Origin of the sequence: Enterococcus sp. FDAARGOS_375, from assembly GCF_002393265.1 — a bacterium.
GTDB lineage: Bacteria > Bacillota > Bacilli > Lactobacillales > Enterococcaceae > Enterococcus_D > Enterococcus_D innesii.
This window is the reverse complement of the sequence record NZ_CP023515.1, coordinates 1,117,501-1,175,171: the sequence shown is the minus strand read 5'-3', so window position 1 is coordinate 1,175,171 and position 57,671 is coordinate 1,117,501. Positions and strand designations below refer to the sequence as shown.

The following is a 57,671-nucleotide window of genomic DNA, read 5'->3' as shown; positions in this document are numbered from 1 at the left end:
TGTGACTACGGGACAATGGCTGACTAGCGGTTATTCCTTGGCGATGGCGATCGTTATGCCCTTGACGGCATATCTTATGAATCGTGTGCCAACCAAAAAGCTCTATCTCGCTGCATTAGGAATTGCGTTGGTGGGCTTGCTGCTTTGTGCTGCAGCGCCCAATTTTCTAGTCATGATGCTTGCTCGTATTTTGCAGGCCGTAGGCAATGGAATCTTGACCGCAATGGCGCAAGTGATCCTCTTATCGATCTATCCGATCAATCGCATCGGTGTGGTGATGGGCTGGTATGGACTCTCAATTACCGCGGCACCCGTGATCGCACCGACGATCGCTGGGCTGATCGTGGACCGCTTGAACTGGCATGCGATATTTTATATCGTTGCCGTGATCGTTTTGATCTCGTTGATTTGGGCCATAAAGGTTTTTGATGATGTGTTACCAGTAAGCAACAGCAAATTTGATCAGACCTCTTTTGTTTTAAGTGCCTTCGCCTTTGGTGGGATCACTTTAGGCTTTGGCAATATCGGCAGCTATGGCTTTTTCAGCTTGCCGGTTTTAGGAACCTTAGGGATCGGTTTGGTAGCAGGGATCTTCTTTGTCTTCCGTCAGTTAAGAGCAGAAACCCCATTTTTGGATCTGCGGGTCTTGAAAACAAAAGAATATGCCATCAGTGTCTTTGGCAGTATCATGCTTTACTTGGTCTTGATGGGTTCGGCGATGCTGATGCCGCTTTACGTGCAGTCGATTTTAGGCAAATCAGCGACGATCTCAGGGTTAGTCGTTTTGCCAGGTTCCTTGGTCTCGGCTTTTTTAAGTCCGGTGGCTGGACGAATCTATGACAAAGTCGGCATCCGTCTGTTGACGATTTTCGGCGGCGGCTCACTGGTCTTGAGCAACATCGGCATGTATTTCATCCATATGCACACGGGGATTTGGGTAGCAGTGGTTTTGAACATGCTGCGCTGTGCCGCCACCGGCTGTTTGTTGATGCCCTTTGTGACGTGGGGAAATAAAAATATTCCGCCGCAGCTGACGGCGCATGGAACAGCGTTATTGACTTCTTTGCGGACGGTGGCAGGCGCCATAGGAACAGCATTATTTGTCGGGATCATGAATAGTGTGGCGCAAAACAGCACGACCTTAACGGGTACGAGTGCACTGCTTCATGGGATGAATGTTTCTTTCTTATTGATGACGATCGCTTCTGGACTGCTGTTTGCAACGGGGCTATTTTTGATTCGTGATCAGAAACTAGAAGCCGTGTGGCTGGAAGGTGCGGAAGAACCGCTGGAATAAAGAGGGGCACCTTTTTTTGAAGGGTGCTTTTCTTGATTTATTTCATGAAACTCTATGAAAAACCAAAAAATTCGATATAATAAGATAACTTATGGTTTAGGAGGAGTATTTTTTTTCAGGAAAGACTTGCTTTCATGGAAAAAAATCAGGGAGAAAATGAAGAATAAAGGCGTTTATTTTGGGTTGTCTGCCTATGTCTTGTGGGGCTTGGTCACACTATATTGGAAAATAATCGTTGGGGTTTCCCCGTTAGCCACGATGTGCTACCGAATCGTGTGGTCCTTTGTTTTTATGGTGTTGTTTATCGTGCTTTCCGGGAAGAAAACGCAATTTTTACAAGAAGCGCGTCTGCTGTGGAAGAACAAAGCATTTGCTGGACTGATCGTTTTAGCATCTGTGCTGATCTCCATCAACTGGTTCACTTTTATCTTCGCGGTGAGTGCGGGCCACGTGATGCAAGCCAGCTTAGGCTATTACATCAATCCGCTAGTCAATGTCTTGTTAGCAACCGTTTTTTTGAAGGAACGTCTTAGTCGTACTGGCATGCTGGCGTGTCTGCTGGCAAGTATCGGGGTAATCTTATTATCGATCCAAACAGGAACGATTCCCTATGCCTCACTGATCATGGCCTTTTCCTTTAGTACGTATGGCTTGATCAAAAAAAGAATCCCTATTAGTTCCGTCACTGGGTTAACGATCGAGACGATGGTGATTTTTCCCTTTGCGCTCGTGTATATTTTAGGGTTTTCAACCGTCGGCTTTATGAATTATCCCTTGCAAACCAATCTCTTATTGATGGGTGCCGGGATCGTGACGGCTATTCCGCTGTTGCTGTTTGCGGAAGCAGCGAAAAATGTTTCTTACATTACGCTTGGGTTTATTCAATACGTCAACCCGACGATCATGCTTTTGTTGGCCATCTTTTTGTTTCACGAAACCTATTCACTGGCCCAATTTTCCGCCTTTGCGTTTATTTGGCTGGGGATCGCGGTCTTCACCTATGGTACGTTAGGCACGGCGATGAAAGAGCGGCGCATGGGACAGCAAAGAAAGCAACTCTGATAGATCAGGAATGGCTGCAACTGGGCCGTTCCTTTTTTGATTAAAAAACAACTCAATTTAGATAGTGAAGGATGTTGCAAGGAGAATTGTTCAATGGTATAACAAAGGAAAAGCACGTTGCAGAAATTCTGATTGAAAAGGGTTGCATCTGCCACAGGGGTGTGTTATTATTCTTTCAGTTACAAGGATTGTTACTGTTCGGCAGGCAAAACCAGAATTGACCGTAGCGCGCTAATGGGGAGATTCTAGGTTTTTTTATTTTGGAGTGAGGGAAAACGATGGTTATTGGGAAAATATTAAATAATAATGTCGTCATCTCGACCAATGATGCCGGTCAGGAAGTGATCTATATGGGTCGTGGCATTGCGTTTAAGAAGAAGGTCGGCGATCCAGTGGATGAAGCCTTTGTCGAAAAAGAATTTGTGTTAAAGGATACCTTTACCGCAAATCAGTTTCAGCAATTGTTTTCAGACATTCCTGTGGAAGAAGTCGAAGCCGTCAAGCAGGTGGTGGATGATGCGGAAGCATCCTTGGGGATCGAGCTGTCGCCAAATATTTATTTGACACTGACCGATCATATCCATTATGCGCTGGTTCGGGCACGTGAAGGCATTGAGCTGCCGAATCCATTGTTGTTTGAGACCCGCAAATTTTATCCGAAAGAGTATGCGGTTGCAGCAGATGCCGTTGCTTATTTTGAAAAAGTCTTCGGGATTTCATTGCCGGAATCGGAAATTGGCTTTATCGCCTTTCATATCGTCAATAGCGAACAAGCCAATGGTACGATGGAAACCACGATGCAAGCGGTAGAGATCGTACGTGACGTACTGGCGATCATCAGTCGCTTTTATGGACGAGTCTTTAACCCAGATTCCTTGAATTATCAACGGATCACCACGCATTTGCAGTATTTTGCGCAGCGCTATTTAAGCGATGAACTTTCGGGGGAAAAAGATGAATTTTTATTTGCCCTTGTGCAATCGAAGTACCCTAAAGCGTTTCAAACGGTCCAACGGATCAACGAATATTTGATCAAAACCTACGACAAATCGATCGGTGAATCAGAAATGATCTACTTAACGATCCATATCGAACGTGTCGTCAATGATCAAACCAATTAACATTCAATCATTAACGGATTGTTACTGTCAGGCAGGCAATACCCAGATTGAAAAGACAACAGTCAGCGAGGAAAAGACTCGTTGGACGGTCGTTTTTTCAATCTGGGTTTTTTTATTAAAAAAGGAGTGTTGAAAAAATGAGTTCAAATAAAGAAATTGCCGTTCGCGTCCTCGATGCGGTGGGCGGCAAAGAAAATGTCAACAGCGTGGTGCATTGTGCGACCCGCTTGCGTTTCAAATTAAAAGATGAGAACAAAGCGGATACGGCACGCTTGAATCAAGACGACGACGTGATCCAAGTCGTTCAAAGTGGCGGACAATACCAAGTGGTGATCGGCAGTCATGTCAGCGATGTTTATCGCGAATTGAATGGAGTAGCGAACTTCGATGGCGAAGCAGACAGCAAAGGCGACAAAGGCAACCTGTTGAATCAACTGGTGGATATTATTTCGTCGATCTTCACGCCGTTTTTAGGCGCAATGACAGGTGCCGGTGTCTTAAAAGGATTTTTGACGCTGGCAGTCACCTTGAATTGGCTGGCAGCTGATTCTGGGGTTTACACTGTATTGTATGCGATTGCTGACGGGTTGTTTACTTATTTACCAGTGATGTTGGCTTTTACTGCAGCGAAGAAGTTTCGTACCAATGAATTTCTAGCGGTTTCCTTAGCGATGGCATTGGTTCATCCAAATATTACCGCTTTGGCTGGACAAACGTTGAGTTTCTTAGGCTTACCGGTCATTATTGGTGCGAGTGCTTATACGTCTTCCGTCATTCCGATTATTTTAGCGGTCTTTTTACAAAGCTATGTGGAGTGTTTCTTTAAAAAAGTCATTCCTAGCTTCTTACAGATCATCTGTGTACCTTTAGCGGTCTTCTTGATCATGGCGCCATTGACCTTTATTGTCGTCGGTCCACTAGGAACGATTTTAGGAAACTTGTTAGGTAGTGCTTACGACAGTATTTACCACTTTAGCCCACTGATCGCTGGCGCTGTCATGGGTGGTTTATGGCAAGTCTTTGTGATGTTTGGCATGCACTGGGGCTTTGTACCGATCATGATGTTGAATCTCAGCCAAACTGGTGTCGATACGATGGTGCCGATGCTGTTGCCAGCTGTCCTTTCTCAAGGTGGTGCAGCGCTAGCAGTGTTCTTTATGACAAAAAATGTGAAATTGAAAGGGTTGGCCCTTTCTTCAACGATCACCTCAATTTTTGGGATCACAGAACCGACGGTGTATGGGGTGACCTTGCCTTTGAAAAAACCATTTATCGCCGCGTGTATCAGTGGTGCCCTCGGTGGTGCCTTCATCGGCTTCAGCCAAGTCGAAAACTATACCTTTGGGTTAGTTAGCTTACTAAGTCTGCCGTCCTTTATCCCACAAGATACGAAAGATCTAAGTGGTCTGATCGCAGCTTCCATCGGCACGGCTATCGCTTTTGGGGCAGCGTTTGTCTTGACCTTCTTCTTACGTTTTGAAGATCAGCCAGCAACCGATGCCAGTGCAGCACCGGCAAAAGAGCCAGTTACACCCACAGATAGTTCGTCTAAAGAACGTGTGATCCTCAGCAGTCCGTTAGAAGGCAAAGTGGTTCCCTTAGCAGAAGTCAAAGACCAAGTCTTTTCTTCTGGTGCATTAGGAAAAGGCATCGCCATCGAACCGACCATCGGGGCTTTGTATGCGCCGGCAGATGGCACCATCACGACGCTCTTTCCTACCGGCCATGCTGTTGGTTTGACCACCACGGATGGAGCAGAAGTCTTGATGCATATTGGTATGGATACCGTGGAACTAGATGGCAAAGGCTTTGAGGTCTTTATTAAACAAGACGATCAAGTCAAACGCGGTGATTTGTTGGTGAAGTTTGATCTAGATACGATCAAAGCAGCCGGCTTATCCACGATCACACCAATCGTTGTGACGAATACCCCGCAATATTTAGATGTGATGGATATGAATCAAACCGATGTCTTGCAAGGAGAAGACTTCTTAGCCATCGTAAAATAAGCAAAAGAAACCCGATCCTCGACTGAATATCAGCAAGGATCGGCTTTTTTGTAAGAAAATAAGGCGCAGTTGCCCTTCTCGCTTGCCTGACATGGTAGCAAACGCTTGTCACAGCGCTAGTTAAGGGCAAGACCAACATCAGGAACGCCTACTCAGGGAAAATCCGAACATTCTTATGGGCTGCTCCTTACACATGGCTTAAATTTTCGGCAAGCGACTCTAAAGCGGGGAAATCGAGAATTGCATAGCCCTGTTTTTGTTTTTCGATCAGCTTGTCTTCTCGAAAGCTGGTAAAGGTTCGCAGCAGGTGGCGATAGCTGACATTCAAGATTGCGGCACAGGTGGTCAACTGAAAGGAGAAGTGTTGATTTTCTTGATGGGCAAGAATAAATTTGGCCAACCGTGTCTCTACAGGTTCCGTCAATGAATTCGCTAAGTTGATCCCCGAATTCAAGCGGGAACTGAGCAACTGACAGATGGTTTGCAAAAAGCGGACGTCTTGTTGCAAGGTGCTGCGGTAGCGATTCAAAGGGATGCAGACGCAGACGCAAGCAGAAGCGGCTTTGACACTGCTTTTTGGCAAGAGTTCCCATAAAGAGGAAGCTTCCCCTAAAGGTGCAGCCGGCTTGGCGTAATCAATACAAATCGTTTGGGTATCCGAAGAGAAGGAATAGACCATCACGGTTCCTTCTACGAGAAAATACAAGTATTCAGAAGGCGTACCCGTTCGAATCAGGTGCTCTTCTTTTTCAAAGGAATGCAAAGTGGCCATCGCTAACAAATCATTGTCCATATAAGATTGCAGATCGTATGTGTCAATGTAATTACTGAGGCGTGCGGTATCATCGATTTTTTTCATGGAAATCAGCCACTCCTGAATGGTTTTCTTTAAGTATAGCTTAGTTCCCCTTTTGACTCAACACGAACGATAAATAAAATCTAATGTAAATTGTATGTAAAAATAAGGTAAAATAGGACATGTGTCACTTCATTTTGAAGGGATACTTGGTATGATTTGAATGTAAGAAAGCTTCAAACCATTAGGAGGAGAAAAAATGCCATTGAAACGAATTGTTAAAGGAATGTTAGGAATTGCGTTAGTTGCCGCATTGACCGGCTGTGGGAATGGGAGCAGCAGCAGCGACAGCAGTGCCGCAGCCGAAAAAGAAAAGCTGGTGGTACAATTCGTACCGACCAATAATGACGGCTCGATGCAAGCCAAAGCAAAACCGTTTGCTGAGTATTTATCAAAAAAATTAGACCGTGAAGTAGAAGTAACGTTAGCAACGGATTATTCGACGATCGTTGAAGCCATGGCTTCTGGACAAGTTGATTTAGGAATCATGCCGCCAGCCGCTTATGTTCAGGCCAAAGACATGGATGCAGCCGAAGCGATTTTGACTTCTCAATTAGGTGCCTATGATCCAGAGACCGGCTTGCCATTAGAAGGGGAAAAAACCAATACCTTCAAAGGGGAGATCTTGGTTCGTGCGGATAGCGATATGACAGAATTGACGGACTTAAAAGGGAAAAAAATCGCTACATTGAGTCCGAACTCTGCCAGCGGCTATATTTACCCAGTTGCCGAGTTGAAAGATGCAGGAGTTGATCCAACGACGGATGCTACATTAACGACGGTGAACGATATTCCAAGTGAGATCACTGCAGTCTTGAATGGTCAGATGGATGCCGCCTTTGTGTTTCAAGGGGCACGGAATGTCTTTGCGTCAAGCTTCCCAGATAACGATTTATTCGAAGATCTAAAAGTTCTTTACTTAACCGAAGGGGACATCCCGAATGACGCCATTGCCGTTCAACCGACGATGGATGCTGAACTAAAAGAGCAGATTAAAGAAGTGTTCTTGAACATGGCAGATGATGAAGAGGGTGCCGAAGCAATGAGCTTGTGGGGACACCAAGGGTATGAAGAAGCAGCAGATTCTGCTTACGATACCATTCGCGATTATACACAACGAGCAGCAGAGTAAAAAATCAGGGATTGCGGTAGAAGGATAACGGGACACGGAGATGTGCAGCGATTTACTAGGGGAATAGGTGGAATACGCAGTACCAGTGCATTTTTTAGTGAAATAGACCGTGACCGATTGGGGAAACTTTGCCGCGGTCCCTACATAATGGAGAAAACAGATGATAACTTTTGAGAATGTATCCAAAGTCTACCCAAATGGGGTCAAAGGATTACAGAACATAGATGTAACGATTGAACAAGGAGAATTTGTGGCAATCATTGGTTTGAGTGGTGCTGGTAAGAGTACCTTTTTGCGCTCGATCAATCGCTTAGTGCCAATCACTGAAGGAGATATTCGGGTAGACGGCAAATCAGTCACGAAAGCCAATAAAAAAGAATTGCGCTTGATTCGTCGACAAATCGGATTGATCTCCCAAAGCTTCAATTTGGTCAAACGCAGTACCGTTCAAAAAAATGTTTTGTCTGGGCGTTTGGGGTATTACGGGACCTGGAAAAGTATTTTAGGGTTGTTTACGAAAGAAGACTACGAAAGAACGAAAGAAGCGCTAGCGACTGTCGGCTTGTCAGACAAACTGCAAACGAGAAGCGACCAGTTGAGTGGTGGTCAACAGCAACGAGTATCCATCGCCCGTGCCTTGGTCCAACAAGCGCCGGTGATTTTAGCAGATGAACCCGTGGCATCACTAGATCCCATCACGACAGAGAAAGTGATGGAGGATCTGAAGAAGATCAATCAAGAAATGGGCAAAACGATTGTCATCAATCTGCATTCGATTCCCTTGGCTCGTCAGTATGCGACAAGGATCATTGCCTTAAAAGCAGGTGCGATCGTTTTTGACGGCAACGCAGCCGCTTTGACAGATCAGCGTTTAGAACAAATCTATGGCAAAGCAATTTTTGAAGAAAAGGCAGGAGAAATCGATGAAACTGAAAGAAACAGTTCATTTTAATTGGTACAAGCACCTGCTGCTGGTTCTTTTATTGCTGCTCTTTTTTCAAAGCAGTGCCTGGATCACGGGGGCTGATTTTGCCCAAGTGTGGTCGAATCGCAGCCAGATGACGGCTTTCATGGCTCGGTTTTTGCATCCGGATTTTAGTTATTTACCGCAACTGATGATGCCCTTGATCAAGACATTGCAGATGTCCTTTTTAGGCACCGTTTTAGGAGTAGTCGCAGCAATACCGGTGAGTCTGTTGGCGACGACAGTCGTGACAGAAAGCCGTTGGGTCTCTGTGCCGATGCGTTTTCTCTTAGGGCTGGTGCGGACGATTCCCAACCTATTGTTGGCGGCATTGTTCGTAGCGATTTTTGGGATCGGTGAAGCCACTGGTGTTTTGACCATCGCGGTCTTTACCTTTGGTATGGTTTCACAGCTGATGTTCCAAGCGATCGAAACCATTGATTTTGCGCCAATCGAAGCAGCAGCGGCGGTAGGGGCAAATAAATTTCAAGTGACTGTTTGGGCGATCATACCTCAAGTCATCAGCCAGTTTGCCAGCTATACTTTTTATGCCTTTGAAGTCAATGTTCGAGCTTCGACGGTGTTAGGATATGTTGGTGCCGGCGGGATCGGGGTCATCCTGAACGCCTCATTGGCATTATTGAATTATGAACGGGTCTCAATCATTATCTTGACGATTTTGCTGACGGTAGCGATCGTTGATTTTCTCAGTGAGCGGGTAAGGAGGTCATTCCTATGATGATCAGAGAAGTGAAGAAAACGACTTGGCTATTATGGGGACTCTTTGCTATCTTACTGGTATTATCCGCAGCGACGCTGGATTATTCCGGATTGAGTACTTTTTCCTTAGCGATGGGAAGAGATGTCCTGCAAGGGTTGAGTCAGCCAGACTGGTCTTTCTTTTACGACGGTAGCGGGGAGGATCTGTGGAGCTTATTGTTACTGACGATCGGCATCGCTTGTCTAGGAACGATGATCGCAACAGTCTGTGCGATACCGGTGACTTTGCTGAGTGCCGCCAACCTATGGGCTTCTGCGCCGTGGGTCGCGAAGGTCGGCAAAATGATCTGCAATATCTTGCGGGCATTTCCAGAGCTAGTTTATGCGATTATTTTTGTCCGTGTGGTAGGTCCGGGACCTTTCGCTGGGGTTATGGCGATCGGTGTCCACCAGATCGGTATGCTGGGCAAGTTGTTTACCGAAGAAATGGAAGCCATGGATGAGCGCTTGACGGAAGAGATGCAAGCAGTTGGTGCCAACTTTTGGCAGACGATGTTTTTCGTGCGGGTCCCTTACTTAGCACCCATCTATAGTTCCTTTGCATTGAATCATTTTGAAATTGCGGTCCGCAGTGCGGCAACATTAGGATTAGTCGGTGCTGGCGGGATCGGTGCACCATTGATTTTTGCTATTCAAACCAGAACCTGGAGCAAGGTAAGTATTATTTTGTTGGGCGTCGTTGTGACCGTCTTCTTATTAGACCAGTTGACTGGAATCATCAGAAAGAAATTGAGATAAACCTATGAATGTATTGCATATATCAGATATCCATTTTCGAGAAAGTTACCTGCCTTGTGAAGAAGGGTATCAAGGAATGCTGGCAGCCATGCAAAATCCCTTGATTCCTCTGGAAGAGTGTATCCAGGATGCCAAGGCGCGAGGGGCGATCGATTTGGTGGTGATCAGTGGCGATTTGACCGAAGATGGCGCGCCTGCCGATTATGCCTCTTTGAAGAGATATTTAGAAAAAGCCTTTGGCTCAGTGCCGTTCGTGGTAACGCTAGGTAATCACGATATCAAACGGCATTTTCGCCAAGGCTGGCAAGGCAAGTCAGTAGAAACCGCCAGTGATACGCCTTTTAATCAAGTCTATGAAACGGAGACATTGGCGATCGTGACTTTCGATAACTCCTGTTATGGCTATGCCGACGGTATCGTAGATGAGCGACAGTTTGAATGGCTGCAAGCCACGCTGGCTCAGCTCAAAGAGAAAAAGATCGCCTTTGTGACGCACCATCATTTGTTGCCTTATCAAGCAAGCACGCCGGCGTGGGCCGGTGCCGATCGTTTGGTAGCATTATTGCAGCAGTATCAAATCTCTTGTATTCTCAGTGGACATACCCATCATGCGTTTACGGGAACGATCGCAGGGATCCCTTACTATACTGTGGCAAGTATGTCGTTTGTCGGGGAAGATGAAGGCGAGGGGATGGTCCGTTTTGAAGAACGCTATGGATACAATTTGTATCGTTTCAAGGAAGGTGCGCTGGTTCATCAATCCTCAGAAAACTATCGACCGAACCGTGTATTGATGCGGGTCAACATGCAAGGATAAAAAACAGACGTTCCGTCAACTCTGCCTTTAGCAGCAGAAAAGGAACGTCTGTTTTTGTGTAAAAAAGGCTTAACCTTGATTGCCAAAGGTTTTGACAACTTCAATCGTGCCGTCGATATGGAAAAACAAGGTATAGTTTTCTTCGGTTTTGATACCGTCAAAGCGGCGAGCATAATACGTGACCGCATCTTTGAAGGTTTGTGGGGGAACCCCTAAAAAATCAGCGCATGCCGCCAATGTTTTGCAGCCTTCTTCAAAACAAGCGATGATATCATAGGGCGTGACCACGATCGCAGAACCAATGTCGCGGGCTTTGCGTTCTTGTTTGCGCTTTTCGTTGGTGTCTTGGGCGGTAATGTCGCCAGCACTGGTCAGATAATGACCGATTTCTTCACCGATGGTGCTCAAGAGGTCTTCTTGTGATTGGTCAGGGTTCAAGTAAATATGGTGATCGATGTACAATCCTTGCTGACCATCAGGCATATTTTTATCGAAAATAAAGTGCAAGTCTGGGTAGGCGGCCATCAGTTCTTCTACTTTATCCATTTCCATCATTCCTTTTGGGCGTGCCGCTGTTTTATAAATTCAATATAGCTGAGGATATCTTCCATCTGCTCATCGGTGACGTCATCATCAATATGGGCCGCAACGGTTTGAACTTTTGCAGAGGGCGGAGTAAAGCCTGCCGGGACTTGTCTGCCTAATAAAAAATCGGTGGATACTTGAAAAATCTCTGCGAGTTTGACGATGGTCTCGCCATCGGGTTCGTTACGATCATTTTCGAAATGCGAATACGCTGCGCGGGTGATACCTAGCTGATCTGCGATCTGCTGTTGGGTTTGATTGGTTCGTAGTCTGAGTGTTCTTAGCCGTTCGCCAAGCATGAGTGATCGCCTCCTTTTTTGTAGTATAGCACGTTGGATATAATTTGTATCTATTTTTGTATTATTTGATATAAAAAATATCACATCAGTTGACGATACGAATCGTATCTTTTATACTGGAAACAGATGATATGAATCGTATCAAAAAGAATGGGGGAGGATCATGGATACATCGATCGTAACAGTTGTCTTGCCGTCACTCATTACTGGTGTACTTACTTATTTGGCTACCCGAGTATCCAGCAAAGCGAATTTGGAACAAACGAATATCGAAAATGCCCAAAAGCTTTACCTAAAATATGAACAGATCAATCAAGAATTGACCCATAAAATCGACCAGTTAGAAGAAGAAGTCCAAAAGACCGCCAAAACCTACCAAGAAGAAGTCTTGGTCTATCAAGGAAAGCTTGCTACTGCCCAAAGCGAACGGGATTTTTTGCGGGCAGAAAATCAGGTGCTGAAAGAATTGCAGCGAGTAAATCAAGTGCCTGTGGCGCGTGAAGAGAAGCAACATTCAGCCGTTGGCTAATAGAAAAAAACTGCTTATCCGTCAATAAGCAGTTTTTTTTCTAGTTTTTATTCTTTAATTGATCATTTGTTCATTCACGTAGGCAGCATAAAGCGGGTGATTGCTGATCAATTCTGCATGGGTACCTTGACCGGTAATGGTACCTTTTTCTATAAAGTAAATTTGATCGGCATCCACGATGGTCGATAAGCGATGAGCGATCACTAATGTCGTGCGCCCTTCCATCAAATGATCCAACGCCCGCTGGACCTTTTCTTCCGACTGAGAATCTAGGCTGGCGGTCGCTTCATCCAGCATCAGCAGCTTGGGATCCCGTAAGAATGCTCGAGCGATAGCGATCCGTTGTTTTTGCCCGCCAGATAGTTTGACGCCGCGTTCGCCGATTTGTGTTTCTAGTTTTTCGGGGAACTCTTGGACGAACTGATCGGCATAAGCCAATGCCAGTCCTTGCCACAATTCCTCCTCTGACAGCGTTCGGCCTAATCCGTATTGCAAGTTTTCCCGAATCGTACCAGCAAAGACCGCACTGTCTTGGGAAACATAGCCGATCTGTGCCCGCCAGTTTTGCAGATCAATGTCAGCTATCGGCTGATCTCCAATCAGCAAGCGCCCGCTGGTGGGTTCATAAAAGCGTTCCAGTAAAGCGAAGATCGTTGATTTTCCGCCGCCGCTTGGTCCTGCAAAAGCAATCACGGTGTTGGGCTTGGCTTCAAAAGAAATGTTTTGCAAAATCGGCCGTTTGGGATCGTAACTGAAATCGATCTGTTCTGCCCGTAAGACAGCGCCATCGATGGCGGCTTTAGGTGCTGCCTGGATCGGCTCCAGCGGCGTATCCAAAATTTCTTGGATCCGTTCCGTAGCACCCATCGCTTTTTGAACTTGCGAAAAGAACATCGCAAACGTCGTCACCGGCGCAATAATATTAAAGAGATACAGTAGAAAAGCGATCAATGCACCGCTCGTCAAGGTGCCGGCTTGGACGCGGATCGCGCCATAACCGAGGATTCCTACGAGTAAGCCCAGCATGGCCGTCGTCATAATTGGCTGCAAAATCGCACTAACTTTCGCATCCTTGACCCCGAGGGTAAAAATTGCCCCAATGTTGCGCCGACCGTTTTCCTGTTCACTGGCTTCTCCGTTGCTGGCTTTGATCAAACGGATCTCTGAGAGTTTTTCGCTAGCATCCGCATTGAAATCGGCAGTCGCTGCTTGCAGCTGGCGTCCTAGTTTCGACATGATCTTGCCGATCGGCCACATGATCAAGGTGATCAAAGGCACCGCACTGAACATGATCGCCGCCATCTGCCAATCCATCAAAAACAAGATGATCATCGAACCAACCAATTGGATCAAGCCAGTGACAAAGCTGGGAAATTGCGAGGTGACTAGTTCTTTGATCACGGAAGTATCGTTGACGAGTCGCGAACTGCTTTCCCCCGACTTGTGGTCATCAAAATAGCTGACTGGCAAATGTAGCAGATGTTTCCAAAGACGTTCCCGCAATGTTTTCACGGCACTTTCTCCCACATAGCGCAAGAGAAAGCCGCCTAAAGTGCCTACGCCTAATTGCAGCACAAAGGCTAGGATCAAAACGACCAGCATGGAGGTGCTGAACGTGGGGGTGCCACTGGCATCGACTAGCGTTTTCGTCAGCTGCGGCACGACCAAACTGGCGGCACTTGTGATCAGGCTGAAGAGCATCCCTAAAAGAAACAAGCCTTTCTTGGGATTGACACTGATGATCAGGTGGATAAAGTCTTTCATTTTAAATTTGTTTTTGTTCACTGTTGGTGTCGTTGTTTCCATTCGTTTTCCTCCATAGCAAGCAAGAGGGCTTACCGCTTTTTCTTTTTAATTAAGTGCTATTAGAAATCCTGCCAATCATCCTCGACTGTTTCGTCTTTAGAAGTTGAAGTAGGGTTTGGTTTGTGGTCTTGTCTGCTGAAAGGGTCAAAGAAATCTTTTGGTGCCCATGCTTGCCATCCCTCGTCTTGGCGATGGCGACCAAATGGCATGCCGCGATGTCCAGGAAATGGCATTTGCCGCATGGCTTCCTTGATCTGTTTTTTCATTTGGCGCCGCTCGTCAACGCCCATGTCTTGCCAAGCAGCTTTCATTTGTTGGCTCATCTTTCGACGATCCTCATTCGTCATTTCCTGCCAATTTCCACCCCATTGCTTCATCATTTGTTCCCGGATCTCCTGCATGGCTTGCAGACGATCCATGGGATCAACAAAGCGTTGCGTCTGTTGCTGAAAGTCAGCCTCCCATCCAGCAGCAATGTTTTCAAGCAGACGGGCAAATTCGGTTTGTTCTTCCTCTGTTAACCCAGCAAAAAATGTTTGACTGTTGGCGGCTTCTTTTTGTGCCAGTAATTTTTCTGCTTTTTTTCGTCCAGTCTCTGTCAGATAGATTCGTTTGATCCGTTTGTCGGCTGCATCTTCTTTGCGCTGGATATCCCCACTGTTTTCCATTTTCTTCAATAGTTCTGCCAAGGAACTTGGCCGTAAATCTAAAACTTCTGCGAGGTAATTTTGCACCAAGCCATCTTCTAAGTTTAAAACGGCAAGGACGCGTTGCTGTCCAGAAAGGCGTTGGTTGTTTTGGCTCATAAAGGCATTGCTGGCTTCGCTGATAAAACGAAGCTGTTTCATTAAGTGATCGGTCATTGTACTCATTGAGAACACTCCTTTTGGATTATTGTTCGGTACCTAACGATATCGATGGATTGATTATAGTTCGGTGCCGAACGAATGTCAAGAGAAAATAGTTTGTTTTTTTTTCTAACAAAAAGTAAGCAAAAGGATTGACTTACTAAAAGTAAGTTTGGTATGCTGAGTCCATCGTTTAAGAAAACACAATATAAGGAGTACAAAAGAATGGTCTTTGGATTTGGGAAAAAAGAACAAATAATTGAAAAAGAAGTGATTAAAGAGGTGTATCGCACCCCAGAAAAGAAAAAAGCGCAAAAAATCGGAATCATCGTTGGCAGTACGAGAGAAGGCCGCGTGAGTCCGCAAGTAGCCAATTACGTGTTACAAACAGCACGAGCACATAACGACCGCTCGTTTGAAATCATTGATATCAAAGACTACGACTTACCCTTTATGGGTACAGGCGAAGCGAACCAAGCGTGGAACGAAAAAATCGCTGAATTAGATGGCTACATCTTCATCGTGCAAGAATACAATCATGGGGTCTCGGCTTCCTTGAAAAATGCGTTGGACAGCGCCCGCGAGGAATGGTTCAACAAAGCAGCAGCAATCGTCAGCTATGGTTCAGCAGGAGGGATTCGGGCCGCTGAGCAAGTTCGATTGATTTTGGCGGAACAAAAAGTAGCCACGGTGCGCACCAATCCTGCTTTCAACTTATTTACTGATTTTGAAAACTTTGCCACCTTTACCCCTGGCGAGCATATGACTGCAGGAATGAACGACATGTTGACGGAATTATTGGACTGGGCAGACACATTTGCCAATCGTTAAAAAAACAAACGAAAACAATCTTAGGAGGAACCTATCATGAAATTTGGTATTATTTTAGGCAGTACAAGAGAAGGACGCGTAAGTCCGCAAGTCGGAGCATATATTCAAGAAATTGCTACTCAACGGTCAGAGCATCAGTTTGAGATCGTTGATGTAAAGGCATTTGATTTACCGTTTATGGGAACGGCTGAGCCAAATATGGCATGGAACAAAAAAATCGCTGAGTTAGATGGCTATATCTTCATCGTGCAAGAATACAACCACGGTTTTGCAGCTTCTTTGAAAAACGCCGTAGATTCTGCTCGGGAAGAATGGTTTGATAAAGCAGCTGGGATCGTCAGTTATGGTTCTGGCGGTGGGATTCGGGCCGCTGAACAATTGCGCAACGTTTTAGCTGAACAAAAAGTTGCCACCGTGCGGACCAACCCAGCCTTCAATCTCTTCACTGATTTTGAAAATTTCAGTACCTTCAAACCAGGTGCGCACATGGCTGCAGGTGTCAATGACATGCTAGATGAATTGTTGTTGTGGTCAACGGCTTTTGCCATGATTCGCTGATCTGTTTTAGGATGTCACCATTTATCATCGATCATTTGCTGTTTCATTCATTGGATGGAACAGCATTTTTTTGCGTTTCCAAGGGACGGTTTTCACTGGAAAGGCTATTTCACTGAAAGAATGACTAAAAATCGGGTATACTAGAAGAGCAGAAGATGCGGGCAACTGCGTTCGATTTTTCCAAAAACGAGCACGCAACCAGTAACAGAGGAGTGAACAAGAGCATGAATCTACTTTTTGCGATTGATGATCGATTCAGTGAACAATTAAAAACAACGTTATATTCAATCAAACGTCATACGACAGCAGCATCTTTTGATGTCTATGTCTTACAAGAAAAAGAATTGAGACAAGGTGCAGAGCTAGAGGCCTTTTGTCAAAAATTGGCGATGACCTATCATCCCGTCATCATCGGTTCTGGTTCGATCTTTAAAACGGCACCAGTTAGTGACCGCTACCCAGAGTCGATCTACTATCGATTGTTGGCACAAAATTACTTGCCGCAGCAGGTGGAAAAGATCCTGTATCTAGATGCGGATATTTTGTGCATCAATGATTTGCGCCCCTTGTATGAGCTGACGTTAGGGGATTTTCTGTATGCCGCCGCCAGCCATTCTAAACTGACAGAAGTGACAACAGTCATCAATAAAGTCCGTTTGCGCAATTATGAGTCGGAAGGCTACTATAATTCAGGCGTTTTGCTGATGAACGTGCATCAGCTACGGCAAGAGGTCAAAGAAACAGAGATCGCAGCCTTCATTGAGAAAAATCATTTGAACCTCTTTTTGCCGGATCAAGATATTTTGAATGGGTTATATGGCGATCGGGTGCTGGCGATTCCTGATCAGCTCTATAACTATGATGTACGGAAAAACCGTACGTATGAGACGATCAGCCTAGGGGAATGGAGTTTGGATTGGGTCATCGAACATACCGTTCTGCTGCATTTTTGCGGCAAAGAGAAGCCGTGGAAGAAAGGCTATCGCAGCCGCTACGGTTCGTTATACAAATATGTAGAAAATGAACGGCGGAAGTTTGAAGAGCAGTAATCAAATAAAGTGTGAGGAAGAAAGCTTTACTTGGAGAAAAGACAAGTAAAGCTATTTTTTTCGGTCATTTTTTGAATGGGGTTCTTATAGAATGAAACTAGTAGCATCTAATTTGCTTCCGCATCGATAAGGAAACACCTTGTGTTCAAAAAGAAAGCGCTATCTATTATGATGGCATTATCAACCCATTGCCATGCTAAATCAGGTGAGCAACTGTTTTATTCAACGTAAGGAAAAGCAGTCCTACACCATTATTTAGCAGCTACTGAACATAGATAATGAAAATGAGTGTATTCGTTAAGGAGGAAAACAATATGAAAAAAGCATTGATCATTTGTGCAGGAGGCATGTCTTCATCTGTCATTGCCAAAAAAACGACGGAATATTTTAGAGAGCGAGGAAAAGCGATCGAACTAGATGCCACTTCTGCATCACAAGGAGCAGCCACGATCGCCAAAGATGACTACGACTTATACTTAGTCAGCCCGCAAACCAAAATGTATTTTGCGAATCTAGAAAAAGCTGCCATCAAGCACCAGCGGCCAATCGTGAATATTCCGCCTCAAGCCTACGTACCGATACCGATGGGCATTGAAAAATTAGCTGCTGTGGTAGAACAAAATATCAAATAGCAGTTCAAACAAGTAGCCAGATGAAAATAGGTTGATGAAAAAGGTTGATGAATAATGTTGAGTAAAAAAGAAATCATCATGCTAAAGATGCTCTACCAAAACCGTAACACCTACATTAGCAGCAAACAGATCGCAAATCAACTGGGGGTCTCGGATCGGACTGCTCGCAAGTACGTTCAAGGTCTGGGACTTATCCTGAGGAACCATAAGATAGGTCAAATTTGTGCCAAGCAAGGACAGGGGTATCGCTTGAATATCAGTGACCAGCGTTCCTTTGATCGATTTTATACAGAGAAGACTAACCTCAGGCCAACAGCTGATGATCTAACCACAATCAATGAAGCCAATGACCGGCAATATTTTTTGCTAAATCAATTATTATTTGGCCACAAGCCCGTTTTTGTTGATGATTTAGCAGCGGATCTATGTGTTTCACGCTCGACGATTTCAAATGATATCGTTGAAATCAAGCAATTATTAAAGCCTTATACGATCGAGTTGAAACATCGAACCAGTCAAGGCATTTATGTTGAAGGATCTGAAAATAGTCTGCGGCATTTCATCATGAATTACTTTTTCATGAATCGCCTGCAAGACAATCTTTATGCTTTCTCGATGTACAAACATCTGTTAGAAGGTATAGCGATCGAGGAGATCGTGATCATCGTCTTGGACACCTGTCGTAAATACTTTTTGAAACTCTCTGATTTTATGATCTATACGATCGTCCTGCATATAGGCTTAGCGATAAAACGGCTGCAGTCGGGCTTCGAGATCCAGTTGCATCCACAGGATCCTGAATTGGAACAAGAAGCAGAATACCAGTCGGCTATAGAGATCGTTGAGAAGATTCGACAACAAATGGGCATTGCTTTGCCACCAGAAGAGGCTTTTTATATCGCCATTCACTTAAAAAATAAGCTAGTTTCCGAAACTATCCGCGAACAGATCGATTTAGATGACAATGAGGTCAAACAGCAGCTCTTAGCTGTTTTGCATAAAATCGATCAAGAAACCGGCTTTTGCTTAGCCGAAGATCCATTGTTGATAGAAGGGCTGATGATGCATATCACCCCCTTATTGCAACGATTGAACAACGGCACGAGTATGGAGAATCCTTTGCTAGGTACGATCAAGAAAGACTACAATGATTTTTTTCAGCTAACAATTCGGTATTTTTCAGATGTCCCCTTCTTTGCCCCTTATAAAGTGACCGAAGGAGAGCTTGCCTATTTGACGATGCATTTAACTGCTGCGATGGAACGCTTAGCGAATCAACAAAAAGCCAAGGTATTAGTGATCTGTGCAACGGGGATCGGTAGTTCACAGATGCTAAAAAACCGTTTAGAACATGAACTTGGTTCAAAAATCGTGATTGAAGATATGATCAGTTATTACGAAATCAGTGAACAAAAACTAGCAGGGATCGATTTGATCATCTCGTCCATCAAAGTACCAGATGTGGTTTTAAATATCCCCATCGTCACCGTCAGTGTTTTTTTAGATAAAAAAGATATCCAAAAAATCAATCGCCAGTTGAAGCAGTATAAAATCAAAAAACAGTATGGCAGCATATTGAAACAACAGTCGAAATCTTTATCTGACAAGGAGCGGGAATTGATTGAGACCAGCTTTCACTCAGAACTTTTTCTGCGGATAGAGGAAGAGACTGACAAAGCGACTGTTATGGATCAGTTGCTGACGAAAATTGAAGACTTGGAAAAACGCTCAGTGAAAGAAGCGCTAGGTAAGCAGCTTGCTTTGCGGGAAGCGTATAGTTCAGTCGCTTTTTCTGATCATTTGGCGGTGGCACACCCCATTGAACCAATTACCAATGACGCATATGCGGCCGTTGCTATTGTGAAGAAGGGCATAAAATGGGATGACGAGCATGACCAGATCCAGCTGATTTTCTTGCTTTCTCCAGATCGATTGGGGCAAGTGGAATTGAATAAAATCAGTCAACTGTTAGTACCAATTATTGAAAATGAGTCATTTAAAGATGCACTCATAGCAAGTGGTGATTTTGAACATTTTATGAAATGTTTTATTGGGTATCACCTAGAAGCACATATATAGCACATGTAAGGGAGAAAGAACAATGGAATCAGAAAAATTACAAGAGACCGCTTTTCAAATCATTCTTAGCAGCGGGGATGCCCGGACGATCGTTCATGAAGCCTTTCAAGCGATGCGCCAAGGGACTTTTGATACAGCACAAGCAAAACTGGATCAAGCAAATGAAGCGTTAGTTGATGCTCATAAAGCGCAGACTGGCTTATTACAAGAATATGCTAGCGGTGAAAAAATCGACATGGAGATCATCATGGTCCATGCACAAGATCACCTGATGACAACGATGACTTTACGAGAAGTGGCGATTGAAATGCTGGCGTTATACCAGCGAGAGCGGTAGAAAGGAAGGGAACAAATGACCAATCAAGAACAACAGAAAAAAATGGCAGAAAAAAATTTTCGGTTTAATCGCTTTTTATTTCTAAGGTATGTATTAGCAGTGTTTTTCTTTGCAAATCTTTATTGGTTATTGGCTGCGATTGCCAGCAATGCCCTACTCTTGATTCTTCCGCTGTCGCTGTTGGTTTTGGCTATTTTGGCAATTGGAGAATACGTGCGTCTTTATGGCAACCACTCAGAGCAAATAGCAGAAAACCTACGATGGACGCGCTTGTTTTATCTTTGTCAACTGACGATGAATCTCCTTTTATACGTCGTTTGTTTCTTTTCTCCTCTGTTTTCATTCGTTTTTCCTTTTCTTGATAATACACTGGTCAATCGAGGGGCTCTTGCGCTCTGGCTGGGTGTGGGATTGGCATTAGCTGCGTTATGTTTGCAACGTGTAAATAAGATCCGCCGCAAAAAAGATACGTATTACGGATATATCAAAGAATACAAAAAACTCATTGAAGGGAAGTAGTTACAATATGGAACAATCAAATAGCAAGTTGTTCAGTCTCTTAGAAACGGCCGTCATGGGTCCGTTAGGAAAAGTGGCACAGTTCAAAATCGTACGTGCCATCATGGCTGCTGGGATGGCTTCGATTCCTTTTACCATCGTTGGCTCGATGTTTTTAGTTATCAATGTGCTGCCGCAGACCTTTACCTTTTTAGAAGATTTCTTCAATAATACTTTTTTCAGAGTCAGTGATTTGTATATGCTGGCAAACAGCACGACAATGGGACTTTTGGCCTTATATTTTTGTATCGTTCTCGGCTATGAATACACCAAGATCTATGCGGAAGAAGAAGAGCTGGATCTTGCCCCTATGAGTGGGGCGTTACTATCAATGTTTGCCTTTTTCATGTCGATCCCGCAATTGATGATCGTGGACGGTAGCATGTCACGGATCACCGATCAAGAAAATGCCATCATCAATGGTTGGGCGATCGGTGGCGATGGGGTGGAACGATTAGGGACGACAGGGATTTTTACCGGTATCATTATGGCGGTGTTGGCCGTTCAGTTGTACCGTTTATGTGTGACGAAAAAATGGGTCATCAAAATGCCTGAAGAAGTCCCATTAGGGGTTGCCCGTGCCTTTACAGCATTGATTCCCGCCTTTGTTGTGGCCTTCACGGTTCTTATCATCAATGGCGCATTAGTTGCAGCAGGAACGGATATTTTCCAAATCATTGCGGTACCTTTTGGGTTTGTTACCAATTTGACCAACAGTTGGTTAGGGTTGATGGTGATTTACTTTTTAGTCAGTGCATTATGGTTAGTAGGGATTCATGGTGCAAATATCATTTTCTCTGTCTTGACACCGATCACCTTAGGAAATTTGACAGCGAATGCCGAAGGCGCCAACTTTGCATTAGCAGGCGAGTTTAACAATGCGTATGTGACTGTTGGCGGTTCTGGGGCAACATTAGGACTTGCTTTATTCTTGGTTTATCTAGCGAAATCAAAACAATTGAGAGTGTTAGGAAAAGCTTCGATCATTCCAGCGTTATTCAATATTAACGAGCCGTTGATTTTTGGGATTCCCTTGATTTACAATCCTTTCTTGGCGATTCCCTTTTTCTTAGCACCGATGGCGTCTGCATCGATTGCCTATTTTGCAATCGAATTGGAAATCATTCGGCCGATGATCGCCCAAATGCCTTGGCCGTCCCCAATTGGTATCGGCGCATTTATTGGAAGTGGTGGCGATTGGAAAGCTGCAGTTTGTGCTTTCTTATGTGCAGGCGTCGCCTTTTTGATCTACTTCCCATTCGCTCGTTCTTATGATGCAGGCCTAGTCAAGCAAGAAGCCCAAGAAGGGGAGCAAGCAGCATAAATTGAAAGGAACAAGAAAGAAACGTCCACACGGGCGTTTCTTTTTTTAAGCGTTCTATTCTGTTTTTTTTCGATTCGATGGTACGATGAAACTAGCGAGTCATGAAAAAAAGAAGGAGTGGAGAACATGAAATTTTTAATTTGGCTGGTCTGTGTGATCGGCATTGAAGCAACAGGAATCATCTCGAGTTTGTTTGCAGGGGACATTGCCGGAACGTATGCGCAAATGGAAAAACCCTTTTTGGCCCCTCCTGGCGGGATCATTGGGATTGTTTGGACGATTTTGTATGCTTTTATGGGAACGGCGTTGTATCTACTGATCGTAGCCAAAGTCAATCCAGCACTTAAAAAAAATGCCTATATCTTTTTTGCGATCCAGCAAGTATTAAACTTCTTGTGGAGTATTGTTTTCTTTGGCTGGAATGCTTACTGGGCTGGAACCATCATTATTGTCTTGTTAGTGTTATCAGTGATTATCTGTATGATCCTCTTTGCCCGTATCGACAAAAAAGCGATGTACTTGTTTATTCCTTATTTGATTTGGTGTTTGTACGCAGGCTACTTAACGATCGGCTTAACTTTATTGAATACCTGATAGAAAAACCCTCTTCCAACGACACGTTTGGAAGAGGGTTTTTGTTTTAGATATAGTCTTCAGTCAATTCCATAAAGCTGGCAACATCTTTTAGGACCATGTCGATCCCTGCTTGCCAGAAGTCTGGTTTCGTTAAATCGACACCAAGGTGTTTTTGTGCCAATTCTTCGGTGGTCATTGAAGCAGTATCTTGCAATAACGCAATGTATTCTTCTTCAAAACTAGACCCTTTTTCATTGGCATACGCGTAGATCCCCATACTAAAGAGGTAACCAAAGGTATACGGGAAGTTGTAGAACGGCACATCGTCAATAAAGAAGTGCAATTTGGCTGCCCAGAAATGTGGGTGATAAGTCGCTAACCCATCGGCATAGCTTTCTTTTTGCGCCGCTGTCATCATTTCCGTGATTTGTTCCGCTGAAACCAAGCCCTTTTGACGAGCTTGATAGAAACTGTTTTCAAAAATAAAGCGTGCGTGGATGTTCATGAACATTGCGATCGCATTTTGCATTTTGGCATCCAATAGATTGATTTTTTCTTCTTTTGTTGTTGCTTCTTTAAGGGTTGCATCCGCAACGATCAATTCAGCAAAGGTACTTGCTGTTTCGGCAACGTTCATGGCATAGTTGCGATTTAATTCCGGCAGCTCCCAAAGAACGCTGCTGTGAAACGCGTGACCGAGCTCATGGGCGAGCGTCGCTACTTCGTTGACTGAATTGCTGTAGGTCATGAAAATACGAGATTCTTTGGTTTCTGGCAAGCTGGTGCAATAGCCGCCAGGACGTTTGCCCGGACGATCTTCTGCTTCGATCCAGCTTTTTTCAAAAGCAACTTGGGCAAAATCAGCCATTTTCGGGCTGAACTTACGGAAGTTGGTCAAAATAAAGTCAGCTGCTTCATCAAAGGTATAGGTTCTTTCTTCCATGTCCCCAAGAATGATTGGCGCATCTTGGTCTTGCCATTCCATTTTTTCTTTGCCGAAAAGCTGGGCTTTGCGGGTCAAGAAATCAACGATCGGCTGTTTGTTTTTTTGGATCGTGCCCCACATAGCATCCAATGTCGCTTTTTGCAGACGATTGTATTCTAATGGTTCCTTCAAGTAATCAGTGACACCGTGAAGTTTGAAGGTAGAGAGGCGGAAACCGTCTAAGTGGTTCAAGGTATCCGCAAAGAGGTCTTCTTTTTCTGCCCACGTCTTTTCCCAAGTATCGAATAAACGCGCACGAACTTCCGGATCAGGATCGCCCATCATTTTATTGAAGGCTTGACCAGCTGACAACTTGATCGTCGTGCCGTCTTCTTGCAGGAAAGGAATTTCGATTGAGGCAACGATTGTATCGTAATGTTGGCTCCAAGCATTCAAGCCATCTAAATTTAAAGTGTTGATGATGGTTTCTTCTGCCTCGGATAACAACTCTTTGCCGTCGCGGCGAATCTCGCTTAAACGAAAAGCGACAGATGCTAAGTTTTCTGCTTTAACTAGTGCTGTCCAATCATCCTCAGAAATTTCTGTCAATTTTTTTGAAAAAACGGTTTGTGCTGCTTGCAGTGCTGGCAATTTTGCATAGAGGTCACCCGTCAGGATTTTGGCTTTGCTGTCATTGACATTGGCTGAAAGCAAGGCATTGATAAAGCTGCCACATTGTGAAAATCCTTGATTGATAGTTGCGGATAAATCAAGTAACTCTCCTAATTTTGCTGCATCGTCTTCGCTGTTGGGCGACCATGCATCGACTGTTGTTCGGTAATTTGCAATTTGTTCTTCCAGTTGGCTCATGCGTTCTTTTAATTGAACAGAATCGCTGCCTCCCGGAAAGATTGTTTCTAGATCCCAATTGATTGAATAGGTCATTCCTATCAAACCCCTTTCTTTTCCTTCGATCTTATTAAGTATAGCATAACGAAATTTGGTCGCAACCATCAGAATCCTTATGAAATAAGGGTTTTTGATGAAACTGTACCAAAAGCAAAAAATGGAATGTATATCTCCTTGATCTATTGATAGGGCGGAAAAACGTCAAAAATAAAAAAACTATTACATCCTCATCAAATTCTTAGAAAAAAAACGATGGATAAATATTACATATGAAAAAAAACAGCGAGTAAAAAAACGTCTGAAGAGCGATATTCGCTTTTTCATGCATAATGCCAAATCCTTTGCGAAAAGAACACGAAATATACCACTACGAAAGCGTATACAATTAGGTAGCATAGAGGCGTAAACAGAAGAAGGAGGAAGAAAAATGCCAAATGCTATTCATGTTTTTTCAGAGATTGGACGCTTGAAGCAAGTCATGCTTCACCGCCCTGGTCGGGAATTGGAGAACCTTGTTCCTGATCATTTGAACCGCCTGCTATTTGATGATATTCCTTTTTTGGAACAAGCCAGAGCAGAACATGATCGGTTTGCGGAAGTCCTACGTCAAAATGATGTGGAGGTGTTGTACCTAGAAGATTTAGCTGCTGAATCACTCACGTCACCAGAAATCAAACAGCAATTTCTCAAGGATTATTTAGCGGAAACAACGATCCAAAGTCCCGAGATCATCAAAGAAGTCACGGATTATTTTCTGTCTTGCGACAATGATCGGGAACTGATTGACAAAACCATGGCTGGTTTAGCCAAAAATGAACTGGAGCTGCCAAACACCCAGAGCCTCGCTGGGACCGTGGATGATCAATACCCATTTCTGATCGATCCAATGCCGAATTTGTATTTTACGCGCGATCCCTTTGCGACGATTGGAAACGGCGTTTCGTTGAATCGCATGTATTCAGAAACAAGACGGCGCGAAACGTTATACGGCAAATATATTTTTGCTCATCATCCAATGTTTCAGCAAAATCCGCCTCATATGCTTTATGATCGCGCCCAACCAACCCGCATCGAAGGTGGCGACGAATTAGTTCTGTCAAAACATGTGCTGGCGATTGGTATCTCGCAACGAACGGATGCCGCTTCGATTGAGCAGCTGGCCCGCAAAGTGTTCGAAAATGAGCCAAGCTTTGAATATGTCCTAGCGTTTGACATTGGTCAAGAGCGCAAATTCATGCATTTAGATACGGTATTTACAATGGTCGATCATGACAAGTTTACGATTCATCCAGAAATCGAAGGAGAGCTGACGGTTTATTCAATCTCACGAGCAGGTGATGGGGTGACGATCAAAGAAGAAAAGGACACGTTGGAAAATATTTTATGTCGCTATCTAGAACTGAATGCGGTTGAATTGATTCGTTGCGGTGGCAGCGATTTGATTGCAGCGGCTCGGGAACAGTGGAATGACGGTTCGAATACTTTAACGATCGCACCTGGCGAAGTCGTCGTATATGACCGCAATACCATCACCAATCAGAAGTTGGCAGAAGCTGGCATCAAATTGCACAAAATCTCCGGCAGTGAATTGGTTCGCGGTCGTGGCGGCCCTCGTTGCATGAGCATGCCATTTGTTAGAGAAGATATTTAAATCAGAGGAGGAATCATCGATGGAACAAGTATTTAAAGGAAGAAGTTTTTTAGCAGAAAAAGATTTTACGAAAGCCGAGTTAGAATACCTCATTGATTTTTCAATCTATTTGAAACAGTTGAAAAAACAAAATATTTCTCATCGCTATTTGGAAGGCAAGAACATTGCTCTTTTGTTCGAAAAAACATCGACTCGGACACGGGCGGCCTTTACGACAGCTGCCATCGATCTTGGTGCCCATCCAGAATTTTTAGGCGCGAATGATATTCAGCTAGGCAAAAAAGAATCCGTCGAAGATACAGCAAAAGTTTTAGGCAGCATGTTTGATGGTATTGAGTTTCGTGGGTTCAGCCAACAAGTCGTTGAAGATTTAGCCAAATTCTCCGGTGTTCCTGTTTGGAATGGCTTAACCGATGAATGGCACCCAACCCAAATGATCGCTGACTTTATGACCATCAAAGAAAACTTCGGTACCTTGGAAAACATTACGCTAGTTTATGTGGGTGACGGTCGGAACAATATGGCGAATAGTTTGTTAGTGACGGGGGCGATTTTAGGGGTCAACGTTCGTATCTGTGCAACAAAAGAACTTTTCCCAGCGCAAGAAGTGACAGATTATGCCAACGAATTTGCTAAAGAATCTGGCAGTCAGTTGATGGTAACGGACGATATCCAAAAAGGTGTTAAAGATGCAGACGTCTTGTATACCGATGTTTGGGTGTCAATGGGGGAAGAAGACCAGTTCGAAGAGCGGGTGAAGCTGTTGAAAGATTACCAGATCAACCGCGAAATGGTGATGGCTACCGGAAAACAAGACGATGGCTTGATCGTGCTTCACTGCTTGCCAGCGTTCCATGATACGAATACGACGTATGGAAAAATGATCGAAGAAAAATTTGGCATTTCTGAAATGGAGATCACAGACGATATTTTCCGTAGTCACTGGGGTCGTCAATTTGAAGAGGCTGAAAACCGGATGCACTCAATCAAAGCGATCATGGCAGTAACCTTAGGCGATCTATTTATTCCTAGAGTGTAAGAAGGAGCAGTGAGCAGATGAGTGAAAAGAAACCAACGATCGTTGTCGCCCTTGGCGGCAACGCCATCTTAGCAGAAGATGCCAGTGCCAAAGGGCAAAAAGAACGGCTTAAACAGACGGTCGAGTATTTAATTCCCTTGATCCGAAAAGACGTCAATTTGATCATTACTCATGGGAATGGTCCCCAAGTGGGAAACCTGGTTTTGCAGCAGCAAGCGAGCGATTCTAGTAAAAATCCAGCGATGCCTTTAGATACCTGTGTCGCTATGACCCAAGGCAGTATTGGTTATTGGTTGCAAAATGAGCTGAGAACCCAGTTGAAAGCAGCTCAAATAGCGAAGCCGGTGGTGACTGTGGTCACGGAAATTACAGTCGATGCCCAAGATCCAGCATTTGCCCATCCGACAAAACCGATCGGTCCTTTCTTAACGGAAACGGCTGCCAAAGAAGTCATGGCGGCAACAGATGCCATCTATCGTGAAGATGCTGGTCGTGGTTGGCGGAAAGTCGTAGCCAGTCCTGCACCACAAGCGATCCAAGAAGTTGCCAGCATCAAAGCGCTGATTGAACAAAACACGATCGTCATTTGTGCAGGAGGCGGCGGCATTCCCGTGTTAGACAATGGCCTGGGTGTTGAAGCCGTGATCGATAAAGATTTTGCTTCTGAAAAATTGGCTCGTTTGGTCGATGCGGATCAGCTGATCATTTTAACGGGCGTAGAAAAAATCGCTTTGAACTTTGGCAAGGAAAATGAGCAGTGGTTGGATCATGTGACCGCCGCTGAATTGGAAACCTATGTCGATGAAGGCCATTTTTCACCAGGTAGTATGTTGCCGAAAGTGCAAGCCGCTTTGAACTTTGTCAAAATGGGGGCGGAAAAACAGGCAGTGATTACTTCTTTAGACAAGCTGGCGGACATCGAAGACGCTGGTACGCAGATCACCTGGAAATAAGCGAAGCAGCAAAGCAAGACCCAAAACATTGGAGTGAGAAAAATGATCGACCACCAAATAAAAGATCCATCAACAAGAGTGAACAGCTTTCAATGGCTGGAAGAAGAAAATCAGCAGCGGTTGAAAGAGCATATTTACTGCCGTACGTACAAAAAAGGCCAGGTACTTTTTTATGAAGGCGACGTAAGAGATCGGATATTCCTCGTGATAGAAGGACTTGTGCGGATCGAAAAAACCGACGGAACTGATTCCTATTGTTATGTAGATTTTGTTGGGCCTGATCAGTTATTTCCTTTGATTGGCTTGTTTGAAAGAGACAACTATGATGTATCGGCATTCGCTGCAACAGACATTGTCGTGCAGTTTGCAGCGATGTCGCTGTTTGAACCGCTAGTTGTTTCGTCTACAAGTCAGTTGCTGTGGCTCAATCAGCAAATGAGCCGTCAATTGGAAAAACAAAGACGCCGTGTCGAGTATTGTGTCACCTCCAGTGCGCAAACAAGAGTCGTCAATACGATTGGTCTTTTGATGATCGAACATGGGCAGACACAAGGTGAGCAGATTCGCATTCCTTTTCCCGTTTTTATCAATGATATAGCCAAGTACAGCGGAACGACGCGAGAGACAGTCAGTCAAACGCTCAAGGCGCTCGTGCATAAAAGAAAGATTTACTATCGCTACAAAGAACTCATTATTTATGACCAGGATTATTTTTCTCATGTTGCCAAATAATGGCTGGCAGCAAATAGGATTGATTCAATAAAGGGGGAACACAGATGAAAAAAAAGCAAAAAGAAAAAAAGTCGCTGACATCGTTCAGTATCTTATTTCTGATCATTATCGCCTTGACGGTCGCTTCCTGGCTTTTAGCAGGGCAGCCTTTTGCGCCTTCTTTACCAGCAGGCCAAGAAGAGATGGTCAGCCAAGTGGTAGGTGCCAAGTTTTCTGATTTCTTTATGGCGCCTTTTAACGGATTTCGTGATGCGATCGAGATCTGTGTGTTTATTCTCTGTTTAGGTGGTTTTTTGAATATCGTCACGCGAACAGGCGCTTTGGAAGCCGGGATTCAACATTTGGTCAAAAAACTCAAAGGCAATGAGTTGATTTTGATTCCGATTTTAATGATCCTGTTTTCGATCGGCGGCTCCACTTATGGAATGGCGGAAGAAACGATTCCTTTTTATTCCTTATTAGCAATCACGATGGTGGCATCAGGTTTTGATACGATCGTCGCAGCAGGAACCGTTATGCTGGGTGCTGGAGCTGGCGTGATTGGCTCCACCGTCAATCCCTTTGCGACCGGCGTTGCGATGGATGCCTTGCGAAGCATCGATATTGCCCCAAACAACGGCACGATCTTAGTAGTCGGGGCAATGCTTTGGTTAGTCACGACCGCATACTGTATCTTTGTAGTGATGTCTTATGCCAAAAAAGTCAAAGCTGACAAAGGGTCGACGATCTTATCGCTGCAAGAGCAAAAAGAAATGGAAGAACATTTTGTCAAAGACACGAACGAAGCCTTGGTGTTTACGCAAAAACATCGCCTGATTTTGACGATTTTTGGCTTATCCTTTGTGATCATGGTGGTTTCCTTGATTCCTTGGGGCGACTTTGATATCCATGTGTTTGACGGTTGGACCGCCTTTTTGACCGGCAATAGCTTCGGTGAATGGTATTTTGGTGATTTGGCCATGTGGTTCTTCTACATCAGTATCATTATCGCGTTGATTCAAGGGTTCTCAGAAAAAGAAATCGTGACCAACTTTATTGATGGGGTCAAAGACATTTTATCAGTGGTCTTGATCATCGTTGTGGCACGGGGTGCTTCCTATATTATGCAGACGACCTACTTGGATCTGTTTATTTTGGATCGGGCTTCTCATCTTTTAGAAGGCTTATCGCCCGTCCTGTTCGTGATTGGCGCCTACATTTTGTATTTGCTCTTATCGTTCTTGATTCCATCAACTTCCGGACTAGCGTATGTATCGATCCCAATCATGGGGGCCTTGGCGCAAAGCATCGGACTCAATCCGAACGTTATGGTGATGATCTTTACTGCTGGTTGCGGATTAGTGAATTTGATCACACCAACTTCTGGCGTCGTGATGGGGGGATTGGAGCTGGCTCGGGTCAACTATTCCACTTGGACCCGCTTTATGCGCAAACCGTTACTTGTGATTGGGGTTTCGAATCTGCTGATCTTGATCTTCTCGATGCTCTTCCTATGATAGGCAATCTGTCTTGCTGCTCCCCCACTGAGTGAGAGGTTCTGCTTATTTAATAAGATCTGAGAGGAGCTGATTGAACAAATGAAGAAAAAAGAGCGTCAAGTGATCATCAAACGTCTTTTTGCGGAACACCGTATCGAATCTCAAGAAGAATTGATGAACTTATTAAAACAAGAAAACGTTACAGCAACCCAAGCGACGATTTCCCGTGATATGCGAGAAATGAATATTGCCAAAACCTATGCGAAAAATGGTCGTCCTTATTATTCGATTTTTGAATCAAAAGAGCGCAATTTGGAGGACAAAATTGCTTTTTCTATGTATGAATATTTAAAAGCGATCACGCAAGTCGAGTTTATGGTGGTGGTGCATACTGCGGGAAATGGAGCAGATGTCATCGCCAACTACCTAGATGAGATGGAGCTACCAGAGATCGCCGGTACCATAGCAGGTTTTGATATCCTATTGATCATTACCCCTTCAAAAGCTGCTGCTGAAGCCGTTGTTCGCCGCTTAAATCATTATGTCGAAGGCTATGAGATCGGTACAAGCCTCTTCAAGGATGAACCACAGGTCTGAAAATAAGCAAAAACTTGCAGGTAGGCAGCGATGTGTCGCTTAAGTTGTTTCAAAAGAAGTATGTCAGCTCTATAAGGATGAACAAAGCTGTTTTTACTGACTAGTGAATGATGAAAAAATCCGTGCGTCGAACAGAGATAGGTTCGACGCACTTTTTTTATAGGTAGAACATGGTTAAGCAGTAAGGTCACGACAGCAGTTGGTTATTATGGGAGAGTGCTGAAGGGAGACGGTATTATTGAATCAGTTGGTCACTGATCTTGTAGGATCAACGGTCTCGAGATAAAAAAAGTGGCCATTTTCATAACTAAAGACCATAAAACCGCAATTAGCCAATCGTAAAGGGGGGACTTCATTTGGAAATAAGTGTTTGAAAAAATAAAAGATTGCTCCGTTGTGGGAGACAACTAAGGTATTGTCAGCTTTGGTAGTGGTCATGATATCTACAAGCTCGGCAAACATTCGTTGGCGAACTTCAGCAGCAGATTCTCCGCCGAAGGATTGATAAAAATGTTCGTAAGCTTTTGGTCCTTTCGGCTGCAAGTGGGTACTTTCTCCCTCGAATAGACCAAAATTCATTTCTTTCAATCCTTTTCGGCGCTCATAGTCGGTTGTCCCGCAAATTATTTCTAGTGTGTCACAGGCCCTTTCTTGAGTCGATGCTACTGCATGGCCGAAAGTTAGTTGGTTTCTTGCAAAGTAAGCTTTTGCCTTATGGGCTTGCTCTTTGCCGGTCTCCGTTAGGGGAGAATCACACCATCCTTGTACTTTGCCAAGTTTGTTGAAAAGAGTTTCTCCGTGGCGCATTAAGTATAACCGCTTCATAATCATTACTCCTTTTTTACTATTGTAGCTGTTTGAGTGTACTTGAAGTCAAGGGGAACAAGCCTTGTTTTTTTTGTGACCACAAAAGCCATATTGAACCCTTAAAAAATGGATAAGCATTGTTTCTAGCTGCGTAATTTTGAGCAGATGATTTATTAAGTGGATACATCACTTATCTTAGGAAAGATCAAGTGATCACCTAATCGCCAGAAAGTCTATGCCTAAAAAGCATAGGAAGGCGTTTTTTAAGCAATAGACATCGCTTTTTGTTTGAATTAAACTTTAGCTAACAAAGAAAATAGTGGGGAGTGATCAGTAAAATGGAGTATACCAAATTAGGCAATACGGGTTTGGATGTTTCCAAAATCTGTTTAGGTGCGATGAGTTTCGGTGACCCAGTCAATTGGATACACAAATGGGTTTTGGAAGAAGCTGACAGCCGTCCAATCATTAAAGGGGCACTTGACTTGGGAATCAATTTTTTTGATACGGCGAATGTTTATTCAATCGGGCGTAGTGAAGAGATTCTAGGCGCAGCATTGAAAGACTATGCTAAACGGGATGAAATCGTGCTGGCAACAAAAGTACATCAGAAAATGTTTGATGGCCCTAATGGCGGTGGACTTTCTCGGAAACATATCATGTCCCAAATAGATCAAAGCTTGAAACGTTTGCAAACAGACTATGTTGATCTATACATCATTCATCGATGGGATTACAACACACCGATCGAAGAAACGATGGCAGCCTTACATGATGTGGTCAAATCAGGAAAAGCTCGCTATATTGGCGCATCAGCGATGCATGCTTACCAATTTCAAAAAGCCAATTATATTGCTGAGAAAAATGGTTGGACCAAATTCGTTTCTATGCAGAATCATTTAAACTTGATCTATCGTGAAGAAGAAAGAGAAATGATTCCTTATTGTGAATCAGAAGGTATCGCTCTTACACCGTACAGTCCATTAGCCTCTGGTCGTTTGGCCAGAAGCAACAATGAGTCATCAAAACGGTTAGTGACTGATGAGGTTGCTCGCTCCAAATATGACGAAACCGCAGATAAAGACCAACTGATTATTGACCGCGTTGGAGAATTGGCTAGTCGCTATGGTGTCAGTCGAGTAGAAATCTCTTTAGCTTGGTTATTCAGCAAACCAACTCTGGCAGCACCAGTGATTGGCGCGACGAAAATGTCTCATGTTGAAACAGCAGTTAAGGCGACAGGCATTGCTTTGGATCCCGCTGATATTGCATATCTCGAGGAGCCTTATGTTCCTCATCGAATCGTTGGGTTTGAATAATTCGTTTCCTTCTAGGTTATGGTCTGAGAAATGAGAAAAGTATCTGAATGGCATGAAAAGCTGTTTCAGATACTTTTTTATGTTTTTTGAGGAATCGCTTTGAAAGAGAGACTCTAAAGGAAGATCGTTTTTCATCGAAACGCTGAAAGATCAATAGAACGCTCTTTTTGAAAAACAGTTGCATCACCAAATGAAAATGGTAAGATAGGAAAATGAGGAGTGAAAATTATGAAAAAATTACTGAAAGAACCGAATTTTTACTTTTGTATCGCAGTTGCGGTCATGGTCATCCTCTTTATCAGCTCTTCACAAACCTATGAGCAGCAATCGCAAATTGGGTTGCTTTCACGAATCTTAAAAAATGAACCATTGAAAGAGTGGCTAGAGAAGATTTCTTTTTCCTATGCTGGTTCGGAGATCAGTATTGCGGAAAAAGGCTATTTCTCCTTTGTGGAATTTTTCATCCGTAAAGGCGCACATTTCTTTACCTATTTTGTCCTAGGGGGCAGTTTGTTTTTCGTGCTCGTTTATCGCCGTATGCCGTATTGGCTAGCCGCTTTTTTTGCTTGGTTGGCAGCCACTGGCTATGCAGGGATCGATGAATACCATCAAATGCTGACGGGAGGACGGACGCCGCTTTTTCAAGATGTCATGCTGGATTCAGCTGGAGCACTGACCGCCGTTCTTTTGGGGTGGTTGATTTGTCAGCTATCGAAAAAGTCACCTAAACGCCGCAAAACATAACGAGTTGTCGGCGTTTTTAAGCGTTAAGCTGTTAGAAAGTATAAAAAACAAGAGGCGAAACCAATGGAAAAAAGTTTGAGTAGTGTCAAAGGCGAAACCGAGTTTGTCGTGCATGAAAGTTTACCGGTGGGGATTCTTCTTGCTATGGCGGGCGGTTTTTTAGATGCGTATACCTACTTGTTTCACGGGGAAGTGTTTGCAAGTATGCAGTCGGGGAATGTCATTTTGTTAGGGATCAATCTTTCAACGGGGCAGTTTGAACAAGCCTTTCGATATCTGCCACCAATCTTCATGTTTTTAGTGGGGATCGTAGTGACGAATTATCTGCAGCATCATTTTCCGACAGGGGGCTGGATCGTTTGGCAAAATGCCGCATTGATCTTTGAAGCGATCGGTATTTTGGTTCTGGGCTTTTTTGCTCGATCATTACCCAATGTCATGATCGATTCGGGGTTATCTTTTTTTGCAGCGATTCAATATGCCGCCTATCGTCGCTTGGCAGGGATGCCCTATGCCACCACGATGACCACCGGCAACTTACGTTCACTGGCTGATTATGTGTACATGCGCTGGTTTAAAAAGGACCGATCAGTGACGCCCAAGATTATTTCTATTTCCTTGATCATCGGCGGCTTCTTTTTTGGTGCAGTCTTAAGCAGCTTGCTAGGGATTTTCTTATTCCACCGCACTATCTGGGTGGTTTCAGGGATTTTAGCCTTGGTGTTGGGGATCACGATCCATCATCAAAATAAACAATAGAAAAAAGACATTCGCTGGAATGTCTTTTTTGTCTTACTTTTTGGTGCTTGTGCGTGAATCTTTGAGATACAGTGCCGTTTCTACGAGTAGCGCTGCTAGAAGATAGCTGCCAAAAACGGCTACTTGGTAAAAAGCCTCTGCGATCAGCTCGTTGCGCTGCAATAAAACGACCCCGCCTAGAAAGAGCATCGCTAACATGGAGAACCACTGCTGGGCAAAACGCCAATTGCTGACACTGGCTGTACTGCGCTTGGTGCGAAAGCCGAATACATAATTGGGTTCTTCTCGGTAAAAGCACCAGAAGACGATGAAAAAAATACCCGTAAAAATCAACAACAAAAGTCCAATATCGATCGAGATCACTACCTTTCACGTGCGATTTGTTGGATAAGTAAGTGAAGCCGCTAAAGATGAGTACATACTTATTGTATCCGCTATGAACGCTTCTATGAAGGGGAACAATCGAAAAATACGTGCTTCTAGCAAAAAAAACGGATGGCGCTTTGCAGCGCCATCCGTTTTTTTATCCCCGTTGAAAAGGGCCTTTTGGTGCAATCAGTTCAAGATTGGTACCGTCTGGATCTGTAAAGTAGGCAACACCTGTCCCGAAGCCGCTTTTTAAACCATCTTGTTCTTCAAAAACGATTGGGGTACCGTCAGGTTCAACCCCGATGGCTTTTAGACGAGCAACGGCTTCATCAATATTTTCGACTTCAAAACAAAGATGCATGGCACTGATTTGCTCATTGGAATAGCTAGCTTTGTTGGATTTTGGTTCGACGTATTCTAAAAGGTCGATGTTGAGATTGTCTAAATGAAGATTGGCGTATTTGATCAATGTATCCTCTAAACCTTGCGTTTGCGCCATGCGTTTGCCACCGATCGTATCTTGATTGGCGATTTTCTTTCCAGTTAATGCTTCATAAAATTGGATGGAACGTTCGAGATTGCTGACGGTGATTCCCACGTGGTTCACCATTGAAAATCCTGTGTTTGTGTTTGTCATTCTACTTCCTCCTAAGGTTTTGTTTAGTATATAGTTTGGTTAATGAAAATCGAATGTGTCTGGATCTGGACCCACTCGCAGGTCCTCATTTAATGCGTTCAAGCGGCCCATTTCCTCTTCTGATAAACGGAAATCAAAAATCGCTGCATTGGCGATCATTCGCTCAGGGTGTGTCGATTTGACGTTGACTAAGATTCCTTGTTGGATAGCCCAGCGTAAAAGCACTTGTGCCGCTGATTTTTGCTGTGCATCGGCGATCGCCAAGACGGTGTCATCTGTCAGCAGTTTGCCTTGCATCAAAGGCGACCAAGCTTGTATCGCAATCCCTTTTTCAGCACAAAAGTCCCGCAGGTCTTGCTGCGTCAGTTTGGGATGCAGTTCGATCTGATTGACGACAGGAACGACCTTAGCAACGGCCAATAATTGCTCCAAGTGATGAATCTGGAAGTTGCTGACCCCGATTGCTTTGATTTTTCCTGCGGCATACAAGTCTTCCAATGCGCGCCATGACTCTTGAAATGCTTGATTTCCCGGCCAATGGATCAAGTACAAGTCGAGATACTCGAGGTTTAAGCGGGCCAAACTTTCATTGAAGGCGTGGATCGTTTCATCATAAGTTAAATGATCGTTCCAAAGTTTGGAAGTGACAAAGAGTTCTTCACGAGACAACCCCGTTTCTTGTAAGCCTTGTTTGATTCCTTCCCCTGTTCCTGTTTCGTTGCCGTAAATAGCCGCCGTATCAATCAGGCGATACCCATTGACGATGGCCTGTTTCACGACCTCTGCTGTTTCAGCTTCAGGGATTTGAAAGACACCTAACCCCAAACCGGGGATTTTACTGCCATTGTTCAGTGTAACGGTATCTGATAATTTTTCGATCATAAAAACATCTCCTTTATTTTTTTCTGAAATCATCATATAATGAGGAGGTAAGGTTGTATAGTACGTACTTTTTTGTTTGATACACACCTTTTGGTAACTTTTGTATGTTAGCAAACATGATGAGGTGAAAAAAATGGAAGAAAAAATTTATAATATTGGTGTAGAAGCAACAATGGATGTCATCGGCGGGAAATGGAAACCAATCATTCTTTGTAATTTACGCCATGGGGCATTGCGTCCTAGTGATTTACGGCGGAAAATTCCTGGCATCAGTCAAAAAATGTTGACGCAGCAATTGCGGGAATTAGAAGAGTCTGATATCGTTACCCGCAAGTCCTATAATCAAGTACCACCCAAAGTTGAGTATTCCTTGAGTGAATATGGAGAAACGTTAGGCGGCTTATTGGATACCCTTTGCCAGTGGGGGACGATGCACGTCGCCGCGCTGCAAGACAAAGGAGAGCAAGTTACTTTGTTAGAACAAGAAGAAGCGATGGTCTAGCAAAGGGCAAGTGGCATGAGAAAAGGCCGGCAGAAACCATTGGTTTCCGTCGGCCTTTTTAGGTTATGCTTGTTGGATCAATTCTAGAATGCCTTCAGTATTCATGCCGCTGTAATGTTTGGCAGGAAACGACAGGCGTTTGATGCGCGGTGGGATAGTTTGATGGATCATTGGATCTGTTAAAGAAAGCAAGGGGTCGACCAAAACGATTTTTTCTTGCGAAAAACGATAACTTGCTAGTCGTTCCGGTGTCAGAACCGTCACGCTGATTTGATCCTCAGAAAGCATTTGGATGTTGCGGGCAAAAATTTTAATCAAACTTCCAGCCAAAGTAGAACGATCGATGAAGACGACTTTTTCCAAAATGATTCTCCTTATTAATTAATATAGTTAATTAAGTATATTAATTAAATGGCGCTTTGTAAATAGGAACATGGGGGAAATAACAAAAAAGCCGCAAAAGAATTTTCTTTTGCAGCTTTTGGTTCATCTATAAAAAGGTCTGACTCTTTTTTCGGTTAAATCACGATCACGGGTGTCCCGACTTCGGCTTTGCTGTACAATTCTTTCATGACGCCTGGCGGAGTATTGATACAGCCGTGAGAGCCGCGGGTTTTCCAAAGATCACCACCGTATTCCGTTTGCCAATCAGAATCATGGATTCCGACACCCGTCCAATCAATCGGCATCCAGTAATCAACAGGGGACGCATAATCTTCACCGGTCAAGGTTGCATCTTCTTCTTTGTTCCAGACATAGAAGACACCAGTTGGCGTTGGTGTAGCTGGTTTCCCAGAGATAATTTTCGTATCTAGCACCAGCTCGCCATCTTTGTAATACCACATGTGTTGGTTTTTCAAATCAACTTCAATATACGTGTTGCCAAATAACGGGCTGCCAGCATCGGTGCTTCCTTGAGCAATCGGTGTGCGGGTGAAGTCTTCGCCGGCTTTTAACGCCTCGATCAATGCTTCTGTTTCCGCATCGGTTTGGATCGTCCAGCTGAGGGTGCCGGCTGGAACTGTTACTTCGCCTTGTTTGGTACTCTTGAAGGTCGAAGAATTGGTGCTGGTGTTGTATTGCTCACCGATCGAAGCGACATAGCTTCTTACTTTGTCTTCGTCGATCGTGGTGTTGCCATCTTTGTAAGAGAGCCAATCCATGATCGATTCTCTTGGAATTTGAAACGTGTTTCCGTTGATCGTATAATTGCCGGTTACTTTGGCGATTTTATTCAACGAATCCATTTCTTTGGTTAGATCAGGATCATTAGCGGTCACACTTGGTTTTGTGATGTAATCGCCGAGATTTAGTTCCTTTTCGCCGCTGACGATGGCTTCTTGTAAGTCAGCCACTGCTTTGTCCACATCAATGGCATCGCCGTCAACTTCTGGTTTGATAGAAAAACCGTCTTCGCCTTTTTCCAATGTTGCATCGGCAGACTTGGTACGATCCTCATTTAAAGTTTCTAGTTCCTTTTGAATCGTGTCTGTTTCGCTGTTTAGCGTATCTTGATCTACCGAGAGATTATCCAGTGTTTTTTCTTCTGCAGCAGAAACGTAAGCCATTCCCCAACTCCACTGGTTCTGTTCATCTTTTAACGATTGTAGCTCATCGGTGAAATCCGTCTGTAAACCAAATTGAGCAAGGTTGATTGTCTTCCATTCGCTATCGCCTTCTTTGATGGTGAAATCTTCTTGCGAATAGCGGTCATGCAGCAGGGCATTGGCCTCAGCGACGGTTTTGTTGCTGATATCGATGCCCTCAATTTCAGTCTTTGGTAAAAAACGGTTTGCATAATATGTACTTCGGTAGGTATAGCCGCCAGCGATCACTACTAATAAAGCAGCCACAACGATCAGAACAATTTTCTTGGTATTGTTCTTGGCGTCAGTATGTTTGTTTGAACGAGTCATTCAACTACTCCTTTTTTCTAATGGCATAATAGATAATAACGCTTAAATCATACCATATTCCCCCAGGAAAGCGAATATGGCAAATGAAACTTCCATGAAAAATAGAAAATTCTTAAACTATCTTTAGCTAAGCTGTAGAAAAGCATTTCATTGCATAAAAAAACTGAACGAACCGGCAGCAGGTCATCTTGATCAAATTGTTCTGAAAAAGAGTAAGCTGTAAGGTTCGTTCAGTTGCATGGTTGATTAGCTAAACGAAGTGAGAGAAATTATTGATTGTCTTCTGCATCTAGTTTCGCAAAAGCTTCATCAAGAATGTCTTTTAATTGTTTTGCAGAAGCGGCCATCCGGTCTTTTTCCCCATCCGTCAATGGGATCTCAATCACTTTTTGGATCCCTTGGGCGTTGATGACTGCAGGCGCACCGATGTACAAGTCGTTTAAACCATATTCGCCATTCATATACACAGATAGTGGTAAGACAGCATTTTCATCGTCTAAGATCGCACGAGTGATCCGTGCTAAAGCTACTGCGATCCCATAGAAAGTCGCACCTTTTTTCTCGATGATGGTGTAGGCTGCATCACGAACGCTGAAGAAAATGTTGACCATGGCTTCTTCATCGATGTCTGGGTTATTTTTGACCCATTCATAGATTTGTAGGCCGGCTACGTTGGCATGAGACCAAACAGGGAATTCTGAATCCCCGTGTTCGCCTAAGATATAGGCATGGACGTTACGGGCATCAACATCGACCAATTCAGCCAATGCTTGACGGAAACGGGCAGAATCTAATGAAGTACCTGAACCGATGACGCGTTCTTTCGGGAAGCCTGAGAATTTCCAAGTCGAATAAGTCAAAATATCGACTGGGTTTGCTGCTACCAAGAAGATTCCGTTAAACCCTGAATCAACGATTTGGGTAACTACTTCCCGGTTGATTTTTAAGTTTTTATGAACCAAATCTAAGCGGGTTTCGCCTGGTTTTTGAGGCGCACCAGCAGTAATAACAACTAAATCAGCATCATGTGCGTCTTCATAAGAAGCGGCATAGATTTTCTTAGGGGAAGTAAAGGCCAAGGCATGGGACAAATCAATTGCGTCGCCTTCTGTTTTTGCTGTATTTATATCAATGATTCCGACTTCTTGCGCAATGTTTTGGGTCACCAACGCAAACGCGTAACTAGAACCAACCGCACCGTCTCCAACAAGAATTACCTTTTGGTGATCTTTTTTGTTCGTTTTTGCAGTCATCTGTGTATCATTCCTTCCGCATAATTGTTTTACTCGCTATCATCCTACCATTTTCAAGTATATTTGTCATGTGATTTGCACAACAATATTACACAAAATGTCACTGTTTCAGTTGTAAATGCTTTCTTTGTTATTACGTCAAAAAGAAGATATACCAACGTTTTATTAAGATTCGTTAAGAAAGATAAAAACTGAGCAAGAGGACGCCACCATAACAGTCCATTTCGTGTTATAATTACCTAAGCAAAAGAACTGGGCGCATTTGTGTGCCCAGTATTTTGTGTTTGGATAAGAAAACCGATAAAATAGATGAAGAATCAGCTTGAAACTAGAAATAATGGAGCGTAACTAAAAAATGAAAATGATTGTAGGCTTGGGAAATCCCGGCAAAAAATATGAAAAAACCAAACATAATGTTGGCTTTATGGTAGTGGATGCGTTGGCACAAAAGTACCAAGCAACCTTTAAAAAGTCGGCTTTTGAAGCAGAGGTGGCAGAGTTTTTCTTGAAGGGTGAAAAAATCCTTTTGGTCAAACCGCAAACCTTCATGAATGAATCCGGTCGTGCGGTAGGTCCGTTGATGACCTATTTTGGCATCTACCAAGAAGAATTAGTGGTGGTCTATGATGACCTTGATTTAGCATTAGGGAAAATCCGCTTGCGCCAAAAAGGCAGTGCAGGTGGCCACAATGGGATCAAGAGTTTGATCGCTCACTTGGATTCGACAGTCTTTGACCGGATCAAAATCGGGATCGATCGTCCGCGTCCGGGACAAACCGTGGTCAATCATGTACTGAGTCCTTTTGCAAAAGACGATCTGCCGATCGTTTTACAAAGTATTGATAAAGCGGTCGAGGCAAGTAGTGATTACTTGACCAACGGCGACTTTCTTGCCACAATGAATCGATTTAACTAAGGAGGGCCGAGATGGATTTAATTGAATTAATAAATAAAGTGCCGACAGTGGCGGCTTGGCATGCAGGTTTACGTGAACAGGCCCCCCGGCAATTACTGACCGGTCTAGCTGGATCGGCAAAAACATTAGCGATCACCGGTGTGTATCAGGCATTTCAAAAGCAAGTGATCGTGGTGACACCAAATCTCTATTATACAAATCAACTAGCCGAAGATCTGCGTAATGTGACGGAAGATGTCTATGTTTTTCCAGTGGATGAAGTGTTGTCAGCCGAAATGGCTTTTTCTTCACCAGAAGCACGAGAAGAACGAGTGGCAGCGCTGAATGCTGTTTCTCAAGGGAAAACCGGGATCTATGTGTTGCCGGTGGCGGCTTTGCGAAAGTATTTGCCTGAAAAGAAAACCTGGTTAGCCAACCAATTTCAATGGCAGATTGGCGATGAGATCGATTTAGAGCGTTTGCCGCAACAATTGATCTTGATGGGTTACGAACGGCAGTCAATGATTGGCAAACCCGGCGAATTCAGTATTCGTGGAAGCATCCTCGATATATACCCATTAAATGCCGAATACCCCGTACGGATCGAGTTGTTTGATGTAGAAATCGACTCGATGCGTTCTTTCAACGTGGAAACGCAACGCTCAGTGGAAACGCTGCAACAAGTGGCTATTTTACCCACTACCGAATTGGTTTTCTCAGCGGAAGATTTAGCGGCGGGGCAAAAGCAGCTGCAAGAATTATTGAACAAGCGGTTGGCAGTCACCAAAGAAGCAACCGATCGTGCCTTTTTAGAAGATTATTTTGGCCAGTTGGCTTCTCAATGGCAAGCGGGGATTCCTGGTGAAAGTGCCCGTTATTACACGGATTTGCTGTATCGTCAGCAAACAAGTGTCTTAGATTATTTTTCTGAAGATGCCTTTTTGATGATCGATGATTACGCTCGGATCATGGAGACCAATCGTGATATCGAACGGGAAGAGGCGGAGTGGCATACCCAAAAATTAGCGGAACTGCGGGTCTTTTCTGAACAGCAATTCGGGATCGATGTCCATCAGCTACTACAAAAAGAAACCTTTGTGACCAGCTTCTTTTCATTATTCCAAAAAGGAATGGGGAACATTCGCTTCCAAGCGATCCATCAATTCCAATACCGGCCGATGCAGCAGTTTTTCAGCCAAATGGGTCTCTTGAAAGTTGAGATCGATCGCTGGGAGAAGCAACAGCAAACGGTGATTTTTCTGGTCAGTGACCAAGAACGGGCTAAGAAGTTAGAGCAAGATCTGCGAGATCATGATATCTATGCGGTGCAGACGCAACAAGACCGCCTGTTTACGGGACGCACCCAAATCGTGGTGGAACGTTTGCAAAGCGGCTTTGAAATGCCGCAAGACAAGCTAGTGGTGGTTACGGAAAAAGAAATTTTCCAAAAGATGAACAAAAAAAGAGCCCGCCGGCAAAATGTCACCAATGCGGAACGTCTCAAAAGCTACAATGAGTTAAAAGCCGGCGATTATGTCGTCCATGCGAATCATGGGATCGGGAAGTACATCGGCATGGAAACCTTAGAAGTCGATGGCGTCCACCAAGATTACATGACGATCTTGTACCAAAACGAAGACAAGCTCTTTATTCCAGTCACCCAATTGAATTTGATTCAGAAATATGTGGCTTCCGAGTCGAAAACACCGAAAATCAATAAATTAGGCGGCAGTGAGTGGGCGAAGACCAAGCGCAAAGTGACGGCTAAAATTGAAGACATCGCGGATGATTTGATTTTATTGTATGCCAAACGCGAATCGGAAAAAGGCTATGCCTTTCAACCAGACGATGCCTATCAAAAAGAATTTGAAGATGCTTTTCCGTATTCGGAAACCGATGATCAACTGCGCAGTACGGCAGAGATCAAGCGGGATATGGAAAAAGAAAAACCGATGGACCGCTTGTTAGTCGGAGATGTCGGTTTTGGGAAAACAGAAGTGGCGCTGCGGGCTGCTTTTAAAGCGATCAAAGAAAGCAAACAAGTGGCTTTCTTAGTGCCGACAACGATCTTGGCGCAGCAGCACTATGAAACGATGGTCGATCGTTTTGAAGGATTCCCCGTCAATGTTGGGGTGCTGAGTCGTTTTCGGACGAAAAAACAGCAGAATGAAACGATCGAGCAAGTGCGCAAAGGGCAAGTCGATATTTTGGTGGGGACCCACCGATTATTGTCAAAAGATGTTGAGTTTGCTGATTTGGGCTTGTTGGTGATCGATGAAGAACAACGGTTTGGGGTCAAACACAAAGAGCGCTTGAAACAACTGCGTTCGCAAGTCGATGTGTTGACGTTGACGGCAACGCCGATCCCACGAACGTTGCATATGTCGATGCTGGGGGTGCGGGACCTATCTGTGATCGAAACACCACCGGAAAATCGTTACCCGATCCAAACCTATGTGATGGAGATGAATCCAGGAGCGGTGCGAGAAGCGATCCAACGGGAGATGGCCCGGGGAGGCCAAGTGTTTTATCTCTATAATCGTGTCGATACGATCGAGCGAAAAGTCGAAGAACTGCAGGCATTAGTGCCAGACGCACGAATCGCTTATGCTCACGGGCAAATGACCGAGATCCAATTGGAAAATACGTTGTTTGACTTTATTGAAGGCCAATACGATGTGTTGGTGACAACGACGATCATTGAAACCGGTGTGGATATTCCCAATGCCAATACGTTGTTTGTAGAAAATGCCGATTACATGGGGCTTTCGACGTTGTATCAGTTGCGTGGCCGTGTCGGTCGGAGCAATCGAGTCGCCTATGCGTATTTCATGTATGAACAGCAAAAAGTGTTGAACGAAGTCAGTGAAAAACGACTACAAGCCATTAAGGACTTTACGGAGTTAGGTTCAGGATTCAAAATCGCGATGCGCGATCTTTCGATTCGTGGAGCGGGAAATCTATTGGGGGCGCAACAGCACGGCTTTATCGATGCAGTCGGATTTGATATGTACTCGCAAATGCTGTCGGAAGCAGTTACCCGTAAGCAAGGGAAAAATACCCAAACAGAGAAAACGACCGTTGAGATCGATCTGGGGATCGATGCCTACTTGCCGACTTCGTATATTGAAGATGAACGGCAAAAAATCGAGATCTACAAACGAATTCGTGAGTTGGAATCCCAAGAAGCAGTCGATGAACTTCAAGATGATCTGTTAGACCGTTTTGGAGAATACCCTGTTGAAGTGGCGCACCTCTTAACGGTGGGCGAGATCAAGATGAACGGCGATCGTGCCTTGTTAGAAACTATCCGTAAGCAGCAACAGACGGTGTCGTTTACTTTGAGTAAAGTCGGCACGAAAAATTATTCGGTGGAGCAGCTGTTTGAAGCATTGAAAGCTACTAAATTAAAAGCCACGATGGGTGTCGATCATGAGCAAATGACCATCAAATTACAGATTCCGCCAGTGATGAAGGAAAGCACCTGGCTATTAGAAATCCAAGATTTTGTCAAAGCATTACGGGAACAAAAATACGCCAGTCAAGGCTAGAAAGGAACCAGAGGGATGCCGAAATCACAATTGAAGCGTACGATGGAAGGGGCGTTTATTTTAACGATCGCTTCCTTTATCGCAAAAATCTTAAGTGCCGTTTATCGGGTCCCTTTTCAGAATCTGGTAGGGGACGAAGGGTTTTATGTGTATCAACAAGTCTATCCGATTTATGGATTGGCAATGACGTTGGCGTTGTCAGGTTTGCCACAGTTTATCTCCCGCATCGTCGCTGAAGAACCCGATCCTTTGAAAAGCAAGGAACGGCTGCAAGCGTTGACGCCTTTCGTACTTTGGTCTGCGATCGGTTTATGGGCGGTGACCTTTTTATTTGCCGGTCCGATCGCGCAAGTGATGGGGGACCACCAACTGGCAGGCTTGATTCGAGTCGTTTCTTTTACCTTCTTATTTGTCCCACCTTTGACCTTTTATCGAGGAATGTTTCAAGGAAATCTGCAAATGGTGCCGACAGCAGTTTCCCAAGTTGTAGAGCAGTTGCTTAGAGTTGGTGTGATTTTAGGGGCTGCGGCAGCTTTCCAGCAATTGGGCTGGACGATTTATCAAACGGGGACTGTCGCCATGATGGGTGCCTTAGTCGGGGGGCTTGCGGCGTGGTGGATTTTAAGTTATTATAGCCGACAAATCAACGGTAAACGCCTATCGTTATGGCATAAACCAGTCACCCGTACAGGAGAAAACCCCGCTGTTTTATCCGCCTCGTTGAAGAAACGCTTCTTCTTAGAAGGCGGTCTGTTAACGATTTATAGCGGCTATTTGATCTTGTTCCAGTTAGCGGATTCGTTTTTATTGACCAATGCACTGGAAGCAGGTGGGTTGACGGCACAAGCAGCCCGGATTTCGAAAGGGATCTATGATCGGGGACAACCCCTCGTCCAACTAGGTCTTGTGGTGGCGATGGCGTTAAGCTCGACGTTTTTGCCAACGTTGACCAAGTATTTGACGGTAAAAAATCAGCAGCTGTTTGAAAAGTCGGCAAAAATGTATTTACGCCTAACGATCGGGATTGCTTCGGCTTCCGCCGTGGGCTTAGCGATTTTGCTGCCTTATATTAACTTTGCCTTATTCAAAGACGGTTCTGGCAATGTGGCGCTGGTATTGTTTGTCTTTTCCATCGCTCTGATGGCGACGATCCAAGCCTATCAAAGCATTCAACAAAGTCGCAATACCTATACCTTCGGCTTGCTGGCTGCGGGGATCGGTCTTTTGATCAAATGTCTATCGATGTGGCCGCTGACTGCTTCTTATGGGACTGCAGGAGCGAGTGTCAGTACGCTGTTGGGGTTAGGCGCGACCTTATGCTGTTTTGTGGTTTCCGAACAGCGTCGAGCAAAAAGCAGCATCAATCACTTTTGGCATGAAGGAAATTATGGAAAAAAACTATTTATTTGTTTAGGGATCATGGCAAGCGTGCTATTCTTATATTATAGCTTCGTTGCGATCTTATTGAAAGGTCCTTTGACCCATCGACTACAGGCACTGCTTTTTTGCCTAGGCGGTGTCGGTCTGGGAGGCGCAGCCTTTATCGGGGCAGCGATCAAAATCAAATTGTTAACGATTCGCGAATGGCTGTTAGTCCCATTTGGAAAGAAACTATTAAGAAGAGGTGAAAAACATGAGATTAGATAAATTTCTTAAAATCTCCCGCATCATCAAGCGTCGCTCTGTGGCCAAAGAAGTGGCAGACAAGGGACGAATTCAGATCAACGGCAAATTAGCCAAGTCAAGCAGTGACGTCAAAGTAGGCGATACTATGCGCATTCAATTCGGGAATAAGGTCTTGGAAGTAAAAGTCAATGAATTGCATGAATCGACGAAAAAAGAAGACGCTGCAAAAATGTATGAGATCGTTTCAGAGGAAAGAATCTCAGAAAATGCTTGATTTTTACGGCATTTTCAGTTAGACAAGCTTTGCGGATGTTGGTATAATGTAAAAAACAAAGACAGCGACGGGAGCGAGTTCAGGTGGCAAAAGAATCAAATAAAAAAATAGAACTATTGCAGACCGATTATGCGAAAGAGCAATTTGCCAAGTTTGAAAAAGAGCGGCGGCAAGTCGTGTTTCGCCGACGTCGGCTGGTGGCGTTTTTCGTGGCGGCATTAGCGATATTTGCGATCGTAGGCATTCAAATGTTCAACGATCAAATGCGCCTGCAAAAGCTAAAGGAATATAAGGCGGAAACAGTCGCTGAACAAAAAGAAGCTGAACAAAAAGTGGCTTCGTTGGAGCGGGATGTTGCCTTACTGAAAGACGATGAATATGTAGCGAAATTGGCCCGGAGCCGATTTTTCTATTCAAAAGATGGGGAAAAGATCTATCCGGTCTTGCCGGACGGAACGGATTCTCAGAGCACGAATGAAGGCTCTTCACAAAGCGAGCAAGAGTCATCATCCACAGAGTCACAAGATTAAGCAATGTCATACCTACTCAGCGCAGTAGTTTGAATTATTTTAAATGGGTAAAAATTAGGAGGAACATTTTTTATATGTCAATCGAAGTTGGAGCGAAACTAAAGGGCAAAGTGTCTGGTATTACAAATTTTGGTGCGTTCATTGATCTTGGTGAAGGGAAAACTGGTTTGGTGCATATCAGTGAAGTATCAAACGGATTCGTCAAAGACATTCACGACGTGTTGTCTGTTGGGGATGAAGTGACAGTACTTGTTACGGCAATCGGCAACGATGGAAAAATCGGCCTATCGATCCGCAAAGCAGAAGATAAACCGGAAGAAAAACGTGAATACCCGAAAAAAGAATTCAATCGACCAAATCCGAAAAAATCTTTTTCACGCAATCAAACTACGAATGTAAATAAACAAGACTTCGATTCATTGATGAGTTCTTTTCTAAAAGATAGTGATGATCGTCTTTCATCATTACGTCGAAATACAGAAGGAAAACGCGGTGGCCGCGGCGGACGCCGTAACTAAACATGAATAGCAAGTTGGGAAAAGCTGGAACAAAACTGTTGGTTCGTTTTGTTTCAGCTTTCTTTCTTGTGGGTCTACCGAAGGAAAAGGAGGTCATAAGATGGTCATTCAAACCGTTCGAGGGCAAATCGCTGCTATCGATCCGGAAAAAAAACGCCGCTATTTGCTGGCGGTATCGACGGGCGTCGACTCGATGGTCTTGTTGCAGGTCTTTTGTCAGTTGTTTCCCGAAATGCAAAAAGAGCCATGTTTTGGCGTGGCACATGTGAACCATCAATTGCGTCCAGCATCTGCTGAGGAAGCGGCTTTTTTACGGCAGTACTGCCAGGAACGCGGCATTCCTTTTTATGAGCGGTGTTGGGAAAATCCGCCAGAAACCGGCGTAGAAGCTAGCGCTCGCGACTTTCGCTATACGTTTTTTGCCGATGTCATGTCCCAAGAAGGCTATGATGTTTTGCTGACTGCCCACCACAGTGACGACCAAGTAGAAACGATGCTGATGAAGATGATGCGAGAAGGCCGCTTGCAATCGGCTGGCGGGATGCAGCAGCAGCAGCCTTTTCAAGCTGGAATCCTGTTGCGGCCGCTGCTTAGTGTCAGTAAGGCAGCGATTTACGACTATGCGCAAGCACAGCAGATTCCCTACTTTGAAGACGAAAGCAATCACGAACCGTTGTATTTGCGAAACCGACTACGCCAGCAAGTAGTGCCGGCATTAAAAGCGGAAAATCCGCAACTGCTGCCACATTTTCAACAGCTTTCTGTAGAAATGCAGTTCGCCAATCAGTTGATCCAGCAAGAGCAGCAGCAATGGTTGTCTGCGTTCGTTCAACAGCAAGCTGCTCGCTTAGTGATCGATCTGCAACAGCTACCGACGTTTTCGCCGGCGCAGCGCTATTTTTTCTATGCTGGGTTTTTGCAGCAAGCAGAAGCTTTTACAAAGCAGTCACTCAATCAAAAACAGCTGCCACAGTTATTGCGTCTGCTAGACGAAAAGAAAGGGCAATGGCAATTGGCATTGCACAAACAGTGGCAGTTGCGGCGCAGTTATGACCAATTATTATTGGAACCCGTAGCTGTTTCCCAACAGCCTGCAACGCCGTTGACAGAAGTCAGTCAGCGTCTGGTTTTAGGGGAGGGGATCTATCTTTCTGAAAAGGAATGGATTGGGTATTTTCCGATAAATGAACAGCATATTCCCAAAAAAATCACAAATTGGTCAGAGTTTTCCCAAGATTTACCGCTAAACTATTCCTCTGAGCTGATCGTACGTAAGCGACAGCCAGGAGACCGAATCCGCTTGGCGCGTGGCCTGACCAAAAAGATCAGTCGTTTTTTTATCGATTCAAAAATTCCTAATGAAGAGCGAGAAAAAAGTTGGGTCGTCACAAACCTTGATAAACAAGTGATTGCCTTACTACCTCATGCATTTTCCTATTTGAGTATTGCGCCAGAAACTGATAAAATACACTACATACTTCTTTATAAATATCAGAAGTAAGAGTTGGAAGGAGAACTTTATGCTAGATAAAGATATTGAGAAAATTTTGATTTCCCGTGACGAAATCAAAAATCGTTGTGTGGAACTTGGTCAAGAATTAACGGCGGCTTATGCGGATAAAAATCCTCTAGTCGTAGGTGTACTGAAAGGTGCCGTTCCTTTCATGGCAGACATCGTTCGTGAGATGGATTGTTACTTGGAGTTAGATTTCATGGATGTCTCAAGTTATGGCAATGCCATGATTTCATCTGGAGAAGTCAAAATCATCAAAGATTTAGATACAAATGTTGAGGGCCGCGATCTTTTGATCGTTGAAGACATCATTGACAGCGGTCGCACGTTGGCTTATCTGGTAGATCTATTCAAATACCGTAAAGCGAAATCAGTGAAAATCGTGACGTTATTAGATAAGCCGGAAGGCCGTGTTGTTGAGATCGATGCTGATTACGTCGGCTTCGATGTGCCAAATGAGTTTGTTGTTGGATATGGACTGGACTATGCAGAGCAATATCGAAACTTACCTTACGTTGGCGTCTTAAAACCTAGTGTTTATCAGTCAAATTAGTGACTGTTCTAAATCAATTGTGATACAATTAAATGGTCAGGATTGATAAAACAAAATAGCCAGGGAGGTACGCATGAATAAGAAAAATAACGGTATGGTAAAAAATACCTTATATTATGTACTTGTCTTGTTGGCAATGGTCATGGTCGTTTATTTCATCTTTGGAAATGGCAATCAGCAGACCCCAACGATCGAGTACTCCACGTTTACAGAACAACTGAAAGACGGGAAGGTTAAACAATTTACTGTCCAACCCGCTAACGGTGTGTATCGAATCGTGGGTGAATACAATGAAGAACAAACTGTCAGCAATGACAACAGCTTGTCTGTTTTAGGCAATACACAGGCGAGTTCGACCCGCTTTTCAACGATCATTTTACCAAATGATTCTACGCTGAGCGAAGTCACCAGTCTGGCCTCAGCACAAGGGGTCAAAACTACCATCGAAGAAGAATCCAACAGTGGTATTTGGTTATCGCTTTTGGTTAGCTTCTTACCACTTGTGATCATCATTTTCTTCTTCTATATGATGATGAGCCAACAAGGCGGCGGCGGTGGCGGTGGCGGCCGTGTGATGAACTTTGGCAAATCAAAAGCCAAAGAAGCGGACAAAAAAGCCAACCGCGTACGTTTTTCAGACGTAGCCGGTGCAGAAGAAGAAAAACAAGAGCTTGTCGAAGTCGTGGAATTCTTGAAAGATCCTCGACGTTTCGTTGAATTAGGCGCTCGTATCCCAGCAGGTGTCTTACTTGAGGGGCCTCCGGGAACCGGGAAAACGTTACTAGCCAAAGCCGTTGCTGGTGAAGCTGGCGTACCATTTTACTCGATCTCTGGTTCAGATTTCGTTGAAATGTTTGTCGGTGTCGGTGCAAGCCGGGTGCGTGACTTATTTGAAACAGCGAAGAAAAATGCACCAGCCATCATCTTTATCGATGAAATCGATGCCGTCGGTCGCCAACGTGGTGCCGGTATGGGTGGCGGACATGATGAGCGGGAACAAACATTGAACCAGTTATTGGTTGAAATGGATGGTTTTGATGGAAACGAAGGCGTGATCGTCATTGCCGCAACGAACCGTTCGGATGTTCTAGATCCAGCGTTGCTACGTCCAGGACGTTTTGACCGTCAGATTTTAGTTGGTCGTCCAGACGTGAAAGGCCGCGAAGCAATCCTCCGTGTCCATGCCCGCAACAAACCTTTATCAGATGATGTTGATTTGAAAGTCGTTGCCCAACAAACACCAGGGTTTGCCGGTGCGGATCTGGAAAACGTCTTGAACGAAGCGGCATTAGTTGCTGCTCGTCGTAACAAGAAAAAAATCGACGCTTCAGATATCGATGAAGCAGAAGACCGCGTGATCGCTGGTCCAGCGAAGAAAGATCGGGTCATCAACAAACGCGAACGTGAAATGGTTGCTTACCATGAAGCAGGACATACCATTGTTGGGTTAGTCTTGAGTCGTGCCCGTGTGGTACACAAAGTAACGATCATTCCTCGGGGACGTGCGGGTGGTTACATGATCGCCTTGCCGAAAGAAGATCAATTCTTGATGACCAAAGAAGATATGTTTGAACAAATCGTTGGGTTGCTTGGTGGTCGTACGGCTGAAGAAATCATCTTCGGTGTACAATCAACGGGTGCTTCCAATGACTTTGAACAAGCAACTGCGCTTGCAAGAAGCATGGTGACAGAATATGGAATGAGTGACAAGTTAGGTCCAGTTCAATATGAAGGAAACCATCAAGTCTTTGTTGGTCGTGATTATGGTCAAACAAAAGCTTACTCTGAACAAGTTGCCTTTGAAATCGATCAAGAAGTTCGCAAGATTTTAATGGATGCTCATCAAAAAGCCCATGAAATCATTGAAGAACACCGTGCACAGCACAAATTGATCGCTGAAAAACTGCTTGAACATGAAACATTAGATGCCAAAGCAATCAAATCCTTGTTTGAAGAAGGCAAAATGCCTGAAGGAACCGAAAACTCTGAGTATCCTAGTGAAAAAGCTCAAACGTTTGAAGAAGCGAAACGTGCGCTGGAAGAAAAAGATGCAGAGAAGCAAGCTGCAGAAAAACACAGCGAAGATGCACCATCAAACGATTTTGATCAACAATTGGAAGACGTTCGCCGCAATAGCGAAAGCCAACCGACTGATCAAGAAAACAAAGATGATAACGCCTAAAACAAGACGTATCAAGGCACCGAGGAAACTCGGTGCCTTTTTGTTTCTATTTAAGAAGACTTTCCTTAAATTCAAACACATTCAGTTGAAAAAAGCGGCGCTTCCTAGTATGATTCATTAATGAATAAAAAGGAGAATCAAGATGAAGGATTATTTAGTAAAAGCACTAGCATATGACGGCTTCGTCCGAGCATATGCAGTATCGGCAACAGAAACGATCGCCGAAGCACAACGACGCCATGAAACATGGAATACGGCATCCGCTGCTTTAGGGCGAGCGATGGTGGGAAGTTTGTTATTAGGCAGTACCTTAAAAGGGGAAGACAAATTGACCGTCAAAATTCAAGGAAATGGTCCTGCTGGGGCAATCGTCGTAGACAGCAATGGCCGTGGGGACGTAAAAGGATACATAAAAAATCCGCAGATCAGTCTGCCGTTGAACCCTCAAGGAAAATTGGACGTTCGGGGCGCAGTGGGTGACCAAGGGATCTTTACCGTGATCAAAGACTTAGGGCTAAAAGAACCCTTCTCTGGACAAACACCGATCGTCTCTGGGGAGCTTGGGGAAGACTTTACTTATTATTTAGCAGTGTCAGAACAGATTCCTTCTGCTGTTGGTCTGAGTGTATTAGTAGAAACCGATGATTCGATACGGGCAGCCGGTGGCTTTATGCTACAGATCATGCCTGGTGCCAGTGAAGAGATCATTGATGCCATCGAAAAACGTTTGGGAGAATTGCCTCGAGTATCAACCTTGATCGATGAAGGCCAATCACCAGAAGAGATCTTAGCGACATTGTTGCCAGACACGACAATCGAAGTACTAGAAAAAATGCCAGTCCAGTTCCATTGTGATTGCACGAAAGAAAAATTTGCGACAGCGATCATCACCTTAGGGGCTGACGAGATCCAAGCGATGATCGATGAAGACCACGGGGCAGAGGCAGTCTGCTCGTTTTGTGGCAACAAGTATCATTTTGATGAAACGGAACTGGCGGCGTTGAAGAAAGAGGCGGAAGCGTAAGTGAAAGATAGACAGACATGGCAGATCGGCTCGGTTGAGATTCCTAACCGCGTCGTCGTTGCGCCAATGGCAGGGATCACCAATTCTGCGTTTCGTGTGACAGTCAAAGAATTTGGTGCGGGTTTAGTCGTCTGTGAGATGATCAGTGATCGAGGGATTCAACTGCGTAATAAGAAGACCCTTGAGATGCTGTTTATTGACGAGACGGAGCATCCTCTTAGTATTCAGATTTTTGGTGGGAATAAAGCATCCTTAGTAGAAGCAGCGCAATTTGTCGCAGAGAACACAACTGCCGATATCATTGATATCAATATGGGGTGTCCTGTAAACAAAATCATCAAAGCAGAAGCTGGTGCGAAGTGGCTTTTAGATCCCGACAAGGTTTATGAAATGGTCCATGCTGTTTCCAGTGCGATCGACAAGCCCGTTACCGTCAAAATGCGGATCGGTTGGGATGAGCAGCACGTCTTTGCGGTTGAGAATGCCCAAGCCGCGGAGGCAGCGGGTGCCGCAGCGATCGGTATGCATGGCAGAACCCGTGTACAGATGTATGAAGGATCGGCAGATTGGGACGTGTTGAAACAAGTGAAGCAAAGTATCACGATTCCCTTTATGGGCAACGGTGATGTCAAAACCCCTGAAGATGCCAAGCGAATGTTGGAAGAAGTCGGTGCAGATGCAGTGATGATCGGACGGGCAGCGTTAGGCAATCCATGGATGATCCACCGCACCAAGCAATACTTGGAGACAGGCGAGTTATTGCCAGAACCAACACCGCGAGAAAAAATTTCGACAGCGAAACTTCATTTAGAACGTTTGGCTGATCTAAAAGGGGAAAAAATCGCTTCGCGAGAATTTCGTCAACATGCTGCGTACTACTTAAAAGGTATTTCGCGGGCAGCCAAAGTCAAAGCGGCAATTAACCAAGCGGAAGATAAGCAGACGATTTTTGATTTATTAGATGCATTTGTGGAAAAGATCGAAAAACAGCCGCTAGCAACTCTTAAGGAATAAGAAACAAATCAAGTCGATTCGAAAGTTCGGCTTGATTTTTTGCGTCATCATTGGCATTATAAGAAGGAAACCCAAGTTAAGAATGGAGGAAAACTCGTGACAGAGGAACGACAAACACAAGAAGAATTGAATGATCAAATGTTGGTTCGCCGTGAAAAGATGGAAAAACTACGGGAAGAAGGCATTGATCCTTTTGGCAAGCGATTCGAACGCACCCATAATTCTGCCGAGTTACATGAGTTATTTGATCAAAGAACCAAAGAAGAATTAGCCGAAATGAATCTTTCAGCAAGCATTGCAGGAAGAATCGTTACAAAACGTGGAAAAGGTAAGGCTGGTTTTGCGCATTTACAAGACCGCGAAGGCCGTATTCAAATATATGTACGTAAAGACCAAGTAGGGGATGAACCTTACGAAGTATTCAAACACGCAGACTTAGGTGATTTCTTCGGCGTATCTGGTGAAATCATGAAGACCGATACCGGTGAAGTGACCATCAAAGCCAAAGAAATCGTGATCTTATCAAAAGCATTGCGTCCATTGCCTGACAAATACCATGGCTTGACGAACGTAGAACAACGCTACCGTCAACGTTACTTGGATTTGATCAGTAATAAAGAAAGCTTTGATCGTTTCATGAAACGAAGCCAAATCATCAGCGAAATTCGTCGTTACCTTGACGGTCATGGGTATATCGAAGTCGAAACGCCAGTATTGCATAATCAAGCAGGTGGTGCAGCGGCTCGTCCCTTCATTACCCACCACAATGCCTTAGACATGGATCTGTATTTACGGATCGCTCTTGAGCTTCACTTAAAACGATTGATCGTGGGCGGCATGGAAAAAGTCTATGAGATCGGCCGCGTTTTCCGAAATGAAGGGATCGATACGACCCATAATCCTGAGTTTACAATGCTAGAAGCGTATACGGCATATACAGATTTCAAAGATGTGATGGATCTAACCGAAGGCATTATCCGTAATGCTGCTGAAAAAGTCTTGCATACAGCAACGATCCAATACGACGGACAAGAAGTCGATCTAGCTAGCGACTTTGCACGAATCCATATGGTCGATGCAATCAAAAATCAAACAGGTGTGGATTTCTGGCAACCAATGTCCGTTGAAGAAGCCCGCAGCTTAGCGAAAGAACATCATGTTGAAATCACTGATGCCATGACTGTTGGCCATATCATCAATGAATTCTTTGAGACATTTGTTGAAGAAACGTTACAGCAGCCAACCTTTGTCTTTGGTCATCCAGTGGAAGTTTCGCCATTAGCGAAAAAGAATCCAGAAGATGAACGCTTTACCGACCGCTTTGAATTATTTATCGTTGGTCGTGAATTTGCGAATGCCTTCACGGAATTGAATGACCCAATCGATCAAAGAGAACGTTTTGAAGGGCAAGAAAAAGAGCGCGAAGCAGGAAATGATGAAGCCCATGGGGTGGATGAGGATTTCTTAGAAGCACTTGAATACGGTATGCCGCCAACTGGTGGATTAGGGATCGGGATCGATCGCTTAGTGATGCTGTTGACCGATGCACAATCGATTCGTGACGTTTTATTATTCCCAACAATGAGATAAAAAAACTCCGTCCACTCGCAAGAGATGGGCGGCTTTTTTCTTGTCTGCTGGATCAGGGAGAAAAACAGCGAGGAAATAGAGGGAAATACGTTAGGGCAGATGCTAGAAAACGGATTAAATGCGAACGATAAAAGCTGGATCCAATGCGATTAGACGGGTTTGTAAAAATTGAAAAAAGCCATAGAAAATGATTGACCGCAAGGGATTTAGTTGGTATATTATTACATGTGCCAAATGACTAAATGAATTCCTAAAAAGAATTGAAAAAAGTAGTTGACGCACAGCTCGACAGATGATATTATAACGAAGTCGCAATTTTAAAAAAGTTAATTGATGTTGATACATCAACAAAATTAATTGAAAAAAGTTGTTGACAAATAACAAATCATTTGTTATTCTAATAAAGTCGCTGAGACAGCTGCTACGAAGTTGAAAAACAACGAGCAAAAAAAACTTTTAAAAAAGAGTTGACAATCAAATGTCGCTCTGATATGATATAAAAGTTGCTAACACAGCGCGGTAGACCTTTGAAAACTGAACAAAGCAAGCAAACGAACCAATGTGTAGGACGTTTCAATTTATTGAAACAAATACATGCAAGCAATAGCTAGCAAAGTTAATTTTTATGAGCTTAATGACCGTATGGTCATTCAAACAAATCATTATGAGAGTTTGATCCTGGCTCAGGACGAACGCTGGCGGCGTGCCTAATACATGCAAGTCGAACGCTTTTTCTTTCACCGGAGCTTGCTCCACCGAAAGAAAAAGAGTGGCGAACGGGTGAGTAACACGTGGGTAACCTGCCCATCAGAAGGGGATAACACTTGGAAACAGGTGCTAATACCGTATAACACTATTTTCCGCATGGAAGAAAGTTGAAAGGCGCTTTTGCGTCACTGATGGATGGACCCGCGGTGCATTAGCTAGTTGGTGAGGTAACGGCTCACCAAGGCAACGATGCATAGCCGACCTGAGAGGGTGATCGGCCACACTGGGACTGAGACACGGCCCAGACTCCTACGGGAGGCAGCAGTAGGGAATCTTCGGCAATGGACGAAAGTCTGACCGAGCAACGCCGCGTGAGTGAAGAAGGTTTTCGGATCGTAAAACTCTGTTGTTAGAGAAGAACAAGGATGAGAGTAAAATGTTCATCCCTTGACGGTATCTAACCAGAAAGCCACGGCTAACTACGTGCCAGCAGCCGCGGTAATACGTAGGTGGCAAGCGTTGTCCGGATTTATTGGGCGTAAAGCGAGCGCAGGCGGTTTCTTAAGTCTGATGTGAAAGCCCCCGGCTCAACCGGGGAGGGTCATTGGAAACTGGGAGACTTGAGTGCAGAAGAGGAGAGTGGAATTCCATGTGTAGCGGTGAAATGCGTAGATATATGGAGGAACACCAGTGGCGAAGGCGGCTCTCTGGTCTGTAACTGACGCTGAGGCTCGAAAGCGTGGGGAGCGAACAGGATTAGATACCCTGGTAGTCCACGCCGTAAACGATGAGTGCTAAGTGTTGGAGGGTTTCCGCCCTTCAGTGCTGCAGCAAACGCATTAAGCACTCCGCCTGGGGAGTACGACCGCAAGGTTGAAACTCAAAGGAATTGACGGGGGCCCGCACAAGCGGTGGAGCATGTGGTTTAATTCGAAGCAACGCGAAGAACCTTACCAGGTCTTGACATCCTTTGACCACTCTAGAGATAGAGCTTCCCCTTCGGGGGCAAAGTGACAGGTGGTGCATGGTTGTCGTCAGCTCGTGTCGTGAGATGTTGGGTTAAGTCCCGCAACGAGCGCAACCCTTATTGTTAGTTGCCATCATTTAGTTGGGCACTCTAGCGAGACTGCCGGTGACAAACCGGAGGAAGGTGGGGATGACGTCAAATCATCATGCCCCTTATGACCTGGGCTACACACGTGCTACAATGGGAAGTACAACGAGTTGCGAAGTCGCGAGGCTAAGCTAATCTCTTAAAGCTTCTCTCAGTTCGGATTGTAGGCTGCAACTCGCCTACATGAAGCCGGAATCGCTAGTAATCGCGGATCAGCACGCCGCGGTGAATACGTTCCCGGGCCTTGTACACACCGCCCGTCACACCACGAGAGTTTGTAACACCCGAAGTCGGTGAGGTAACCTTTTTGGAGCCAGCCG

At 44.4% G+C, this 57,671-nt stretch carries 54 protein-coding genes and 1 rRNA gene (2 of these 55 only partly in view); 42 read left to right on the top strand and 13 right to left on the bottom strand.

The genetic code is table 11. The features are described 5' to 3' along the window. The 4 genes from CO692_RS06680 to CO692_RS06665 all read left to right on the top strand — a co-directional run. A protein-coding gene (locus CO692_RS06680) for an MDR family MFS transporter (RefSeq protein ID WP_226818265.1) crosses the window boundary here: on the top strand, nt 1–1,297 show its 3' portion. Its footprint begins 140 nt before the window's first position; 1,297 of the gene's 1,437 nt are visible here — the last part of the coding sequence; its start codon lies off the left edge, out of view; the stop codon is at nt 1,295–1,297. A gap of 156 nt (nt 1,298–1,453) precedes the next feature. Next, nucleotides 1,454–2,359 carry an EamA family transporter RarD gene (rarD, locus tag CO692_RS06675; protein WP_005230654.1) on the top strand — a complete coding sequence of 302 codons (906 nt, stop codon included), beginning with the start codon at nt 1,454–1,456 and terminating at the stop codon, nt 2,357–2,359. Between the two features lie 278 nt (nt 2,360–2,637). Then, nucleotides 2,638–3,480: a BglG family transcription antiterminator LicT gene (licT, locus tag CO692_RS06670; RefSeq protein WP_005233287.1), complete on the top strand. Its 843-nt coding sequence runs from the start codon at nt 2,638–2,640 to the stop codon at nt 3,478–3,480. 137 nt (nt 3,481–3,617) lie between these two features. After that, nucleotides 3,618–5,489 carry a beta-glucoside-specific PTS transporter subunit IIABC gene (locus tag CO692_RS06665; protein ID WP_096741875.1) on the top strand — a complete coding sequence of 624 codons (1,872 nt, stop codon included), beginning with the start codon at nt 3,618–3,620 and terminating at the stop codon, nt 5,487–5,489. Between the two features lie 187 nt (nt 5,490–5,676). On the opposite strand, the gene CO692_RS06660 is transcribed toward CO692_RS06665, so the two are convergent. After that, nucleotides 5,677–6,348: a cyclic nucleotide-binding domain-containing protein gene (locus tag CO692_RS06660; RefSeq protein ID WP_005233292.1), complete on the bottom strand. Its 672-nt coding sequence runs from the start codon at nt 6,346–6,348 to the stop codon at nt 5,677–5,679. Between the two features lie 196 nt (nt 6,349–6,544). On the opposite strand from CO692_RS06660, the gene CO692_RS06655 reads away from it, so the two are divergent. From CO692_RS06655 to CO692_RS06635, 5 genes are all read left to right on the top strand, one after another. Beyond that, nucleotides 6,545–7,477 carry a phosphate/phosphite/phosphonate ABC transporter substrate-binding protein gene (locus CO692_RS06655; protein WP_016620312.1) on the top strand — a complete coding sequence of 311 codons (933 nt, stop codon included), beginning with the start codon at nt 6,545–6,547 and terminating at the stop codon, nt 7,475–7,477. 160 nt (nt 7,478–7,637) lie between these two features. Continuing rightward, the gene (gene phnC, locus CO692_RS06650; protein WP_005230661.1) at nt 7,638–8,429 is read left to right on the top strand and encodes a phosphonate ABC transporter ATP-binding protein; all 792 of its coding nucleotides are present in this window, start codon (nt 7,638–7,640) and stop codon (nt 8,427–8,429) included. Next, the gene (phnE, locus tag CO692_RS06645) at nt 8,401–9,180 is read left to right on the top strand and encodes a phosphonate ABC transporter, permease protein PhnE (protein WP_010748971.1); all 780 of its coding nucleotides are present in this window, start codon (nt 8,401–8,403) and stop codon (nt 9,178–9,180) included. Before phnC ends, phnE (CO692_RS06645) begins: the two co-directional genes overlap by 29 nt. After that, nucleotides 9,177–9,959, top strand: a complete 783-nt coding sequence (gene phnE / locus CO692_RS06640; protein WP_077452412.1) for a phosphonate ABC transporter, permease protein PhnE — start codon at nt 9,177–9,179, stop codon at nt 9,957–9,959. Before phnE (CO692_RS06645) ends, phnE (CO692_RS06640) begins: the two co-directional genes overlap by 4 nt. A 4-nt stretch (nt 9,960–9,963) precedes the next feature. Next, on the top strand, nt 9,964–10,776 hold the full coding sequence (locus CO692_RS06635) for a metallophosphoesterase family protein (protein ID WP_096741874.1): 813 nt from the start codon (nt 9,964–9,966) through the stop codon (nt 10,774–10,776). A 69-nt stretch (nt 10,777–10,845) separates the two neighbouring features. Here CO692_RS06635 and CO692_RS06630 read toward each other — a convergent pair whose 3' ends face one another. Further along, nucleotides 10,846–11,322: an ImmA/IrrE family metallo-endopeptidase gene (locus tag CO692_RS06630; RefSeq protein ID WP_034858679.1), complete on the bottom strand. Its 477-nt coding sequence runs from the start codon at nt 11,320–11,322 to the stop codon at nt 10,846–10,848. 5 nt (nt 11,323–11,327) lie between these two features. Then, entirely contained in the window at nt 11,328–11,660 is a 333-nt protein-coding gene (locus CO692_RS06625; protein ID WP_005230670.1) for a helix-turn-helix domain-containing protein, read from the bottom strand. Nucleotides 11,661–11,823: 163 nt separating this feature from the next. Between CO692_RS06625 and CO692_RS06620 the strand changes: the two genes are divergently transcribed. Further along, on the top strand, nt 11,824–12,189 hold the full coding sequence (locus tag CO692_RS06620) for a hypothetical protein (RefSeq protein WP_081119241.1): 366 nt from the start codon (nt 11,824–11,826) through the stop codon (nt 12,187–12,189). 54 nt (nt 12,190–12,243) lie between these two features. Here the strand turns inward: CO692_RS06620 and CO692_RS06615 are convergent, their stop codons facing one another. Both CO692_RS06615 and CO692_RS06610 read right to left on the bottom strand, forming a co-directional pair. Beyond that, complete coding sequence (locus CO692_RS06615; protein WP_096741873.1) at nt 12,244–13,995, bottom strand: ABC transporter ATP-binding protein; 1,752 nt, start codon at nt 13,993–13,995, stop codon at nt 12,244–12,246. A gap of 59 nt (nt 13,996–14,054) precedes the next feature. Continuing rightward, nucleotides 14,055–14,867 carry a MarR family transcriptional regulator gene (locus CO692_RS06610; RefSeq protein WP_096741872.1) on the bottom strand — a complete coding sequence of 271 codons (813 nt, stop codon included), beginning with the start codon at nt 14,865–14,867 and terminating at the stop codon, nt 14,055–14,057. Between the two features lie 201 nt (nt 14,868–15,068). Here CO692_RS06610 and CO692_RS06605 point away from each other — a divergent pair, with 201 nt between their 5' ends. From CO692_RS06605 to CO692_RS06565, 9 genes are all read left to right on the top strand, one after another. Continuing rightward, nucleotides 15,069–15,674: an NADPH-dependent FMN reductase gene (locus CO692_RS06605; protein WP_086291562.1), complete on the top strand. Its 606-nt coding sequence runs from the start codon at nt 15,069–15,071 to the stop codon at nt 15,672–15,674. A 36-nt stretch (nt 15,675–15,710) separates the two neighbouring features. Beyond that, nucleotides 15,711–16,232 carry an NADPH-dependent FMN reductase gene (locus CO692_RS06600; RefSeq protein ID WP_096741871.1) on the top strand — a complete coding sequence of 174 codons (522 nt, stop codon included), beginning with the start codon at nt 15,711–15,713 and terminating at the stop codon, nt 16,230–16,232. Nucleotides 16,233–16,456: 224 nt separating this feature from the next. Continuing rightward, the gene (locus CO692_RS06595) at nt 16,457–17,281 is read left to right on the top strand and encodes a glycosyltransferase family 8 protein (protein WP_096741870.1); all 825 of its coding nucleotides are present in this window, start codon (nt 16,457–16,459) and stop codon (nt 17,279–17,281) included. Between the two features lie 314 nt (nt 17,282–17,595). Then, a complete protein-coding gene (locus CO692_RS06590; protein ID WP_096741869.1) occupies nt 17,596–17,913 on the top strand; it encodes a PTS cellobiose transporter subunit IIB in 318 nt (105 codons plus the stop codon). Nucleotides 17,914–17,967: 54 nt separating this feature from the next. Then, nucleotides 17,968–19,992, top strand: coding sequence for a BglG family transcription antiterminator (locus tag CO692_RS06585; RefSeq protein WP_096741868.1), 2,025 nt, complete (start codon nt 17,968–17,970; stop codon nt 19,990–19,992). Nucleotides 19,993–20,014: 22 nt separating this feature from the next. Beyond that, the gene (locus CO692_RS06580; RefSeq protein WP_096741867.1) at nt 20,015–20,329 is read left to right on the top strand and encodes a PTS cellobiose transporter subunit IIA; all 315 of its coding nucleotides are present in this window, start codon (nt 20,015–20,017) and stop codon (nt 20,327–20,329) included. A 15-nt stretch (nt 20,330–20,344) separates the two neighbouring features. Continuing rightward, a complete protein-coding gene (locus CO692_RS06575) occupies nt 20,345–20,848 on the top strand; it encodes a hypothetical protein (RefSeq protein ID WP_096741866.1) in 504 nt (167 codons plus the stop codon). A 7-nt stretch (nt 20,849–20,855) separates the two neighbouring features. After that, complete coding sequence (gene celB, locus CO692_RS06570) at nt 20,856–22,211, top strand: PTS cellobiose transporter subunit IIC (RefSeq protein ID WP_015510511.1); 1,356 nt, start codon at nt 20,856–20,858, stop codon at nt 22,209–22,211. Between the two features lie 126 nt (nt 22,212–22,337). Then, on the top strand, nt 22,338–22,805 hold the full coding sequence (locus tag CO692_RS06565; RefSeq protein ID WP_096741865.1) for a TspO/MBR family protein: 468 nt from the start codon (nt 22,338–22,340) through the stop codon (nt 22,803–22,805). Nucleotides 22,806–22,851: 46 nt separating this feature from the next. On the opposite strand, the gene CO692_RS06560 is transcribed toward CO692_RS06565, so the two are convergent. Further along, entirely contained in the window at nt 22,852–24,657 is a 1,806-nt protein-coding gene (locus CO692_RS06560; RefSeq protein WP_096741864.1) for a M3 family oligoendopeptidase, read from the bottom strand. Nucleotides 24,658–25,048: 391 nt separating this feature from the next. Between CO692_RS06560 and arcA the strand changes: the two genes are divergently transcribed. The 6 genes from arcA (at nt 25,049) to CO692_RS06530 (ending at nt 31,071) form a co-directional block, all read left to right on the top strand. Next, on the top strand, nt 25,049–26,272 hold the full coding sequence (gene arcA / locus CO692_RS06555; RefSeq protein ID WP_086291565.1) for an arginine deiminase: 1,224 nt from the start codon (nt 25,049–25,051) through the stop codon (nt 26,270–26,272). A gap of 19 nt (nt 26,273–26,291) precedes the next feature. Further along, nucleotides 26,292–27,311 (top strand): ornithine carbamoyltransferase, encoded by a 1,020-nt coding sequence (argF, locus tag CO692_RS06550; protein WP_096741863.1) that lies wholly within the window; start codon nt 26,292–26,294, stop codon nt 27,309–27,311. A 17-nt stretch (nt 27,312–27,328) separates the two neighbouring features. Continuing rightward, nucleotides 27,329–28,264: a carbamate kinase gene (gene arcC, locus CO692_RS06545; protein WP_096741862.1), complete on the top strand. Its 936-nt coding sequence runs from the start codon at nt 27,329–27,331 to the stop codon at nt 28,262–28,264. A gap of 42 nt (nt 28,265–28,306) precedes the next feature. After that, nucleotides 28,307–28,996: a Crp/Fnr family transcriptional regulator gene (locus CO692_RS06540; RefSeq protein ID WP_096741861.1), complete on the top strand. Its 690-nt coding sequence runs from the start codon at nt 28,307–28,309 to the stop codon at nt 28,994–28,996. A gap of 44 nt (nt 28,997–29,040) precedes the next feature. Further along, nucleotides 29,041–30,492, top strand: a complete 1,452-nt coding sequence (locus CO692_RS06535; RefSeq protein WP_086291568.1) for a YfcC family protein — start codon at nt 29,041–29,043, stop codon at nt 30,490–30,492. Between the two features lie 81 nt (nt 30,493–30,573). After that, nucleotides 30,574–31,071, top strand: a complete 498-nt coding sequence (locus CO692_RS06530; RefSeq protein WP_081119251.1) for an arginine repressor — start codon at nt 30,574–30,576, stop codon at nt 31,069–31,071. 243 nt (nt 31,072–31,314) lie between these two features. On the opposite strand, the gene CO692_RS06525 is transcribed toward CO692_RS06530, so the two are convergent. Continuing rightward, nucleotides 31,315–31,896, bottom strand: coding sequence for a histidine phosphatase family protein (locus tag CO692_RS06525; RefSeq protein WP_096741860.1), 582 nt, complete (start codon nt 31,894–31,896; stop codon nt 31,315–31,317). Between the two features lie 320 nt (nt 31,897–32,216). Between CO692_RS06525 and CO692_RS06520 the strand changes: the two genes are divergently transcribed. From CO692_RS06520 to CO692_RS06510, 3 genes are all read left to right on the top strand, one after another. After that, nucleotides 32,217–33,197 carry an aldo/keto reductase gene (locus CO692_RS06520; RefSeq protein WP_086291569.1) on the top strand — a complete coding sequence of 327 codons (981 nt, stop codon included), beginning with the start codon at nt 32,217–32,219 and terminating at the stop codon, nt 33,195–33,197. Between the two features lie 228 nt (nt 33,198–33,425). Continuing rightward, nucleotides 33,426–33,941: a VanZ family protein gene (locus CO692_RS06515; RefSeq protein ID WP_081119254.1), complete on the top strand. Its 516-nt coding sequence runs from the start codon at nt 33,426–33,428 to the stop codon at nt 33,939–33,941. A gap of 63 nt (nt 33,942–34,004) precedes the next feature. Further along, the gene (locus tag CO692_RS06510) at nt 34,005–34,700 is read left to right on the top strand and encodes a YoaK family protein (protein WP_096741859.1); all 696 of its coding nucleotides are present in this window, start codon (nt 34,005–34,007) and stop codon (nt 34,698–34,700) included. Between the two features lie 33 nt (nt 34,701–34,733). On the opposite strand, the gene CO692_RS06505 is transcribed toward CO692_RS06510, so the two are convergent. The 3 genes from CO692_RS06505 to CO692_RS06495 form a co-directional block, all read right to left on the bottom strand. Next, nucleotides 34,734–35,063: an SdpI family protein gene (locus tag CO692_RS06505; RefSeq protein WP_096741858.1), complete on the bottom strand. Its 330-nt coding sequence runs from the start codon at nt 35,061–35,063 to the stop codon at nt 34,734–34,736. 160 nt (nt 35,064–35,223) lie between these two features. After that, on the bottom strand, nt 35,224–35,706 hold the full coding sequence (locus CO692_RS06500; protein ID WP_005233337.1) for a VOC family protein: 483 nt from the start codon (nt 35,704–35,706) through the stop codon (nt 35,224–35,226). A gap of 39 nt (nt 35,707–35,745) precedes the next feature. Further along, nucleotides 35,746–36,624: an aldo/keto reductase gene (locus tag CO692_RS06495; RefSeq protein WP_096742856.1), complete on the bottom strand. Its 879-nt coding sequence runs from the start codon at nt 36,622–36,624 to the stop codon at nt 35,746–35,748. Between the two features lie 97 nt (nt 36,625–36,721). Between CO692_RS06495 and CO692_RS06490 the strand changes: the two genes are divergently transcribed. Continuing rightward, the gene (locus CO692_RS06490) at nt 36,722–37,090 is read left to right on the top strand and encodes a winged helix-turn-helix transcriptional regulator (RefSeq protein WP_077452389.1); all 369 of its coding nucleotides are present in this window, start codon (nt 36,722–36,724) and stop codon (nt 37,088–37,090) included. A 63-nt stretch (nt 37,091–37,153) separates the two neighbouring features. On the opposite strand, the gene CO692_RS06485 is transcribed toward CO692_RS06490, so the two are convergent. The 3 genes from CO692_RS06485 to CO692_RS06475 form a co-directional block, all read right to left on the bottom strand. Then, a complete protein-coding gene (locus tag CO692_RS06485) occupies nt 37,154–37,453 on the bottom strand; it encodes a hypothetical protein (RefSeq protein WP_096741857.1) in 300 nt (99 codons plus the stop codon). A gap of 155 nt (nt 37,454–37,608) precedes the next feature. Further along, nucleotides 37,609–39,006 (bottom strand): L,D-transpeptidase family protein, encoded by a 1,398-nt coding sequence (locus CO692_RS06480; RefSeq protein ID WP_096741856.1) that lies wholly within the window; start codon nt 39,004–39,006, stop codon nt 37,609–37,611. A gap of 269 nt (nt 39,007–39,275) precedes the next feature. Further along, nucleotides 39,276–40,259 carry an L-lactate dehydrogenase gene (locus CO692_RS06475; RefSeq protein WP_005230720.1) on the bottom strand — a complete coding sequence of 328 codons (984 nt, stop codon included), beginning with the start codon at nt 40,257–40,259 and terminating at the stop codon, nt 39,276–39,278. A gap of 355 nt (nt 40,260–40,614) precedes the next feature. Here CO692_RS06475 and pth point away from each other — a divergent pair, with 355 nt between their 5' ends. From pth to CO692_RS06410, 13 genes are all read left to right on the top strand, one after another. Beyond that, nucleotides 40,615–41,175 carry an aminoacyl-tRNA hydrolase gene (gene pth, locus CO692_RS06470; RefSeq protein WP_015510502.1) on the top strand — a complete coding sequence of 187 codons (561 nt, stop codon included), beginning with the start codon at nt 40,615–40,617 and terminating at the stop codon, nt 41,173–41,175. 11 nt (nt 41,176–41,186) lie between these two features. Further along, nucleotides 41,187–44,705, top strand: coding sequence for a transcription-repair coupling factor (gene mfd, locus CO692_RS06465; protein WP_096741855.1), 3,519 nt, complete (start codon nt 41,187–41,189; stop codon nt 44,703–44,705). Nucleotides 44,706–44,720: 15 nt separating this feature from the next. After that, entirely contained in the window at nt 44,721–46,352 is a 1,632-nt protein-coding gene (locus CO692_RS06460; RefSeq protein WP_096741854.1) for a polysaccharide biosynthesis protein, read from the top strand. Next, the gene (locus CO692_RS06455) at nt 46,339–46,605 is read left to right on the top strand and encodes an RNA-binding S4 domain-containing protein (protein WP_005230745.1); all 267 of its coding nucleotides are present in this window, start codon (nt 46,339–46,341) and stop codon (nt 46,603–46,605) included. Before CO692_RS06460 ends, CO692_RS06455 begins: the two co-directional genes overlap by 14 nt. 83 nt (nt 46,606–46,688) lie before the next feature. Next, nucleotides 46,689–47,135, top strand: coding sequence for an FtsB family cell division protein (locus CO692_RS06450; RefSeq protein ID WP_086291578.1), 447 nt, complete (start codon nt 46,689–46,691; stop codon nt 47,133–47,135). Between the two features lie 74 nt (nt 47,136–47,209). Continuing rightward, complete coding sequence (locus CO692_RS06445; RefSeq protein WP_005233352.1) at nt 47,210–47,653, top strand: S1 domain-containing RNA-binding protein; 444 nt, start codon at nt 47,210–47,212, stop codon at nt 47,651–47,653. 100 nt (nt 47,654–47,753) lie between these two features. Next, on the top strand, nt 47,754–49,154 hold the full coding sequence (gene tilS, locus CO692_RS06440; protein WP_096741853.1) for a tRNA lysidine(34) synthetase TilS: 1,401 nt from the start codon (nt 47,754–47,756) through the stop codon (nt 49,152–49,154). A 19-nt stretch (nt 49,155–49,173) separates the two neighbouring features. Then, nucleotides 49,174–49,719 carry a hypoxanthine phosphoribosyltransferase gene (gene hpt, locus CO692_RS06435; RefSeq protein ID WP_005230750.1) on the top strand — a complete coding sequence of 182 codons (546 nt, stop codon included), beginning with the start codon at nt 49,174–49,176 and terminating at the stop codon, nt 49,717–49,719. A 73-nt stretch (nt 49,720–49,792) separates the two neighbouring features. Further along, nucleotides 49,793–51,901 carry an ATP-dependent zinc metalloprotease FtsH gene (gene ftsH, locus CO692_RS06430; protein WP_096741852.1) on the top strand — a complete coding sequence of 703 codons (2,109 nt, stop codon included), beginning with the start codon at nt 49,793–49,795 and terminating at the stop codon, nt 51,899–51,901. Between the two features lie 142 nt (nt 51,902–52,043). Further along, nucleotides 52,044–52,925 carry an Hsp33 family molecular chaperone HslO gene (hslO, locus tag CO692_RS06425; RefSeq protein ID WP_005230756.1) on the top strand — a complete coding sequence of 294 codons (882 nt, stop codon included), beginning with the start codon at nt 52,044–52,046 and terminating at the stop codon, nt 52,923–52,925. Nucleotides 52,926–52,991: 66 nt separating this feature from the next. Further along, complete coding sequence (gene dusB / locus CO692_RS06420) at nt 52,992–53,939, top strand: tRNA dihydrouridine synthase DusB (protein WP_242596074.1); 948 nt, start codon at nt 52,992–52,994, stop codon at nt 53,937–53,939. Nucleotides 53,940–54,035: 96 nt separating this feature from the next. Next, the gene (lysS, locus tag CO692_RS06415) at nt 54,036–55,529 is read left to right on the top strand and encodes a lysine--tRNA ligase (protein ID WP_005230758.1); all 1,494 of its coding nucleotides are present in this window, start codon (nt 54,036–54,038) and stop codon (nt 55,527–55,529) included. Nucleotides 55,530–56,189: 660 nt separating this feature from the next. Then, nucleotides 56,190–57,671: ribosomal RNA gene (locus CO692_RS06410) — 16S ribosomal RNA — on the top strand (it continues 78 nt past the right edge of the window).

What these genes read in the sequence shown, in the direction of transcription:
- CO692_RS06540 (WP_096741861.1), top strand. Translation starts at nt 28,307, where the DNA reads ATGATCGACCACCAAATAAAAGATCCATCAACAAGAGTGAACAGCTTT.
- argF (WP_096741863.1), top strand. Translation starts at nt 26,292, where the DNA reads ATGGAACAAGTATTTAAAGGAAGAAGTTTTTTAGCAGAAAAAGATTTT.
- CO692_RS06620 (WP_081119241.1), top strand. Translation starts at nt 11,824, where the DNA reads ATGGATACATCGATCGTAACAGTTGTCTTGCCGTCACTCATTACTGGT.
- hslO (WP_005230756.1), top strand. Translation starts at nt 52,044, where the DNA reads ATGAAGGATTATTTAGTAAAAGCACTAGCATATGACGGCTTCGTCCGA.
- CO692_RS06580 (WP_096741867.1), top strand. Translation starts at nt 20,015, where the DNA reads ATGGAATCAGAAAAATTACAAGAGACCGCTTTTCAAATCATTCTTAGC.
- CO692_RS06595 (WP_096741870.1), top strand. Translation starts at nt 16,457, where the DNA reads ATGAATCTACTTTTTGCGATTGATGATCGATTCAGTGAACAATTAAAA.
- phnE (WP_077452412.1), top strand. Translation starts at nt 9,177, where the DNA reads ATGATGATCAGAGAAGTGAAGAAAACGACTTGGCTATTATGGGGACTC.
- mfd (WP_096741855.1), top strand. Translation starts at nt 41,187, where the DNA reads ATGGATTTAATTGAATTAATAAATAAAGTGCCGACAGTGGCGGCTTGG.
- CO692_RS06535 (WP_086291568.1), top strand. Translation starts at nt 29,041, where the DNA reads ATGAAAAAAAAGCAAAAAGAAAAAAAGTCGCTGACATCGTTCAGTATC.
- phnE (WP_010748971.1), top strand. Translation starts at nt 8,401, where the DNA reads ATGAAACTGAAAGAAACAGTTCATTTTAATTGGTACAAGCACCTGCTG.
- dusB (WP_242596074.1), top strand. Translation starts at nt 52,992, where the DNA reads ATGGCAGGGATCACCAATTCTGCGTTTCGTGTGACAGTCAAAGAATTT.
- CO692_RS06500 (WP_005233337.1), bottom strand. Translation starts at nt 35,706, where the DNA reads ATGACAAACACAAACACAGGATTTTCAATGGTGAACCACGTGGGAATC.
- CO692_RS06480 (WP_096741856.1), bottom strand. Translation starts at nt 39,006, where the DNA reads ATGACTCGTTCAAACAAACATACTGACGCCAAGAACAATACCAAGAAA.
- CO692_RS06490 (WP_077452389.1), top strand. Translation starts at nt 36,722, where the DNA reads ATGGAAGAAAAAATTTATAATATTGGTGTAGAAGCAACAATGGATGTC.
- CO692_RS06605 (WP_086291562.1), top strand. Translation starts at nt 15,069, where the DNA reads ATGGTCTTTGGATTTGGGAAAAAAGAACAAATAATTGAAAAAGAAGTG.
- CO692_RS06600 (WP_096741871.1), top strand. Translation starts at nt 15,711, where the DNA reads ATGAAATTTGGTATTATTTTAGGCAGTACAAGAGAAGGACGCGTAAGT.
- CO692_RS06560 (WP_096741864.1), bottom strand. Translation starts at nt 24,657, where the DNA reads ATGACCTATTCAATCAATTGGGATCTAGAAACAATCTTTCCGGGAGGC.
- CO692_RS06660 (WP_005233292.1), bottom strand. Translation starts at nt 6,348, where the DNA reads ATGAAAAAAATCGATGATACCGCACGCCTCAGTAATTACATTGACACA.
- arcC (WP_096741862.1), top strand. Translation starts at nt 27,329, where the DNA reads ATGAGTGAAAAGAAACCAACGATCGTTGTCGCCCTTGGCGGCAACGCC.
- phnC (WP_005230661.1), top strand. Translation starts at nt 7,638, where the DNA reads ATGATAACTTTTGAGAATGTATCCAAAGTCTACCCAAATGGGGTCAAA.
- hpt (WP_005230750.1), top strand. Translation starts at nt 49,174, where the DNA reads ATGCTAGATAAAGATATTGAGAAAATTTTGATTTCCCGTGACGAAATC.
- CO692_RS06525 (WP_096741860.1), bottom strand. Translation starts at nt 31,896, where the DNA reads ATGAAGCGGTTATACTTAATGCGCCACGGAGAAACTCTTTTCAACAAA.
- CO692_RS06635 (WP_096741874.1), top strand. Translation starts at nt 9,964, where the DNA reads ATGAATGTATTGCATATATCAGATATCCATTTTCGAGAAAGTTACCTG.
- CO692_RS06515 (WP_081119254.1), top strand. Translation starts at nt 33,426, where the DNA reads ATGAAAAAATTACTGAAAGAACCGAATTTTTACTTTTGTATCGCAGTT.
- CO692_RS06610 (WP_096741872.1), bottom strand. Translation starts at nt 14,867, where the DNA reads ATGAGTACAATGACCGATCACTTAATGAAACAGCTTCGTTTTATCAGC.
- arcA (WP_086291565.1), top strand. Translation starts at nt 25,049, where the DNA reads ATGCCAAATGCTATTCATGTTTTTTCAGAGATTGGACGCTTGAAGCAA.
- CO692_RS06590 (WP_096741869.1), top strand. Translation starts at nt 17,596, where the DNA reads ATGAAAAAAGCATTGATCATTTGTGCAGGAGGCATGTCTTCATCTGTC.
- CO692_RS06510 (WP_096741859.1), top strand. Translation starts at nt 34,005, where the DNA reads ATGGAAAAAAGTTTGAGTAGTGTCAAAGGCGAAACCGAGTTTGTCGTG.
- CO692_RS06530 (WP_081119251.1), top strand. Translation starts at nt 30,574, where the DNA reads ATGAAGAAAAAAGAGCGTCAAGTGATCATCAAACGTCTTTTTGCGGAA.
- CO692_RS06455 (WP_005230745.1), top strand. Translation starts at nt 46,339, where the DNA reads ATGAGATTAGATAAATTTCTTAAAATCTCCCGCATCATCAAGCGTCGC.
- CO692_RS06665 (WP_096741875.1), top strand. Translation starts at nt 3,618, where the DNA reads ATGAGTTCAAATAAAGAAATTGCCGTTCGCGTCCTCGATGCGGTGGGC.
- celB (WP_015510511.1), top strand. Translation starts at nt 20,856, where the DNA reads ATGGAACAATCAAATAGCAAGTTGTTCAGTCTCTTAGAAACGGCCGTC.
- CO692_RS06565 (WP_096741865.1), top strand. Translation starts at nt 22,338, where the DNA reads ATGAAATTTTTAATTTGGCTGGTCTGTGTGATCGGCATTGAAGCAACA.
- CO692_RS06445 (WP_005233352.1), top strand. Translation starts at nt 47,210, where the DNA reads ATGTCAATCGAAGTTGGAGCGAAACTAAAGGGCAAAGTGTCTGGTATT.
- CO692_RS06585 (WP_096741868.1), top strand. Translation starts at nt 17,968, where the DNA reads ATGTTGAGTAAAAAAGAAATCATCATGCTAAAGATGCTCTACCAAAAC.
- CO692_RS06655 (WP_016620312.1), top strand. Translation starts at nt 6,545, where the DNA reads ATGCCATTGAAACGAATTGTTAAAGGAATGTTAGGAATTGCGTTAGTT.
- licT (WP_005233287.1), top strand. Translation starts at nt 2,638, where the DNA reads ATGGTTATTGGGAAAATATTAAATAATAATGTCGTCATCTCGACCAAT.
- CO692_RS06625 (WP_005230670.1), bottom strand. Translation starts at nt 11,660, where the DNA reads ATGCTTGGCGAACGGCTAAGAACACTCAGACTACGAACCAATCAAACC.
- CO692_RS06495 (WP_096742856.1), bottom strand. Translation starts at nt 36,624, where the DNA reads ATGATGATTTCAGAAAAAAATAAAGGAGATGTTTTTATGATCGAAAAA.
- rarD (WP_005230654.1), top strand. Translation starts at nt 1,454, where the DNA reads ATGAAGAATAAAGGCGTTTATTTTGGGTTGTCTGCCTATGTCTTGTGG.
- CO692_RS06520 (WP_086291569.1), top strand. Translation starts at nt 32,217, where the DNA reads ATGGAGTATACCAAATTAGGCAATACGGGTTTGGATGTTTCCAAAATC.
- CO692_RS06615 (WP_096741873.1), bottom strand. Translation starts at nt 13,995, where the DNA reads ATGGAAACAACGACACCAACAGTGAACAAAAACAAATTTAAAATGAAA.
- tilS (WP_096741853.1), top strand. Translation starts at nt 47,754, where the DNA reads ATGGTCATTCAAACCGTTCGAGGGCAAATCGCTGCTATCGATCCGGAA.
- CO692_RS06575 (WP_096741866.1), top strand. Translation starts at nt 20,345, where the DNA reads ATGACCAATCAAGAACAACAGAAAAAAATGGCAGAAAAAAATTTTCGG.
- pth (WP_015510502.1), top strand. Translation starts at nt 40,615, where the DNA reads ATGAAAATGATTGTAGGCTTGGGAAATCCCGGCAAAAAATATGAAAAA.
- CO692_RS06630 (WP_034858679.1), bottom strand. Translation starts at nt 11,322, where the DNA reads ATGGATAAAGTAGAAGAACTGATGGCCGCCTACCCAGACTTGCACTTT.
- ftsH (WP_096741852.1), top strand. Translation starts at nt 49,793, where the DNA reads ATGAATAAGAAAAATAACGGTATGGTAAAAAATACCTTATATTATGTA.
- CO692_RS06475 (WP_005230720.1), bottom strand. Translation starts at nt 40,259, where the DNA reads ATGACTGCAAAAACGAACAAAAAAGATCACCAAAAGGTAATTCTTGTT.
- CO692_RS06460 (WP_096741854.1), top strand. Translation starts at nt 44,721, where the DNA reads ATGCCGAAATCACAATTGAAGCGTACGATGGAAGGGGCGTTTATTTTA.